Annotated in this window: 60 protein-coding genes and 2 riboswitches (1 of these 62 running past the window's edge); of the genes, 55 read left to right on the forward strand and 5 right to left on the reverse strand. The window is 39.8% G+C overall.

Annotated elements, in window-relative coordinates:
- The first annotated feature begins 102 nt into the window (after window positions 1–102).
- The 12 genes from FFM62_RS06345 to FFM62_RS06400 all read left to right on the forward strand — a co-directional run bounded on the left by FFM62_RS06345 (window position 103) and on the right by FFM62_RS06400 (window position 10,720).
- Window positions 103–942, forward strand: a complete 840-nt coding sequence (locus FFM62_RS06345; RefSeq protein WP_115470927.1) for a phage tail domain-containing protein — start codon at window positions 103–105, stop codon at window positions 940–942.
- Window positions 942–2,048 (forward strand): phage tail protein, encoded by a 1,107-nt coding sequence (locus FFM62_RS06350; protein WP_115470926.1) that lies wholly within the window; start codon window positions 942–944, stop codon window positions 2,046–2,048. The genes FFM62_RS06345 and FFM62_RS06350 overlap by 1 nt, the downstream gene beginning before the upstream one ends.
- 2 nt (window positions 2,049–2,050) lie before the next feature.
- Entirely contained in the window at window positions 2,051–2,476 is a 426-nt protein-coding gene (locus tag FFM62_RS06355; protein ID WP_115470925.1) for a hypothetical protein, read from the forward strand.
- Window positions 2,469–2,678, forward strand: a complete 210-nt coding sequence (locus FFM62_RS06360; RefSeq protein WP_115470924.1) for a hypothetical protein — start codon at window positions 2,469–2,471, stop codon at window positions 2,676–2,678. The genes FFM62_RS06355 and FFM62_RS06360 overlap by 8 nt, the downstream gene beginning before the upstream one ends.
- Before the next feature lie 2 nt (window positions 2,679–2,680).
- Entirely contained in the window at window positions 2,681–3,961 is a 1,281-nt protein-coding gene (locus FFM62_RS06365) for a BppU family phage baseplate upper protein (protein WP_115470923.1), read from the forward strand.
- 11 nt (window positions 3,962–3,972) lie between these two features.
- Window positions 3,973–4,263, forward strand: coding sequence for a hypothetical protein (locus tag FFM62_RS06370; RefSeq protein ID WP_115470922.1), 291 nt, complete (start codon window positions 3,973–3,975; stop codon window positions 4,261–4,263).
- An 11-nt stretch (window positions 4,264–4,274) separates the two neighbouring features.
- Window positions 4,275–6,251, forward strand: coding sequence for an SGNH/GDSL hydrolase family protein (locus FFM62_RS06375; protein ID WP_115470921.1), 1,977 nt, complete (start codon window positions 4,275–4,277; stop codon window positions 6,249–6,251).
- 14 nt (window positions 6,252–6,265) lie between these two features.
- Entirely contained in the window at window positions 6,266–6,664 is a 399-nt protein-coding gene (locus tag FFM62_RS06380; protein ID WP_115470920.1) for a hypothetical protein, read from the forward strand.
- Window positions 6,665–6,931, forward strand: coding sequence for a hypothetical protein (locus FFM62_RS06385; RefSeq protein ID WP_115470919.1), 267 nt, complete (start codon window positions 6,665–6,667; stop codon window positions 6,929–6,931).
- The gene (locus FFM62_RS06390; RefSeq protein WP_115470918.1) at window positions 6,921–7,244 is read left to right on the forward strand and encodes a phage holin, LLH family; all 324 of its coding nucleotides are present in this window, start codon (window positions 6,921–6,923) and stop codon (window positions 7,242–7,244) included. The genes FFM62_RS06385 and FFM62_RS06390 overlap by 11 nt, the downstream gene beginning before the upstream one ends.
- The gene (locus tag FFM62_RS06395) at window positions 7,237–8,157 is read left to right on the forward strand and encodes a lytic exoenzyme target recognition domain-containing protein (RefSeq protein ID WP_115470917.1); all 921 of its coding nucleotides are present in this window, start codon (window positions 7,237–7,239) and stop codon (window positions 8,155–8,157) included. Before FFM62_RS06390 ends, FFM62_RS06395 begins: the two co-directional genes overlap by 8 nt.
- A gap of 1,207 nt (window positions 8,158–9,364) precedes the next feature.
- The gene (locus tag FFM62_RS06400) at window positions 9,365–10,720 is read left to right on the forward strand and encodes a Na+/H+ antiporter NhaC family protein (protein ID WP_115470916.1); all 1,356 of its coding nucleotides are present in this window, start codon (window positions 9,365–9,367) and stop codon (window positions 10,718–10,720) included.
- Here the strand turns inward: FFM62_RS06400 and FFM62_RS06405 are convergent.
- Entirely contained in the window at window positions 10,701–11,093 is a 393-nt protein-coding gene (locus FFM62_RS06405) for a ribonuclease HI family protein (RefSeq protein WP_115470915.1), read from the reverse strand. The two genes, FFM62_RS06400 and FFM62_RS06405, sit on opposite strands and share 20 nt — an antisense overlap.
- 96 nt (window positions 11,094–11,189) lie before the next feature.
- On the opposite strand from FFM62_RS06405, the gene FFM62_RS06410 reads away from it, so the two are divergent.
- The 29 genes from FFM62_RS06410 (at window position 11,190) to FFM62_RS06550 (ending at window position 39,398) form a co-directional block, all read left to right on the forward strand.
- A complete protein-coding gene (locus tag FFM62_RS06410) occupies window positions 11,190–11,570 on the forward strand; it encodes an EbsA family protein (RefSeq protein WP_115470914.1) in 381 nt (126 codons plus the stop codon).
- Window positions 11,563–12,477 (forward strand): RluA family pseudouridine synthase, encoded by a 915-nt coding sequence (locus FFM62_RS06415; protein WP_115470913.1) that lies wholly within the window; start codon window positions 11,563–11,565, stop codon window positions 12,475–12,477. The genes FFM62_RS06410 and FFM62_RS06415 overlap by 8 nt, the downstream gene beginning before the upstream one ends.
- A gap of 191 nt (window positions 12,478–12,668) precedes the next feature.
- Window positions 12,669–13,181, forward strand: coding sequence for a bifunctional pyr operon transcriptional regulator/uracil phosphoribosyltransferase PyrR (gene pyrR, locus FFM62_RS06420; protein ID WP_115470912.1), 513 nt, complete (start codon window positions 12,669–12,671; stop codon window positions 13,179–13,181).
- A gap of 61 nt (window positions 13,182–13,242) precedes the next feature.
- Window positions 13,243–14,328 carry a carbamoyl phosphate synthase small subunit gene (locus FFM62_RS06425; protein WP_115470911.1) on the forward strand — a complete coding sequence of 362 codons (1,086 nt, stop codon included), beginning with the start codon at window positions 13,243–13,245 and terminating at the stop codon, window positions 14,326–14,328.
- A complete protein-coding gene (locus tag FFM62_RS06430) occupies window positions 14,325–16,793 on the forward strand; it encodes an ATP-binding protein (protein WP_115470910.1) in 2,469 nt (822 codons plus the stop codon). Before FFM62_RS06425 ends, FFM62_RS06430 begins: the two co-directional genes overlap by 4 nt.
- A gap of 70 nt (window positions 16,794–16,863) precedes the next feature.
- Entirely contained in the window at window positions 16,864–17,928 is a 1,065-nt protein-coding gene (locus tag FFM62_RS06435) for a peptidylprolyl isomerase (RefSeq protein WP_115470909.1), read from the forward strand.
- A 151-nt stretch (window positions 17,929–18,079) separates the two neighbouring features.
- The gene (gene purB / locus FFM62_RS06440) at window positions 18,080–19,381 is read left to right on the forward strand and encodes an adenylosuccinate lyase (protein WP_115470908.1); all 1,302 of its coding nucleotides are present in this window, start codon (window positions 18,080–18,082) and stop codon (window positions 19,379–19,381) included.
- A gap of 159 nt (window positions 19,382–19,540) precedes the next feature.
- A complete protein-coding gene (locus tag FFM62_RS06445) occupies window positions 19,541–19,786 on the forward strand; it encodes a CsbD family protein (RefSeq protein ID WP_115470907.1) in 246 nt (81 codons plus the stop codon).
- 234 nt (window positions 19,787–20,020) lie between these two features.
- A complete protein-coding gene (fabZ, locus tag FFM62_RS06450; RefSeq protein ID WP_115470906.1) occupies window positions 20,021–20,482 on the forward strand; it encodes a 3-hydroxyacyl-ACP dehydratase FabZ in 462 nt (153 codons plus the stop codon).
- Window positions 20,483–20,484: 2 nt separating this feature from the next.
- Window positions 20,485–20,943, forward strand: coding sequence for a MarR family winged helix-turn-helix transcriptional regulator (locus tag FFM62_RS06455; RefSeq protein WP_075269308.1), 459 nt, complete (start codon window positions 20,485–20,487; stop codon window positions 20,941–20,943).
- A gap of 11 nt (window positions 20,944–20,954) precedes the next feature.
- Window positions 20,955–21,926: a beta-ketoacyl-ACP synthase III gene (locus FFM62_RS06460; RefSeq protein WP_115470905.1), complete on the forward strand. Its 972-nt coding sequence runs from the start codon at window positions 20,955–20,957 to the stop codon at window positions 21,924–21,926.
- A 49-nt stretch (window positions 21,927–21,975) separates the two neighbouring features.
- On the forward strand, window positions 21,976–22,215 hold the full coding sequence (locus tag FFM62_RS06465) for an acyl carrier protein (protein ID WP_075269310.1): 240 nt from the start codon (window positions 21,976–21,978) through the stop codon (window positions 22,213–22,215).
- Between the two features lie 30 nt (window positions 22,216–22,245).
- Window positions 22,246–23,193 (forward strand): DUF561 domain-containing protein, encoded by a 948-nt coding sequence (locus FFM62_RS06470; protein WP_115470904.1) that lies wholly within the window; start codon window positions 22,246–22,248, stop codon window positions 23,191–23,193.
- A 16-nt stretch (window positions 23,194–23,209) separates the two neighbouring features.
- Window positions 23,210–24,139: an ACP S-malonyltransferase gene (locus tag FFM62_RS06475; protein WP_115470903.1), complete on the forward strand. Its 930-nt coding sequence runs from the start codon at window positions 23,210–23,212 to the stop codon at window positions 24,137–24,139.
- Window positions 24,140–24,150: 11 nt separating this feature from the next.
- Window positions 24,151–24,873 (forward strand): 3-oxoacyl-ACP reductase family protein, encoded by a 723-nt coding sequence (locus FFM62_RS06480; protein ID WP_115470902.1) that lies wholly within the window; start codon window positions 24,151–24,153, stop codon window positions 24,871–24,873.
- A gap of 87 nt (window positions 24,874–24,960) precedes the next feature.
- Window positions 24,961–26,196, forward strand: a complete 1,236-nt coding sequence (fabF, locus tag FFM62_RS06485; protein ID WP_115470901.1) for a beta-ketoacyl-ACP synthase II — start codon at window positions 24,961–24,963, stop codon at window positions 26,194–26,196.
- Entirely contained in the window at window positions 26,196–26,660 is a 465-nt protein-coding gene (accB, locus tag FFM62_RS06490; protein WP_115470900.1) for an acetyl-CoA carboxylase biotin carboxyl carrier protein, read from the forward strand. Before fabF ends, accB begins: the two co-directional genes overlap by 1 nt.
- 11 nt (window positions 26,661–26,671) lie before the next feature.
- The gene (gene fabZ, locus FFM62_RS06495; protein ID WP_115470899.1) at window positions 26,672–27,103 is read left to right on the forward strand and encodes a 3-hydroxyacyl-ACP dehydratase FabZ; all 432 of its coding nucleotides are present in this window, start codon (window positions 26,672–26,674) and stop codon (window positions 27,101–27,103) included.
- A gap of 2 nt (window positions 27,104–27,105) precedes the next feature.
- The gene (accC, locus tag FFM62_RS06500; RefSeq protein WP_115470898.1) at window positions 27,106–28,482 is read left to right on the forward strand and encodes an acetyl-CoA carboxylase biotin carboxylase subunit; all 1,377 of its coding nucleotides are present in this window, start codon (window positions 27,106–27,108) and stop codon (window positions 28,480–28,482) included.
- A gap of 10 nt (window positions 28,483–28,492) precedes the next feature.
- A complete protein-coding gene (locus FFM62_RS10400) occupies window positions 28,493–29,338 on the forward strand; it encodes an acetyl-CoA carboxylase carboxyltransferase subunit beta (protein WP_115470897.1) in 846 nt (281 codons plus the stop codon).
- Between the two features lie 2 nt (window positions 29,339–29,340).
- Window positions 29,341–30,126: an acetyl-CoA carboxylase carboxyltransferase subunit alpha gene (accA, locus tag FFM62_RS10405; protein WP_115470896.1), complete on the forward strand. Its 786-nt coding sequence runs from the start codon at window positions 29,341–29,343 to the stop codon at window positions 30,124–30,126.
- A gap of 174 nt (window positions 30,127–30,300) precedes the next feature.
- Window positions 30,301–30,984 carry a ribose-5-phosphate isomerase RpiA gene (rpiA, locus tag FFM62_RS06515; protein WP_115470980.1) on the forward strand — a complete coding sequence of 228 codons (684 nt, stop codon included), beginning with the start codon at window positions 30,301–30,303 and terminating at the stop codon, window positions 30,982–30,984.
- Window positions 30,985–31,062: 78 nt separating this feature from the next.
- Entirely contained in the window at window positions 31,063–32,787 is a 1,725-nt protein-coding gene (locus tag FFM62_RS06520; protein WP_115470895.1) for a phospho-sugar mutase, read from the forward strand.
- Between the two features lie 189 nt (window positions 32,788–32,976).
- Window positions 32,977–33,546, forward strand: a complete 570-nt coding sequence (locus tag FFM62_RS06525; protein WP_075269321.1) for a LemA family protein — start codon at window positions 32,977–32,979, stop codon at window positions 33,544–33,546.
- A gap of 13 nt (window positions 33,547–33,559) precedes the next feature.
- Window positions 33,560–34,447, forward strand: coding sequence for a zinc metalloprotease HtpX (gene htpX, locus FFM62_RS06530; protein ID WP_115470894.1), 888 nt, complete (start codon window positions 33,560–33,562; stop codon window positions 34,445–34,447).
- A 187-nt stretch (window positions 34,448–34,634) separates the two neighbouring features.
- Window positions 34,635–36,002, forward strand: a complete 1,368-nt coding sequence (gene rlmD / locus FFM62_RS06535) for a 23S rRNA (uracil(1939)-C(5))-methyltransferase RlmD (protein ID WP_115470893.1) — start codon at window positions 34,635–34,637, stop codon at window positions 36,000–36,002.
- A 224-nt stretch (window positions 36,003–36,226) separates the two neighbouring features.
- Complete coding sequence (locus FFM62_RS06540) at window positions 36,227–37,219, forward strand: Gfo/Idh/MocA family protein (protein WP_115470892.1); 993 nt, start codon at window positions 36,227–36,229, stop codon at window positions 37,217–37,219.
- 28 nt (window positions 37,220–37,247) lie between these two features.
- Window positions 37,248–38,540: a DEAD/DEAH box helicase gene (locus FFM62_RS06545; protein WP_115470891.1), complete on the forward strand. Its 1,293-nt coding sequence runs from the start codon at window positions 37,248–37,250 to the stop codon at window positions 38,538–38,540.
- A 222-nt stretch (window positions 38,541–38,762) separates the two neighbouring features.
- Window positions 38,763–39,398, forward strand: a complete 636-nt coding sequence (locus FFM62_RS06550) for a redox-sensing transcriptional repressor Rex (protein WP_075269327.1) — start codon at window positions 38,763–38,765, stop codon at window positions 39,396–39,398.
- A 130-nt stretch (window positions 39,399–39,528) separates the two neighbouring features.
- Here FFM62_RS06550 and FFM62_RS06555 read toward each other — a convergent pair whose 3' ends face one another.
- Window positions 39,529–40,185 carry a metal-dependent transcriptional regulator gene (locus FFM62_RS06555; protein ID WP_115470890.1) on the reverse strand — a complete coding sequence of 219 codons (657 nt, stop codon included), beginning with the start codon at window positions 40,183–40,185 and terminating at the stop codon, window positions 39,529–39,531.
- 189 nt (window positions 40,186–40,374) lie between these two features.
- Here FFM62_RS06555 and FFM62_RS06560 point away from each other — a divergent pair, with 189 nt between their 5' ends.
- The gene (locus FFM62_RS06560; protein WP_115470889.1) at window positions 40,375–40,689 is read left to right on the forward strand and encodes a hypothetical protein; all 315 of its coding nucleotides are present in this window, start codon (window positions 40,375–40,377) and stop codon (window positions 40,687–40,689) included.
- Between the two features lie 223 nt (window positions 40,690–40,912).
- Here FFM62_RS06560 and FFM62_RS06565 read toward each other — a convergent pair whose 3' ends face one another.
- Window positions 40,913–41,452, reverse strand: coding sequence for a folate family ECF transporter S component (locus tag FFM62_RS06565; RefSeq protein WP_075269330.1), 540 nt, complete (start codon window positions 41,450–41,452; stop codon window positions 40,913–40,915).
- 38 nt (window positions 41,453–41,490) lie between these two features.
- A riboswitch (THF riboswitch) is annotated at window positions 41,491–41,583 on the reverse strand.
- Between the two features lie 165 nt (window positions 41,584–41,748).
- Here FFM62_RS06565 and rbsR point away from each other — a divergent pair.
- Both rbsR and FFM62_RS06575 read left to right on the forward strand, forming a co-directional pair.
- Window positions 41,749–42,741: a ribose utilization transcriptional repressor RbsR gene (gene rbsR, locus FFM62_RS06570; RefSeq protein ID WP_115470888.1), complete on the forward strand. Its 993-nt coding sequence runs from the start codon at window positions 41,749–41,751 to the stop codon at window positions 42,739–42,741.
- Between the two features lie 38 nt (window positions 42,742–42,779).
- On the forward strand, window positions 42,780–43,802 hold the full coding sequence (locus tag FFM62_RS06575; protein ID WP_115470887.1) for a DUF3114 domain-containing protein: 1,023 nt from the start codon (window positions 42,780–42,782) through the stop codon (window positions 43,800–43,802).
- Between the two features lie 53 nt (window positions 43,803–43,855).
- Here FFM62_RS06575 and FFM62_RS06580 read toward each other — a convergent pair whose 3' ends face one another.
- Window positions 43,856–45,211, reverse strand: a complete 1,356-nt coding sequence (locus FFM62_RS06580; protein ID WP_115470886.1) for an aspartate kinase — start codon at window positions 45,209–45,211, stop codon at window positions 43,856–43,858.
- Window positions 45,212–45,320: 109 nt separating this feature from the next.
- A riboswitch (Lysine riboswitch) is annotated at window positions 45,321–45,493 on the forward strand.
- Between the two features lie 95 nt (window positions 45,494–45,588).
- On the opposite strand from FFM62_RS06580, the gene alr reads away from it, so the two are divergent.
- The 8 genes from alr to FFM62_RS06620 are packed head-to-tail and all read left to right on the forward strand — an operon-like array spanning window position 45,589 to window position 53,877.
- Window positions 45,589–46,704, forward strand: a complete 1,116-nt coding sequence (gene alr, locus FFM62_RS06585; protein ID WP_115470885.1) for an alanine racemase — start codon at window positions 45,589–45,591, stop codon at window positions 46,702–46,704.
- A gap of 18 nt (window positions 46,705–46,722) precedes the next feature.
- The gene (lysA, locus tag FFM62_RS06590) at window positions 46,723–48,009 is read left to right on the forward strand and encodes a diaminopimelate decarboxylase (protein ID WP_115470884.1); all 1,287 of its coding nucleotides are present in this window, start codon (window positions 46,723–46,725) and stop codon (window positions 48,007–48,009) included.
- Between the two features lie 30 nt (window positions 48,010–48,039).
- Complete coding sequence (gene dapD / locus FFM62_RS06595) at window positions 48,040–48,750, forward strand: 2,3,4,5-tetrahydropyridine-2,6-dicarboxylate N-acetyltransferase (RefSeq protein WP_115470883.1); 711 nt, start codon at window positions 48,040–48,042, stop codon at window positions 48,748–48,750.
- A 12-nt stretch (window positions 48,751–48,762) separates the two neighbouring features.
- Window positions 48,763–49,914 carry an N-acetyldiaminopimelate deacetylase gene (locus tag FFM62_RS06600; RefSeq protein WP_115470882.1) on the forward strand — a complete coding sequence of 384 codons (1,152 nt, stop codon included), beginning with the start codon at window positions 48,763–48,765 and terminating at the stop codon, window positions 49,912–49,914.
- A gap of 14 nt (window positions 49,915–49,928) precedes the next feature.
- Window positions 49,929–50,804: a 4-hydroxy-tetrahydrodipicolinate synthase gene (dapA, locus tag FFM62_RS06605; RefSeq protein WP_115470881.1), complete on the forward strand. Its 876-nt coding sequence runs from the start codon at window positions 49,929–49,931 to the stop codon at window positions 50,802–50,804.
- A gap of 4 nt (window positions 50,805–50,808) precedes the next feature.
- Window positions 50,809–51,549, forward strand: coding sequence for a 4-hydroxy-tetrahydrodipicolinate reductase (gene dapB, locus FFM62_RS06610; protein ID WP_115470880.1), 741 nt, complete (start codon window positions 50,809–50,811; stop codon window positions 51,547–51,549).
- 39 nt (window positions 51,550–51,588) lie between these two features.
- A complete protein-coding gene (locus FFM62_RS06615; protein WP_115470879.1) occupies window positions 51,589–52,770 on the forward strand; it encodes an aminotransferase class I/II-fold pyridoxal phosphate-dependent enzyme in 1,182 nt (393 codons plus the stop codon).
- 36 nt (window positions 52,771–52,806) lie between these two features.
- Window positions 52,807–53,877: an aspartate-semialdehyde dehydrogenase gene (locus FFM62_RS06620; protein WP_165845894.1), complete on the forward strand. Its 1,071-nt coding sequence runs from the start codon at window positions 52,807–52,809 to the stop codon at window positions 53,875–53,877.
- A gap of 68 nt (window positions 53,878–53,945) precedes the next feature.
- Here the strand turns inward: FFM62_RS06620 and FFM62_RS06625 are convergent, their stop codons facing one another.
- A complete protein-coding gene (locus tag FFM62_RS06625; RefSeq protein WP_115470877.1) occupies window positions 53,946–54,683 on the reverse strand; it encodes a M15 family metallopeptidase in 738 nt (245 codons plus the stop codon).
- A 235-nt stretch (window positions 54,684–54,918) separates the two neighbouring features.
- On the opposite strand from FFM62_RS06625, the gene FFM62_RS06630 reads away from it, so the two are divergent.
- From FFM62_RS06630 to FFM62_RS06640, 3 genes are all read left to right on the forward strand, one after another.
- Window positions 54,919–56,112 (forward strand): aminotransferase class I/II-fold pyridoxal phosphate-dependent enzyme, encoded by a 1,194-nt coding sequence (locus FFM62_RS06630; protein ID WP_115470876.1) that lies wholly within the window; start codon window positions 54,919–54,921, stop codon window positions 56,110–56,112.
- A 112-nt stretch (window positions 56,113–56,224) separates the two neighbouring features.
- Entirely contained in the window at window positions 56,225–56,842 is a 618-nt protein-coding gene (locus FFM62_RS06635; RefSeq protein WP_115470875.1) for an ECF transporter S component, read from the forward strand.
- Between the two features lie 177 nt (window positions 56,843–57,019).
- Window positions 57,020–57,671: the 5' portion of a VIT1/CCC1 transporter family protein gene (locus FFM62_RS06640; protein WP_115470874.1), read on the forward strand. The gene runs 29 nt beyond the window's last position; 652 of the gene's 681 nt are visible here — the first part of the coding sequence; it begins with the start codon at window positions 57,020–57,022; its stop codon lies beyond the right edge, outside the window.

A 57,671-nucleotide genomic window follows, 5' to 3' on the forward strand; every position in this document is an offset into this window, starting at 1 on the left:
TGCAATTAGACAGTGGCGAAGTTGCTCGAGCTACTTATCCTAAGATTAAAATGTTACAAAATCAAGATATTCAATTGAAAGGTCAAATCACAGGTAATACGTATGTCTATTAAATTTGAAAAAGATATTCTTATTCAAAGGCGAGATGGTACCATCTATGACTTAGGTGCTGAAGGTATACGAGTGATTAGCTTTGACCCACCAGCGCCTAGTTATCAGCATACTTATTCGCAAATTGGCGATTTTGGAGCTGACTTAACAGCAACACAAGTCTCACAGACATCAATACCATTAGTATTTGATGTGTACGCTCGTGACAATTATGATTATGAATTGCAAAGGCTCAAGGTGCTAAAGATTTTTAGTAGCGTTGAGCCTTTTTATGTAATTAATTCTCGAACACCTTTCATGCGTTGGAAAGTCGTTGCCGATGGTTTTGCATACCCACGCTTAGGTAATTATTGGAAAGCTAAGAATGTGTCGGTCAATTTAGTGTGTTATGAAGGTTATGCTGAAAGCACAGCAACAACATTAAATCCGTTTACTTTTAAGGATGGTTCTTATGGTATAGGAATGACGATTCCTTTTGAAACGCCACAATATACATTTACGAATCAACCTAAATTTAAGTTCTATAACGCTTCAGTGATTCCGCTATTGGCCAATGAACGACCAGTAACAATCAATTTCAAAGGTAATGCACCTAAAGGATTAACAATTACTAATCGTACAACTAAACAATCATTCACTTATAAAAAGAGTTTGACTGCGAGTGACGAATTTAAATTAATTGGGTTAGTACCCATAGTTAATGGTATTCAACGCTTAGGTAATGATTATTCAACTAGGAGCTTTGTTGATTTTGCTTCTGGTTACAATGACATTGAAGTTACAGGCAGTTCTGACTTTAAAATTTCATTTGAAACGAGGTTTTATTATTAATGGCTAATGTTATTTATATGTATACGACCTTACTAGATGAAGTACCTGCAACGGTGTCTAATTTATCAATCACTGAATCGTTAAACGAATTTAGTACATTATCATTTAATCTGGAAGGTGATGTTAAAAACAAAATTGCAACACAAGCAATGTTGCCACAAACAAGGGTATTAGTCCCGGAAACGGGTCAATGGTTTCGTTTGACCAGTGTTAACCCTACTTCTGCGGGTAAAGTAAGAAACTATTCCGTTTCGGCAGTTCATATTGCCACCGATCTACATGATAAATACGTTGAAAATAAGTTGATGAACACACAAAGTTTGGACCAATGCATGCAACATATTACTAAAGGGACAAATTTCAAGTATGTCATTCATGATAAGTTTTCAAACTATGCATTTAGTGATGGATTTGGTGCTGATTATGCTGATTCATTGTTTATGAGTACATTAAAAGATGATTTTGGCTTCGAATTTTATTTTGATAATTGGACAATTCACATTTATAAGAAGCTTGGTCAACTAGATCAGTTTGTTTTTGTAGATGGTTACAATGCTAGTAAGATTTCGTGGACTGAAGATTACAGCAATATTCGCACTAAAATCAAAGGACTAGGTAAGCAAAATGATGATGGTTCATACGTGGCAACTGCTGAATATACTAGCCAGAACGCCAGCATTTGGGGCGTTAAGCAGGCGGCAACTGTACAAGACGACCGTTTTACTGACAAAACAGCATTACTTAATTACATTAAGTCACAATTACAAGATTATCCTATTGTTCAATATTCAATGGAACGAGCCGAGTTTGAACATCACGCAAAATTAGCTGACATCAATAATGTAAAGATAGGTAATTCTGGACTAATTAAAGATCGTTTAGGTGTTGATGTAGACGTTCGAATTATTGGTATTACATCACATCCACAAGAGTCCAAACAGTCCGACAGTGTGACTTTTGGCAATAAATTGTTTGACTATGCTACCAATTATGCAAAACGTCAGAAAGTCCGCAATAGCAATGAATCAATGAACAAATCAGTTAAACAATTAGAGCAAAATGTCACATCTATGATGAACGATGGTGCCTGGTATGTATGGAGTTAAATATGATTGATTGGAATAACAAGAGGCCTGCTTTAGAAGGGAAAGTTAGCGCATTAGGAATTGGCAAAGCAATTTATGCTGCTCCTGATGGTGATAAAAATAATGCCCGTTTGCTGTTAGCGGCAGACGGGTTTCATTTTAGACAGGCAGATTTTTCAGACTTTGAATTTAATAATATTGTGATTGCTTCCAACGCAGGAAGGAAATACAGCATTTCATTTGATGAAAATGGCCAATTGCTTATTAATGGATTGCCTTATGTTACTCCCACTAATCAGAGTGATGAAACAATTGCAGGTAATAAAGAATTTACGAACAAAGCCAAAATGTCAGGCGGTCTACAACTAGTTTCATCGAATGGGACAGTTTTTAGTATTGATGTGGACGACGATGGTTTATTACATGCAGAGGAGGTAAAAAATGATTGAATTAGATTTATCCAACTCACTAGATCAGAAGCTACGTAATCAACTTATTGATAATTTTAAAGAATTAGATAAAGCGCATATCAACATTAATGGATATGAATTCAATTCAACTGCTGATCGAATCGATTATATCGAATCGGTTCTTAAACAGTTAGGAATGCCAATTGACCCTAAAGAAGAAAAAGAAATGTATGGAGGATAAAAATGGCAACACAAGGTAAATATGCTGTGGTTGATACAACATTATCAATTACTGATGCCACAGTGATAAAAGAATTAAACGGTCGTCAAGGTGATAATGGTCGAGTCGTTTACTTTGCATTGAAGGATGGACGATTGCCCCATAATTTAAATGGTCAAGATGTGCAACTATCTGTAAAAGATGCTGCAGGGAAGGTAAAAGTTCTGTCGGGTATTTATGACCTGATTTCTGCAACAGCTGGTCTGTTTTCAATGCTGATTCCAGCCGAATTTTATCAAGCTGCAGGAGACGTCGAAGAAGCTTATTTGGCAGTATTTGACGATAAAAATACGACGATTTCATCAATCCCGATTAGTTTCACAGTATTTCCAAATGGTATTATTTTGTCGGCAAACGCTTCAAAAGATTATATCAATACTGTCAATAAAATCACGGCTGATTTTAATCAACAAATTAAACAGTTGAATAATAACGTTAGCGCAACCCGCTCAGCATATAAGTCATTAGATGATGCGTTGAAAACATATACTAAATTAGTGAATGACAATTACGTGGCTCAACTAAATAAAAAAAATGAATTCACTAAGGATGTAAAAATTGATGCAAATCTAAACGTTACCGGAGCGATTGATGGTCAAATTGCAAGAAGCACATTGCCTTATAAACGCAATGTTGCAATTGATTTGAATAAGCTGCCCGACACTTCAGAAGTCGGAACATATTCAGCGTTTTACTTTTCAACGCCAACTTCAGTCAAACATACGCCCGAAAGTTTATCAGCCGGCCTAGTTGAAACGTTTATTTTGCATAATGTAACGATTTTGCAGCGCTTTACACAAGTTTCGAAAACAGCTAATCAAGTTTGGCATCGGGTAATTACGAATTGGAATGACGGTAGTACACCTAAATATTTTCCCTGGACTTCTGAACGAGATGTTCATGTTAAATCGATTAAGGCTTTTGGGGGTAATCTAACTTTCGTACGTTCTGGTAACACGGTTAGTGTATCGGCAGATATTGAGAAAACTAATTTTAGATTTCCAGATTTTCGTGCTGTCTATTCTGCTGGCAAGATTCCAGCTGGCTATCGACCAGCTATTGATTATCCTGGTATTGTAATGGAAACGCCGACTTGGCTAAAGGGTGGTAATCGAAATAGAGGGGCTTTGGAGTTTGGTTCTTCTGGGTTTATTGGTGCACGTTCTGCTTTTGTTAAAGATGACATTAAAAGCTGGGTAACTATATCTGGTAGTTACGTTACTAACGATTCAATGCCTGAATAAAGGAGGAAACAATGAATAACGAAAATACATGGTGGTATATGTTTGATCCCAGTACTTATGCTTACACAGGGATGATATTGGCTGATGTACAACCAGAAAATACAACAGATGTTGCTCCAGGTGATGTTGCAAATCCTGTTTGGGACCCAACTTTAAAGACCTGGAATGATGAAGATGTTAATGATAAATTAGATGATTTAAATTCTGACAATGAAAATATCCCTCTGAATATTCAGATTGCTAACCTTTCCAGTGAACTGGAGACAATCAAACAAGATGTTGCAGAGTTAAAAAATAAATAAGGAGATGTTACATGAAAACAGTTAAAGTTGTTGGCGATTCCATAAATAAAAAAGCAGACACATCTGAAGTGTTTAATTTTCAATTGTGGAATGATGGCATTCTGCAAGATTTATCAAATAAAAAAGTATTTGCCACTGTCGCTGATGATAGTGGCTTTTTAATTGAAGTACCAGCACTAACTAACGGCCTTGAAACCTACTTAGACTTTTCAGATAATCTTTTGCGCCAACTACCAGCAGGGCAATATCAAATTGAATTTAGTGTGATAGATGGGTCGAGCGATACTGAAATATACCCTACATCGGGTAGTGTATCAATTGATGTTTCAAAGAACTTGAAAAATTATGATGGCACGTTAGTGCCAGAGGTGACGCTTGCTAGCGTTTTAGAAACAGTGAATGAGCGAATTGATTATCTTGCTAAACACATTAAGCGTGGCGAAAAAGGAGAGAAAGGCGACCCAGGTAAAAACGTAATAACCCCTGAACCTGTGACTAATTCTGGTGATATGACAGATCGAGGAAAAATTTACGTTTATAGTGGTGATGAAATCGACTACCAAAAAGGTAGTTGGTATTATTTTGATGGTAAAAATTGGGTAGCTGGTGGTGTTTATCAGTCAACTGGATTAGCGCCTAATTCAATTGACCGTTCAGTCATTACACCAGATTCTTTTAAGGATAAAGTTAGTTACCAAGGGCGATGGGATACAGGATATATTGCTAGTTCAACTAATGCTAATGAGACTGCAGGGGACATTATCGGTACTGCTGGACAAAGTGAATACAAGCATTCCGACTTCATTCCATTGAATAAAGGTGATTTGTTAATTGCTAACTGCCAAGTAAATGACGGTGTGGCTGGTTTGGCAGTCTTTGATAAGAATAAAAACTTTGTAAAAAATATTCAAGAAGATTATAGCGAATTTGGTGATTTGGCTTATATAGCAACTGATGAATTTGAACTTGTCATTATCAGTGATGCAGGAGTTCGTGTGTCATCTCCGACAATCCAAATTATTCGTAGTTATGCTGATGACTATAGCAAGGTGATGGAAGTTTCAAATGAACAAAAATACGGTTATTTTATTAAACCTGACACTTTTGCTCCGTCCGTATCTTCGACATATGCAACTTCTAAAATGATTGCCATTCGACCTGATGATGCCATTGTTTTAGAGTTATTTGGGTCTGACGGAACGTCCATAATCACAGAGTATGACCAAACAGGAAAACCTGTAAAATCACTACAAGTAGGCGAGAAGACAAATAAGTATTATGTGGTTAGAGGAAAAGATAATATCAGATTCATTCGATTTACTAATGACTTTAGTAAGCTAACTCCAGTTGCATTAATGGGGTCTAACAATAGTGCAACCAAATTTGGAATGCTGGGTGATAGCTACGTTCGTGGTAATAAAACAGATGGTACGCTAACAGCCTATAATATCGCAGCCATCAAGCTTGGTTTTAGTTATTATAACTACGGAAAAAATGGAAACACCATTGCCAGCTATGATGGCTATGACGATAATCACATCCCAATGGTTGTTCGTTACACTGATATGGATGACAATTTGGATATTGTTGGTGTTGAGGGTGGACGTAATGACTACGGTCACAACATCCCAATTGGTGAAGACACTGATAAGGACGTGACAACATTTAAAGGCGCTTTGAATGTGTTATGTGAAGGCCTAATTAAGAAATATCTTGGCAAAAAGTTATTTGGTGTGCCCTGTTGGGCAGTCAATACCCCAGTTAACAAGGTAGGGGCAACACAACTTGATTACTTGAACGCTTTCGTACACGTTGTTCATGATATTTGGGGTATTGAAGTCCTGGATTCACGCTCAGTGGGCGTTTACATGAATAGTCCTGAGTTTTTGGCTAAGTATACCGAAGATGGTAACAGTATCAGCCATCTGAATGCAGAAGGACATGCTATGTTTGCCAATAAAGTAAAAGCTTTCTTGAATAACGTTTAGGAGGTGTGACTAAATTGTTACGACACATAGTTAAGAATAGATTTTGGATCATCACTGGTCTTGAATTGATAACCGTTGCGTTCATGTTCAGCATCAGATTTTTAGTCTTAAACGTTCATACACCAGCTTCATTCAGTATTGTAGCAACACCAGCGTTTCAGTTTGTAACAGTAGCCGTCAGTGTGGCAATGATTATTCAATCTATCTGGGACATTTCATTCCACTTCATTCGTGAAATTACACGTCTGTTGGCAGTTGGTGTTACCTGCATGATGATGGTGGCATTCTGGTTAAGTGATTTAAGCACACTGCACGTAACGCTAGTACCACTGGGGCTGATGTACTTGTTGATACGAATGTTGCTAGACTTAGCAACTGACAACACACTGTTCAAAAATGGAAAGGGGCAATAAATGAATCAAGCGACATGGACAGCCCTATTAAGTGTTGTTGGAACGGCTGTTGCTGGGTTGCTAGGTATTTGGAAACTGAATGTCGGCAAGACAGTTACGGCGGATAAAGATTTTTTACAGATGTATAACGAGTTGTTGGAATCTAACCGTACGTTAATTAAGCAAAACGCTGAACTTACTGCAGAACTAAAGGAAGCCCACTCATCTATCCAAGGGCTTACTAAACGCATTAAAGAATTGGAGGACAAGATGCCTCATGAATACTAAAAACATTGTGGACATTGTATTGTTCCTATATAACACAGGACTATTAACGGCACTAGCTTACGCTGGTAGCCGTTTTTTAGTTGCCCACACAAAGAATAAAAACTTGCTCATGCTCAATGAGTGGGCAATGCAAGCCGTGCAATATGCAGAGACACACTTGCATAGCTCAACCGATAAGAAAAAGGCGGCAATGTCATTTCTAACTGAACGCTTAAATGCTAACAAGCTGGGCGTGAAGTTTGATGAGAAGCAACTAGACACGGTTATTGCATTAGCCGTGCGACAATTGAAAGGTGATAAAGATAATGGTTAATGTGATTAAGAATATTGTTGTACCGGGTAAACCTGCGGTTGCAGCTGGACTAGCAGTGCCACCATTTACACAAATACATTTACACTCAACTGGTAATCCTAACGCTACCAACGCCAACTCAATTTCATATTTGTCACGTACTTACAATAACGCTTATTACACGCATATCGTTGGAGAAGGACAGGCTATTCAGGTTGCTGCTACGAACGGTGGTGGGTATGATCTTGGTGGAAGTTGGAACTGGTACGGATATGCCTCAATCGAGTTCAACGAACACGTAGGTAGTCAAGCAGAGTTCAACCGTGACTACAAGATTTATATTGAGTTAGCACGTCAATTAGCACGTGAAGCTGGCATTAAGGACTTCACATTAGACACTGCCAGCTCAACTGGTATCAAAACTCACAACTATGCTTCACGTACAGGACATGGTTCTGACCACGTTGACCCATTGCCCTTCTTGCAAAAGTGGGGCATTTCTTATGCGCAATTAAAGCATGATATTAAGTATGGTGTTGGTGGCGCAGTTACCACATCACCATCTAAGCCAGCTAAGTCTAATCACAAAGTAGATCAAGTGCTAAACGTTGGTGAATACTTCAAGGCTAAGCCCGCTTACCGTGTAGACGATATGAAATACATCAACGGTATTTGGCAAGTTTATAGCAATGAACTAGGCGGTGGTTCAAATAAGAACTGGACGCTTAATGGTTTAGGTGTTGAATCAGTCGACAAGGTTGATAGTAAGGGGAAGAAAACTTCTAACCAAACTCTCAACAAGGGCGATTACTTCCGCCTACATTCAGACCGCATCAAGGTAGTAGATAATGATGCAGCATCAAACGGTGTTGCTCTATCAACTCGTTACGGTAACGTCTGGGTAGATGCTAAGACATTGACAGAAGTTAAATAATTTTTGGATTTGTCAGATAATTGTCAGAAGTTTATACTGAAGGCACACTTGATGGTTTCTCCTTATTAACTTCTAGTGACACTAAACTTATCTATCAAGTTAAATTAAGCCCTACTGGTATCTAAATGGTACTGGTAGGGCTTTTTTTGTGTTTATATAGTTAAATTCTCGCCACCTATTTATATGCATTACACTTTAAAAATAAGCATTTAGACGAGTTATTTTCTTTGTAAAATCATCATAAAAAGGTATAAAATAGTGATGATTCGGTAGTCCTCCTTTTGATATCCTGATAATAAAGACAAAATCTAAAGTAATGGCTATCGAATTAATTAGTCCCACTAACGCCTTAATTGGTTTTGGTAGGACTTTTTTTTATGTGTTATAATTTGTCCGTAGGGCATGATATCTATGGAAGCTATTCTCCAACTGCTCTACATTAGTTATGTGTTGGTCGAGTCACATGACTATAAAAACCATGTCTTTCTATATCTATCTCAGTAAAAAAAATTACATGGTTCAGCCCACTGGTCATTGTGACTGGTGGGCTTTTTTGTGTTTTTATATAGGTAGAGTTCTAAATGTATTGTCCACCTTCTATCCACCTTTTGGCTTTATATATACTGATGTAATAAGGCTTTTGGAGTTCAACAAGAAATATGGTCTTGCTTAATCACAAGTCCTTACAAAAGCCGTTGCATAGCGCTAATTGCCTATGCGGCGGTTTTTTTGTGTGATTTTTGGCATACCATTGAGTGGGGAAAGAACGACGTCTACCTTTTATCCATCCAACAAATCAAGTGCTTTTTGTAATTACCTTGTGATACATTGCCAAAACTCAAGTTGACAAAAAAATCATTGATGCGTACAATAACGGGTATCAGTAGGAGACTTCATTGTATGTCAGAGAAGCTACGGGAGCTGTGAGTAGCGCAGGTGGAGTAACTGAACTATTTTTAAACATTGAAATAAACGAAAGAGAGTTGATTCGTGGTAATCAACTAATTTTTGGGTGGTACCGCGGAGAAATTTCGTCCCAGTAAATAGGTTTTATGCCTGTTTACTGGGATTTTTTTATGTAGATAGGAGAAAAACAATGGGGTATTAAGGCATACAAGTCATGCAGGTGGGCTTACTCGTTATCGACTTAATTAGAAATAGCGCATTAATGGCAAAAATTATTTCATAAAATAGAGGAGAACAGGTAATGAATAAGCCGATGACATTTAAACAGAGTATTTTATTATTATTAGGATTAGTTTTTATTTTTAGTGGTAGTATCCTCGGATTGGGGTTATCACCCAATGTGCCACTTGTGATTAGTATTATTACAGTCATGATATTTGCCAGAATTCGTCGAACATCTTGGGAAATAATTCAAGAACAATTGTTAAAAGGGATTGAAAAAGCCTTGGCACCGTTGTTTTTATTTTTATTGATTGGTATGTTGATTGGTTTATGGATGGCAACTAATACAATTCCATCGTTATTATGGGTGGGATTAAAAATAGCCAATGTACAATGGTTTTTACCGAGCGCATTACTGATTATGGCCCTTATGGGTACAATGATTGGATCTGCTTTTACAACGATAGCGACGGTAGGGGTTGCATTGATGGGCGTGGGTACAGCGATTGGATTTGATCCAGGTATCGTAGCTGGTGCTGTACTATCTGGTGCGATTTTTGGGGATAAAAGTTCCCCATTGTCCGATTCGACAAATCTAGCATCATCAATCGCTGGGACTGACTTATTTGCACATATTAAGAATATGATGTGGACCACGATACCAGCATTATTAGGCTCGCTATTGATTTTTATTGTTTTCAATCAACACCAAATTATTAAAGGTAGCATGAACGATTTGCAAAAGTTAGCTGATTTGTTAACTCCTAACTGGTGGTCAGTATTACCAATCATATTGTTATTTATTATGGCATGGCGTCATGTACCAGCCATTCCAACGTTATTGGTAAATATTACTGTAACGGGGATTATGTTTATGCTAAATCACACACCACAACAGTTGGCAGATGTTATTATGAATGGTTCAAAAACAACTATCAAAAATGACTTGTTAGCCGCATTGTTGAACCGCGGGGGAATGCTTTCGATGATGCCAACGGTTATTATTATTATGTTGGCACTTGCATTAGGTGGTCTATTAACCGAACAAGGTGTTTTAAAGGCAGTTATGACACCATTAGTCAAACGCATTAAAACAAAGGCAGGTATGATTACCGGTACGTTGGTGACGGGTATTTCGGCTAACTTTCTAATTGGTGAACAATACTTAGCGACGATTTTACCTGGACAACTTTGGCGTGATACTTATGTTCGATTAAAAGTGAGTCGATTGACTTTAGGACGGACGTTGGAAGATTCAGGGACGGTTATTAATTACTTAGTCCCCTGGGGTGTCGCTGGTAGTTTTGCTGCACAAACGTTAGGTGTGTCTGTGACTGCCTTTGCACCATTTACTTTTTTTGCACTACTATCACCTGTTTGTTCGCTAGTCAGTGCATGGACTGGGATTGGACAGCTTAATCCTGATGATGAATAGCTTGCCAAGCTAATTGATGGGCCCCACGGTTTTGTTTTTCTGGTATCCAGGTGCTAATGATTAAATGATAGCGATCATAATAATGTAGTAATTGTGCTAATTGGGTACTAAAGTGCTTCGCATAGCGTTTATGAATACTGTCGATAACAATTCTAGAGTCGGCATAGTACATGATGGTATCGGTATCACTACTAAGCGTTGCTAACACTTGGAAGGCCCAAATAGCAGCTGCAAATTCTGCTTCATGATTTGACATATTTCCCAGGTAGTGATGCCGTTGAATTTGTTGTCCATCATATAAGATGACTAGACCGGCACCACTATTACCAGGGTTTCCTTGGCTAGCAGCATCTGAATAAATTTTGATTAACATGACAAGTACCTCCAATTTCATTATACTAGATGATAGAAACATTCTCAGATGGTTTACAAACAACATGCTTATTAGTAAATCAGAAAGGACATAAGAATGAAGGGATATTACCAACCAGCAGGCCTACTTGGCTGGGTCAACTGGCTGTGGATTCTAATGATCGCCATGTTTGGCCTCGTCATGCTATTAGAGGTTACGTACCTTAACGTTTGGACAATTGGTGCTGTGGTAGTTTTCATTATTGTTGCACTATTAACTTATTTTAGAAGAAGAGTCGCATTGGCTACAGATGCACTTTGGATTTTACCAACGTTTGGCGTTCATACAGATAAATTTCGTTTTTCTGAAATGTCACATGTGCAGTTTACGAAAAGGACTGTTTTGTTCAGTTATGATGGTGAATATTATAATTTCTGGATGAACCGGCGCTTTTTAAACAGCTTAAGAAAAGAAATTGAAGGAAAAACAAATGACTGAGGAATCACTGACAATCACAGACCAGAAGGGACGCTTGGATAAAGTTGTCGCTGATGCATTTACTGAATACACACGAACACAAGTATCAAAGTGGATCGATGAAGGTGTTTTAAAGGTCAATAAGGAAAATAAGAAACCTAATTATAAAGTACGTCCTGATGATGTCATATCATTTGTTGTGCCAGAACCAGTTGCTTTGGATCTTAAGCCAGAGAATTTACCGCTGGATATTGTCTATGAGGATGACGACTTATTAGTGGTCAACAAGCCACAGGGGATGGTCGTTCATCCTGCTGCTGGTCATCCGAATGGTACGTTAGTTAATGCTTTAATGTACCATACTGAACTGTCATCGATTAATGGTGTCGTTCGCCCAGGGATTGTGCACCGTATTGATAAAGATACGTCAGGCTTACTGATGGTTGCCAAAAATGATCAAGCACATGAGGCCTTGTCATCAGATTTAAAAAACAAGAAAAATTTGCGCCAATATTATGCTTTGGTGCATGGTGAGTTTTCTGAGAATAAAGGTACGATTAAAGCACCGTTGGGACGGTCAAAGATCAATCGTAAGAAACAAGCTGTTATTGCGGGTGGTCGCGATGCCGTTACTCATTTTGAAGTTGTTAAACGATATGTAGGTTATACCTTATTACGGGTAACCTTAGAAACTGGTCGTACACATCAAATTCGTGTACACATGGCCTATATTGGTCATCCAGTAGCCGGCGACCCATTATACGGACCAAAGAAAACGTTGGCGGGCAATGGACAATTTTTGCATGCGGCTACCTTGGGCTTAACGCAACCAACAACAAAAGAAGCATTAACATTTGAGGCACCTTTACCACAGTATTTTGTGGACGCAATGGCAGAATTAGAACCTTATGCAGAAGAAAATAACTGATAGTGCGCAAACCGTGCTGAACATGATAAAATAGCTTTAGATAAACTGAATGAATGTAACTTTCTTAAAGTAATCCCGTGAGTTTACTAGGAGGTAACGTAATGAATAAGACCGAATGAGACGTTATCCTTTTTAGAAGTGATGGTGTCTCTTTTTATTAGTTGGAATCAATGAGAGAAAAGGAATAGATTATGGCAAAAGAAATTGTTGATGCAATGGCGATGCAACGAGCACTCACAAGAATTACATATGAGATTATCGAAAAGAATAAAGGGGTGACAAATCTCGCTATTGTCGGGATAAAGACACGTGGCGTCTTTATTGGTCAACGAATTGCTGATCGCTTGCAACAATTAGAAGGAGCATCAATTCCTGTTATACCACTTGATATTACACATTATCGTGATGATGATTCTGAACGTGCTGGTGAAAAATCATCTTTTAATGTAGATATCGATAACAAGCGAATTATTTTAGTAGATGATGTGCTATTTACTGGTCGGACGATTCGGGCAGCCTTAGATGCCATTATGGACAACGGCCGACCTGCAGCTGTTAACCTAGCAGTCTTGGTGGATCGAGGTCATCGTGAGTTACCAATCCGTGCTGATTTTGTTGGTAAAAATATTCCAACAGCAACTTCTGAAAAGATTCGCGTTAACATGAAAGAATTTGACGGCCAGGACGGTATTGAAATCCGTTAGTTTTTCAACGGTTAGACGGGAAGGAGGGATCGTTTAGCATTTGCCAAACGAGAACTACGTCATGACAACACGTTATTTAATTTTACAAGATGGTACGGTATACGAAGGTGAAGCTTTTGGGGCACCAGCAACAACTTTTGGTGAACTAGTTTTCAATACAGCGATGACTGGCTATCAAGAAATTATCACGAATCCAATTTACTACAATCAAATTATCATGTTTACGACACCAACAATTGGTGCGGCCGGTATCAATCATTATGCAGATGAAGCCATTGTCCCGGCAGTCAAAGGGGTGGTCGTACGTGAAATTGCGGAAATTTCAACTAATCGTATCCGAGCACTTAGCTTAAATGATTATTTGAAAAGACATAATATTCCCGGTATCTCACAAATTGATACACGAGCATTAACAAGGCATTTACGTGAAACTGGGATTCAAAAGGCATCAATTGTTGATCAACCAGATGACCATGCTTTTGATCAATTGCGAGCAATGGTATTGACTAACCAACAAATTGCGCAGATTTCGACGCCGAAAGCTTATGCTAATCCAGGACGTGGCGCAAATGTTGTTGTGCTAGATTTTGGCCTTAAGAGTGGTATTTTACGAATGCTAAGCGACTTCGATGCGAATGTGACCGTATTGCCTTTTTCAGCGACATTTGATGAAGTGGCCAATCTTGATCCAGATGGTCTGGTCATTTCATCTGGACCGGGTGATCCGGCACAAGTTCCTGAAACAGCGCTGGATCTTATTCGTGAATTTGAGACACGCGTGCCATTGTTTGGTATTGGTTTGGGGCATGAATTGTTTGCGATAGCCAATGGGGCTAAAGTTAGTGAATTGACTTCAGCTCATCACGGTATGAATCATCCAATTCGTGAGCAAATCACGAAAGATATCATGTTTGCAACCCAAGGACAGGCATACTATGTTGATGCAAAATCGATTAAAGATACGCCTTTGTTTGTAACCCACATCGATATTACTGATAACCAAATTCAAGGCTTACGCCATCGAGATTACCCAGCATTTAGTGTACAATTTTTTCCAGACGCAGCTCCTGGGCCATTAGAAGAAACACAGGCATTTGCTGAGTTCATGGAAATGGTGATGGCCCGTCGAGGAGGTGGAACGATATGACAGAACGAGTATTAATTATTGGTGGTTCCGCTAACGATTTTGGCCGAGAAACTGAGGGTGATGTTGCAGCTTATCAGGTTGTTCATGTACTGAAACAATATGGTCATGAAGTGGTCGTGGTTGATGACAACCCGTACTCCTTTACTAGCGCACGTCATGATATCCAAGTCATTGAACAAACATTAACAGTTGAAAATCTGGTTCAAATTATTAATGATGAGCATATCACAGCGATGGTTGCGTCGGTAGGTGGGTCAACAGCCACACGATTGGGTGCTGATATCCTGAAACTTATGGGCAACGGTGCACCAACGGTTTTGGGGCTATCATTACCGGTCATGCAAGCCACCCAAAACACAAAATACCTACACGAGCGTTTGCAACAACTAAATATTCCAACAGTCCAGTCACGACTTGCTAGTAATGTGGGTGAGGTTTTTGATGCAACCAGAGATTTTGAGTTACCAGTTGTCATTAGACCAGTTGCGCCAATGGGCCAAACATTGCGATTACAGGTTAAAGATACAGATGATTTAGAGGAAGCGGCAGAAACCGCACTTGCTCGTTCAATTACACATCAGGTAAATATTGACAAGAGTATTCGTGGGTACCAAGAAATTTCTATGTTGGTTATTCGTGATAAGAGTAATTCGACCATTTTAATTGGTGGTGTCGAGGATATGGATCCGGTTGGGATTCATTCAGCAGATTCAATTGCGATAACCCCAATTCAAACCTTGCCAGACCCGGTGTATCAGAAATTACGTGCTGCAGCATTCAAGGTTATTAGAGGCTTTGATGTCGTGGGACTATTAGAAGTCCGTTTTGCAGTGGACCCTAAAAATAATGAATATGTCATTACCCGTGTGACGCCTTACTTTGATCGAACAGCAGCCTTGTTGGTGGCTGCGACAGGTTATCCACTGGTTCCGGTGGTGGTGCGGTTAATGTTAGGTGAAAATATCGAAGATGTTCAGACACCGGTTATTGGTGCTAATCACACAGCATTATTAGAGCCAACGATGGACCACATTGTGATTCGTTTCCCAATTTTTTCATTTGGAGATTTTGAATCAAATGGTGTTAAAACAGAGCACCGGTTAAATACAGTTCAAAAGTCAGTCGGAGCTACTATGGGAGTTGGTCGTAGTGTTGAAGAAGCCTTAGAGAAAGCTATTCGTGCGGCACACTTTAATAATCGTAATTTTTCACCAACTGTGATGAATGCGATAACTGATAATGAAATTATTGAGCAGTTGATTTACCCGCGTGATAATCGAATCTTTGTATTAATGGAAGCATTGCGTCGTGGTTATACGGCTGATGAATTAGCAGAAATGACGAAAATAAATGCTTTTTATTTCTATAAATTGTCTCAAATCAATAAATTAGAAGAAACCGTTAAGAACAATGCTTGGCAAACAGATGTTTTGAAATTAGCAAAGTACTATGGTCTTTCAGATGGATTAATTGCTCGCTTATGGCATGCCAAGTTTGAAGAGATACGTCGTTATCGTTGGGATAATGGTATTTTGCCAACTTTTAAGGCGTTTGAACCCTCTGCTGGTGAATTCGAAGAAGCAGCTAATCAATATTATTCTACTTTTGAGTCAGAAAATGAGAGTAATCGTTTAGGACGGCACTCTGTATTAGTCATTGGTTCTGGTGGGTTCCGTTTAGGGGATGGGGCAGCTGCATCTTATGTGATGGCGATGGTTGTCAAAGAACTACAAAACCAAAATATCAGTACGATTCTGATGAATAATAATCCGACAGACTTGATGTTTATGTCAGAGTTAGGTAGCAAAAAATATTATGAGCCGTTAGAAATTTCTGACGTTATGAACGTCATTGAAATCGAACAACCTGTGCAAGTATTTGTACCAGGTAATCGTATTAAACTAATAAAGAGTTTGCGGGAAAATGGTGTTAACGTCCAGGTAATTGCTAAGGAAAAATACCTGCCAAGTAGTATGAAAGATGACTTACCATATACAGTAATCAACTACTTTTATGATGGACAAACTATCTATCTAATTGGCTTGGGTTATCAAAGCAACCAAGGAATTATTTTAGACCAAACTATGATGTCAGAGGAATTGTGGGAACGACTACCAAGGCCACGAATGAGCTCTGAAACACCAGGGCTTTATCAATTGATTATTAATCAATTACCAAGTTATGATGAAAACCCGGCAATGATCGTGCGACCAATGCCGTTTACAGTGGTGGCTTTCTTAGACAAGGTCACGGGAATAGATTGGTTACGTTTAGTTATTCGTTATATGTTAAATCGTCAAACCTATTCCGAACAACAGTTTTTGGCGCAACTAAGTTCATTAAATTGGCGTGTACCAAAGGCGCAACTCGAGTATTGGGATGCAGATTTTGCGGAACATATGGAAATTAATGAAGAATTGGACAATGGTCGTTATGCGATTGGCGCAACTTACCGTATAATTTAAGTAACAGTTGTGTTTATATGATAAACTAGACAAGTTGAATTAAAAAATTTCTAGAAAGAAGGCACTACCGATGTGGAAAAAAGTATTAGGCGTGCTCGTCGTAATTGCGGTGGGTGTTGGGCTGGCTGCTTGGGGAATTGGCCCAAAGTCGCTCGTAACGACCGATGCAGGTAATGTTTCACAAGCTGAATATTACAAAAAGTTAAAAAGCTCTCCTGAAGGGCAAGAAGAATTGGCCAATATGATCATTCAAAAGGTTTTGGATGATAAATATGGAGATAAGGTTTCAAAGAAATCGATTGAATCACAATACGATGATGCCAAGTCACAATATGGTTCTCAATTCTCACAAGCTTTGTCACAAAACGGCATGACTGAGGATAGTTTCCGTGATTCATTGCGCCTACAAGCTTTAGAAAAGCAAGCAGTGATTGCAGATAAGCATTATTCAAATAAGCAACTACGTCAGGCTTACAAAGAATATCAACCAAAGGTTAATGTATCAGTTATTTTGACTTCATCAGAAGATGATGCCAAAAAGGTTATTTCTGAACTTGACAAGGGTGGTGACTTTGCTAAGTTAGCCAAAGAAAAGTCAACTGATACTAATACCAAGAAAAATGGTGGTAAGATGACTGGCTTTGATTCAACTGACACGAATCTTGAAGATGATTTCAAGACAGCTGCTTTCAAGTTGAAGAAGGGTGAATACACGAAGACACCAGTTAAGTCAACTTCATCACAAGGTTACTTTGTTATTAAGATGAATTCAAAGAGTGACAAGAAGTCATTCAATGCTTTGAAGTCAAAGATGAAGAATATCTTGGTTGAAAAGACGATGTCAGATACGTCTGAGGTTCAAGCAATTGTTGGTGAAGAATTGGGTAAGGCAAATGTAAACATTAAGGATTCAACATTACAAAATGTTTTGTCTACTTACACGCAAGCCGCCGCAACAGCTAAGACATCAAAGAATGGTTCATCTGCTGACAGCTCAAGTTCTTCATCAGAAGCTTCTTCAAGTTCTGAATTAAGTTCATCAGCTTCATCAGAGAGTTCAAGTTCTGACTCAAGCTCTAGTTCAGATTCAAGTTCTAGTTCTAGTTCTAGTTCTAGTTCAGACGATAATAAGTAATAGATTTTAAATGAATCAGGCTAGCACATTTTTGTTCTAGTCTGTTTTTTTATTGGATAAATTGCTGAAAGAAATTCGGATTTAAGTTACAATGGTTGTTGAATGTAATAATTTGTTCGGTTTTTCGAAAAGAAATAAGAGGTAAAAAAGGATGCTTGATCGTTACACACGCCCGGAAATGGGACGTATTTGGTCGCTTAACAATCAATACCAATCGTGGTTAGATGTTGAAATAGCTGCTACGGCAGGATGGGTTTCAGTTGGTCATGTGCCAGCAGAGGACTTAGCTGCCATTCGTGCTAATGCAAAGTTTGATGCTGATCGCATTGCAGAAATTGAACAGTCAACGCGTCATGATGTGGTTGCTTTTACCAGAAATGTTTCTGAATCATTGGGCGAAGAGCGTAAGTGGATCCATTATGGATTAACTTCAACGGATGTTGTTGATACGGCGCAAGCGTTGAGATTACGACAAGCTAACCAGGTTATCAAGGATGATTTAAAGGCATTAAAAGAAACGTTAGCTGAATTAGCATTAAAGTATAAAGACACGGTTATGATGGGACGTACACATGGTGTGCAGGCTGAACCAACAACATTTGGTTTAAAGATGGCGCGATTCTATCAAGCAGCCGTGCGTAACATTGAACGTTTTGATAAAGTTGCTGCGGCCATTGAAACAGGTAAGCTTTCAGGGGCTGTCGGAACTTTTGCCAATATCCCACTACAAGTTGAAGAAGTGGCTATGAAAGAACTAGGACTAACACCACAACCAATTGGTTCACAGGTATTACCACGTGATTTACATGCAGACTACATGACAACGATTGCGGTTATTGGTGCTAATTTGGAAGAGTTAGCAACGGAAATTCGTGGTTTACAACGTTCAGAAATTCATGAAGTCGAAGAAGGATTCCGTGGTGGGCAAAAAGGTTCATCAGCAATGCCACATAAACGTAATCCAATTGGTTCTGAGAATGTTGTCGGTTTGTCACGTGTCTTACGTGGTTATGCGGTAACCGCACTAGAAAATGTGACCTTATGGCACGAACGCGATATTTCGCATTCTAGTGCAGAACGGATTGTGCTTGTTGATGGTACAACGGTCTTGGACTATATGTTGCATCGTTTGACAAATATTTTACGTAATCTACAAGTATTCCCAGACACGATGAAACAAAACATGGGTCGCACATATGGCTTGATTTATTCACAACGCTTGCTATTGAAATTGGTAGATGCTGGTTTATCACGTGAAGCCGCTTATGATACGGTGCAGCCATTAACGGCCGAATCTTGGGATAATCAGCGACAATTCCGTGAGTTGGTAGATGCTGATGAGACGATTAAAGCTAATTTGACACCTGCACAGATCGATGACGCCTTTGATTATCATTGGCACCTTAAGCATGTAGATGATATCTATAAGCGATTAGGGCTATTAGAAAAGTAAAATTGAATAATTTCTAAAATTGGCAAATATATTATGGTGGATGTAATTACTTTAAAAATAGTTATATTTGCCATTTATTTTTTATTTAATAGATATTATTTGCACTGTCTATAAATACCAGTTATCATAGAGAAAATATAGAAACGGGGGATTATATTTATGGCAGTAGAAGATGATGTAAAAGGAAAAGTAGACCAAGCTTCAGGTAAGGCAAAAGAAGTTGCGGGTGTTGTTTCTGATGATGAAAAGTTGGAGGCTGAAGGAAAGGCACAAGGCGTAGCTGGTAAGGCACGTGGTGCTTTCGGTGATGCTAAAGACAAAGCAGAAGAAGTAGCTAAGGACGTGAAAGACAAGACAGAAGATGCAGTTGATAATCTGAAGTCAAAGTTTGATAAGGAGAAGTAGCAGATAAGATAAAAGGCTTTCGTCTTTTATCCAGGTTATTTCTCATAATGGCGATCAGAACATTTATTAATGTTCTGATCGCTTTTTATTTTGAATATAATCACGATAATTTTAATAAAATATTAGATAAATTCGACGAATGTGTATAATAAGTTGACATTTTAGACAAAAAGCAATAACATTTGAATATCGAATATTTCGATGTTCGAAATAAATTTTGGAAGGAGCACAACTGTGGCAGTTCTATCTACGACAGAGATTATGGATTTAATTCCAAATCGTTATCCTATCTTGTACATGGATTATGTTGATGAGATGACTCCAGGAGAATCATTAGTTGCAACGAAAAACGTCACGATTAATGAACAATTTTTCCAAGGACATTTCCCAGGTAATCCAGTGATGCCGGGAGTGCTAATTATTGAATCATTAGCGCAAGCAGCTTCGATTTTAATTTTATCGTCACCACAATTTGTTGGTAAAACAGCTTATATGACTGGCATCGATAACGCGAAGTTTAAGAGAATGGTTAAGCCAGGCGATACAGTGAAGTTACATGTTGAATTTGGTAACTTACGTGAAAATATGGGAACAGTGCAGGTTAAAGCAGTAGTTGATGGTAAGTTGGCTACTAGCGCTGAACTAATGTTTGTCGTTTCACCTGAAGATAAGTCAGCTAGTGACACGGAGAAATAAGTATGACCGCACATGAAGAAGATTCTTTTGAAAAAATGAATGAGTCCTTAGTAGATGTCTTCAATAATGTGATGTGGATCGAAGAAGCGTCACTGCGTAAGTCACGTTTTAAGGATATTTCTATTAAGGATATGCATACGATTGCGGCAATCACGATGTATGACACACGGACCGCTTCGCAATTATCGCAAACGATGCATCTAACGCCTAGTGCAATGACTAGTGTGATTGATAAGCTTGAAAAAAAGGGCTATGTGGTTCGTACTCGTGATAGCAAAGATCGACGTGTTGTTCGAATTGGATTGACACATAAAGGACGTACTGTTTTTCGTGCTCATGAGGCCTTTCATCGTGGCATGGCCCATTCATTGTTTGATTCATTAGAGGAAGGTGAAGCACCCGTGGTTGAAAAAGCCGTTGGTGATTTACAAGATTATCTTCATGAGCTAATACAGTTTTAATTGAGGACATTATGGAACGATTTACAATTGTTGAGTCCGCTCACGTGGTACCTGAACGTATTGTTACAAACGATGAATTGGCAACGTTTATGGATACGTCAGACGAATGGATTCATTCACGAACAGGTATTCACCAACGGCATATTGTGTCAAATGAAAATACTAGTGATTTAGCAACTGCTGTTGCTGATAAGCTTTTGGCACAAGCTAACTTATCAGCAGATCAACTAGATTTTATTGTTGTTGGGACAATGTCACCAGACCACTTAACACCAAGTGTCGCCCAACAAGTGCAAGGTCGAATTGGTGCAACGAATGCTTTTGCATTTGATTTGTCAGCGGCTTGTTCGGGCTTTGTGTACACACTTAGTATGGCTAGTAAGTTATTAGCAACTAATTATCAACGTGGGTTGGTCATTGGTGCTGAAGTGCTAAGTAAGCTAGTAGATTGGGAAGATCGTTCGACAGCCGTTCTTTTTGGTGATGGTGCTTCAGGCGTTTTGTTACAGCAGGTTTCAACAGAGACTGGTTTATTAGCGGAGTCGCTAAAAACATATGGTAATCAATCGGAGTTCTTGACAGCGGGTCGTCAGCAAAATATGAATCATTTTGCTGGTAACATTGTGACAGCAGATCCTTACTTTCATATGAACGGACGTGAAGTTTATAATTTTGCAACCCGCCAAGTACCGGTTGTTTTATCTCAGGCATTGGAGAAAGCACAATTAACGGCAAATGACATTGATGTGTATGTACTACATCAAGCAAATGCCCGAATTATTGCCAGCATTGCAAAAAGGTTTGGTCAACCGATTGAGAAATTCCCAATAAATGTGACCGACTATGGTAATACCAGTGCAGCAAGCATTGGTATATTGCTTGATGAACTACGAAAAAATGGTGCGGTTCATCAAGGTCAAAAGATTGCTTTAGCTGGTTTTGGTGGTGGCCTGACTGCAGGTGCCCTAATTATCCAGTTATAATTTATAAAAATTAATTTACTATTTAATAAACGAAAAAGAGGAAAATAACATGACTGAAACAGAAATTTTTAACAAAGTAAGCGAAATCTTGGTTGACCAATTCGATTTGGAAGATGATGAAATTAAATTAACTACTAACTTAAGCGAAGATATTGATGCAGATTCACTTGATTTGTTCGAAGTTTTGAACCGTGTTGAAGATGAATTTGATATTAAGTTGGCTGTTGCTGAAGAAATTCAAACGGTACAAGATTTGGTTAACAAGGTAGCAGAACAAGTAAACGCCTAAGTAGTCGACGTAGTTAGAAGGGACGATATTATGAGCTTTGAGCTAAATAATCCACTTTTTGAAAAGTTGGGCATGAAGTATCCGATTATCCAAGGCGGTATGGCTTGGGCTGGAACAGGTCATTTGGCTGGATCGGTTTCAGAGGCTGGTGGATTAGGTATTATCGGAACTGGGTATTGGAAGGCTGACAAAGTACGTGAAGAAATTCATCATGCGCGTGAAGTAACGGATAAACCTTTTGGGGTTAACGTGATGCTATTGTCACGTCATATTCGTGAAGTATTTGATGTTGTCATTGAGGAGGGTGTGAAAGTCGTTGCTACTGGTGCCGGCGATCCATCACCTTTTATTGATGAATTACACAGTCATGGTATCTTGGTCATTCCTGTTGTTCCATCCGTTGGCCTTGCCAAGATGATGGAAAAGAAGGGGGTCGATGCCGTTGTTGCCGAAGGTATGGAATCCGGTGGTCACATTGGTAGTTTGACGACGATGACGCTGATACCTCAAGTTGTCGATGCTGTTGATATTCCAGTTATTGCTGCTGGTGGAATCGGGGATGGACGTGGCGTTGCAGCTGCTTTCATGCTTGGTGCATCCGGTGTGCAAATGGGAACTCGTTTCTTAGCATCTGAAGAGTCAGAGGTTCATGAGAACTTTAAGAACGCAGTTGTGAAAGCTAAGGATATTGATACATTAGTAACTGGTGAAATTATGGGAAACCGTGCTCGTGTGCTAAAGACAAAGATGTCAAAGAACTTTGTTAAGCAAGAACGAGTTGAAATTCAAAAGCCCAAGCCAGATGCTGATGCTATCGAGGACTTGGAAAACGGTTCACTACGGCGGGCAGTAATTGATGGTGATAAAACTACTGGTGCCTTCATGGCTGGACAAGTTTCTGGATTGATTAAAGAACTAAAGCCAGTATCACAAATTTTGTCAGAGACCTGGTCTCAGGCAGAGAATCTTTTGAAGTAACAATATTGGAGGACATATGAAACTTGGCATTTTAATGAGCGGACAAGGGGCTCAAAAAGTTGGCATGGGTGCTGATTTATACGAGCAAGTCCCTGCTTATAAAGAAACCATTGATGAAGCTAGTCGTGTACTAGGTTATGACATCATGTCAACGATTGTTAATGATGAAGAGAACGTTAAGCAGACAAAGTATACCCAACCAGCAATTCTAGCGATGAGTACAGGTATCTACCGAGCACTGGCTGATGTTATGCCAAAGCCACAAGCAACTCTTGGCTTGAGCTTAGGTGAGTATAGTGCTTTGGTAGCAGCTGATGTATTAACTTTTGATCAGGCAATGCGGATTATCAAAGACCGTGGCGCTTATATGCAACAAGCTGGTGAAAATAATCGAGGTAAGATGGTTGCCGTTATGACAGACGATCAAGATTTGGTCATTGCAACGATTAAAAAGTTACAAGCAGCTGGTAAACGTGTTTATCCAGCAAATTATAATACATTTAATCAACTAGTTATTGGTGGTGTTGAGGCAGATGTGGATGCTGCGGTAGCAGCATTGACAGATGCAGGCATTGAACGAATGGTTGCGTTGCCGGTTTCAGGACCGTTCCACACACCATTGATGCAATCAGCAGCTGATCAATTGACAACGCGTATTGCAGATGAAACTTTTGCACCGATGACATTTGATGTTTATTCAAATACGACTGGTGAGAAGTTTTCAGATGTTAAAGCGACATTATTAGATCAGATTGTTTCACCAACTTACTTTGCGCAAGCATTGCAAGCAATGGTCGATGATGGTGTTGATACATTAATTGAATTTGGACCAAGTGATACGCTTTATAAATTTGCTCGTAAAATCGTTGGTAAAGATATCAAGCGTTATAAGGTCACTAATTTCAAGACGTATCAAGAAGTTCGGAACATGCTAGCAGCAGAATAGGAGACGAAGTAATGAATCTCGAAGGGAAAACAGTCTTAGTTACAGGGTCAACTCGTGGTATTGGTTTGGCCATTGCCCAAGCTTTTGATAAAGCTGGCGCACGTGTCATTTTGCACGGCCGTTCAGCACCCAAAGCAGAGGTATTAGCTAAATTTAGTGAAGATACAATGGCGATTACAGCAGATATTGCCGATGATGCGAGTGTTAAAACAGCATTAGATGGATTATTCGCTGAAATTAAAGGGATTGACATTCTAGTTAACAATGCTGGAATTGTGAATGACAAACTCACAATGGGAATGAAGTCAGCAGATTTTTCACAGGTTGTAAATACTAACTTAAATGGGACATTCAATGTCACACAACCTGTGTTCAAGAAGATGTTGCGTGCCCGTACTGGACAGATTATTAACATGGCTTCTGTTGTTGGTTTGATGGGAAATGTTGGTCAGGCCAATTACGCTGCTTCCAAGGCAGGTATCGTTGGATTAACCAAGACGCTTGCTAAGGAAGGTGCAATGCGTGGTATTCGTGTGAACGCGATTGCACCAGGCATGATCGTCTCAGATATGACGAATGCCTTATCAGATAAAGTGAAAAATCAAGTACTGGAAGCAGTACCGTTAAAACGTTTTGGTGAAGCAACTGAAATTGCAAATACAGCTGTTTTCTTGGCTCAAAACGATTACATTACCGGCCAAACAATTACGGTCGATGGTGGGTTATATATTTAAGCAACGCGTACGTGCGCTTTTGCACTTATTTATTTTTATTGACTTTTTTCGTACGTATAGAATTGCTGAAACATAAAGGAGAACAAGATGACACGAGTTGTTATTACAGGTTTAGGTGCTGTTACACCCGTTGGAAATAGTACTGAAGATTTTTGGAATGGTATTTTTAACGGTGAAGTTGGTATTGCACCAATCACAAAATTTGATGCAACAGAAACAGGTGTGACTGTTGCCGGTGAAGTTAAGGACTTTGATCCTTCTGCACGCGTTGGTAAGCGTGAATCACGTAAGATGGATCTATTTTCACAATATGCTGTTCACGCTGCTGGTGAAGCACTTGAACAAGCTGATTTGGCTGACGGCGTTGATAATCCAGACCGTTTTGGTGTCATTATGGGAACTGGTATCGGTGGTTTAACAACTATCGAGCAACAAGTTATTAAGATGCATGATAAAGGCCCAAAGCGTGTGAGCCCAATGTTCGTACCTAATGCTATTCCAAATATGGTTTCTGGTAACGTTTCAATGCGTTATGGTGCCAAGGGAATTAACTACACGGTTTCTACGGCATGTGCTAGTGCCACAAATGCGATTGGTGAGGCATTCTGGCGTATCCAATCTGGCAAGATGGATGTCATGATTACTGGTGGGGCAGAAGCTTCAGTTAATGAAATGGGAATTTCTGGATTCGCAGCTTTAACAGCTTTGTCAACTGAACCAGACCCATCAAAGGCTTCAACACCATTTGATGTTAACCGTCATGGATTTGTGTTAGGAGAAGGTTCAGGTGTATTGATTCTTGAATCATTGGAGCACGCCCAAGCACGTGGTGCTAATATTATTGCTGAAATTGTTGGTTACGGTTCAAATGCTGATGCTTATCACTTAACGAGTCCAACTCCTGATGGTTCAGGACCTGCTGGCTCAGTTAAATTAGCCTTGGATGATGCTGGTATTCAACCAGAAGACATTGATTATGTGAATGCCCACGGAACAGCTACTGGTGCAAATGATGCCGCTGAATCAAAGGCGATGGAAGCTGTCTTTGGAAAGAATGGTGTTTTGGTTTCTTCAACTAAGGGAATGACCGGTCATCTATTAGGTGCCGCTGGTGCGATTGAAGCCATTGCAGCTATTGGTGCACTTGTCCGTGAAGAATTGCCAGTTAATGTTGGTCTAACTGAACAAGATCCTGAAACTGCTGGTGTGACGCTAGTTAATGAGGATAATAAGCATGTTGCACCAAATTATGTGCTATCAGCAAATTATGGTTTTGGTGGTCATAATGCAGTGGTTATTTTTAAGAAATGGAGTGGAAAGTAATGGGTTTGCAATTAGACGAAATTCGAACGTTGATGCAAGATTTAGAAAAAAGCTCATTGCGTGAATTTTCATTACAATCAGAAGATTTTAGCTTACATTTAAGTAAGAACGAAATGACACAACCAGTTGTCACAACGCCTGCACAGCCTGAAATGGCTACCCAAGCGTCGACATCTGACAAGAAAACGGCTGAAGGAACTGCTGACATGGGCGCTGATAATACCGTCTTAGTTGAAGCACCTTTGGTTGGAACAGTTTACTTGAAGCCAAAGCCTGATGCTGCGCCTTTTAAAGAGGTTGGTGATCATGTGCAAGTTGGTGAGCAAGTTGCGATTATTGAAGCAATGAAATTAATGACTCCTGTTAAAAGTGAAGTGACAGGTGTGATTAAGGAAATCTTGGTTGAAGAAGAAGATGTTGTTGATTACGGACATGCTTTGTTCCGTGTCCAACCGGATGCCTAGGAGGATTTGATATGTCAGTGTTAAATACACAACAAATTCAAGAAATTTTGCCACATCGTTACCCAATGTTAATGTTGGATACCGTAGAAGAGTTGGTACCTGGCGAAAGCGCTGTTGCGATTAAAAACGTCACAATCAATGAAGAAATTTTCCAGGGACATTTTCCAGGTAACCCAACGTTTCCAGGTAATTTAACAATTGAGGCTTTAGCCCAAACTGGGGCAGTCGTTTTGTTATCAATGCCTGAATACAAAGGGAAAACGGCGTACTTCGGTGGTATTAAGAAGGCTCGCTTCCGTAAAATGGTTCGTCCTGGTGATCAAGTGAGATTAGAAGTTAAGTTGACCCGTTTACGTGGCCCTATCGGGGAAGGTAAGGGAACAGCATATGTGGATGGCAAGCGAGTCACCACAGCTGACTTAACATTTATTGTTGGAGATTAAGTATGTTCAAAAAAGTTTTAGTGGCGAATCGAGGAGAAATTGCGGTTCGTATCATTCGTACACTGAAGGAAATGGGCATTAAATCTGTCGCTATTTATTCTTCAGCCGATGCGGATAGTCTTCATGTGCGATTAGCAGATGAAGCAATTGCCGTTGGTGGACCAAGGTCAAAAGACAGTTACTTAAATATGAAGAATATTTTAAGTGCTGCTGTATTGACTGGTGCTGAGGCTATCCATCCAGGCTATGGTTTCTTATCTGAAAATGAAGCCTTTGCTGAAATGGTGGGTGCCGTTGGTCTTAAGTGGATTGGACCAAGTCCTAAGGTATTGGAATTGATGGGAAACAAAGCAAACGCGCGTGAGTCAATGCGTGAAGCTGGTGTACCAGTCATTCCGGGATCTGAAGGCTTTATTCATAATGCAAGTGAAGCAAAAAAGGTAGCTGAACGAATTGGTTATCCTTTGTTACTAAAAGCTGCTGCCGGTGGTGGTGGTAAAGGGATGCGCTTTGTTTATGCAGAAAACGAATTAGCCGATAAATTTGATGATGCGCAACATGAAGCGAAAGCCGCTTTTGGTGATGGGCATATGTATGTTGAGAAGGTCATGACAAATGTGCGTCATATTGAGATGCAGATTATTCGCGACCAACAAGGCAATGTGCTATATTTCCCAGAACGTAATTGCTCATTACAGCGTAATAATCAAAAGGTGATGGAAGAAAGTCCAGCAGTTGGTGTGACACAAGCAATGCGTGATGAATTGGGAGCTATCGCAACCAAGGCTGTCAACGCATTAGATTATGAAAACACCGGAACACTGGAGTTTTTGGAAGATCATGAGGGTAATTTCTACTTCATGGAAATGAACACGCGTATTCAGGTTGAACACCCGGTTACTGAGTTGGTTACTGGTGTTGATTTGATAAAGATGCAGGTACAAGTCGCTGCAGGTGAAGTGTTAACAATGCATCAAGCAGACATTAAAGTGAATGGGCATGCGATTGAAGTACGATTAAATGCTGAACAACCAGAGCGTAACTTTGCGCCAAGTGCTGGAAAGATTAATTTTGTCTTTCTGCCAACTGGCGGACCAGGAATTCGTATCGATTCTGCGATTTATTCGGGTGACATTATTCAGCCATTCTACGATTCAATGATTGGAAAGTTACTGGTACATGGTGATGACCGTGATGAAGCAGTCATTAAAATGAAACGTATTTTAGATGAGATGGTCGTTGATGGTGTCAATACGAATGCTGATTTCCAAGAAGCGTTGTTAAATGACGATGTTGTCGCCAAAGGATTGTTTACAACACAGTACCTTGAACAGGACTTTTTACCAAAATGGCAAAAAAGTTTAACAACAGGTGAATAGGAGGCAAGTAATGGATTTATTTAATAAACCAAATGCCAAATTGCCTAAAATTAAAAAAGATGCGCATGTTGATGCCCAAATTCCGGATGGCTTATTTTTAGCATGTCCATATTGTGGTGAACAATTATATTCTAAGCAATTGGGTGACCATCGTGTTTGTCCAAACTGTGGTTATGGCTTTCGTTTGCAAGCATACGAGCGTGTTCATTTAATGACAACGGCATTTGAAGAGTGGGACGCAGACTTAACACTAGCAGAGACAGACTTTCCTGGTTATGCAGAAAAGTTAAGTCGTGCAAAATCACAAACGAAGCTTAATGAATCAGCTTTGACTGGGCAAGCCGTCATTGAAAATGAGACAGTTGCATTAGGAATTATGGATTCTTACTTTATGATGGGGTCATTAGGAACCGTAACGGGTGAGAAAATTACGCGCTTGTTTGAAAAAGCAACCACGCAACAATTACCAGTTATCTTGTTTACTGCTTCCGGTGGTGCTCGTATGCAAGAAGGAATTAATTCTTTGATGCAAATGGCTAAGGTATCGGCAGCAGTAGCCGCACATCAGGAAGCTGGTTTGCCATATTTTGTGGTGCTAACCGATCCAACGACCGGTGGGGTGACCGCCTCATTTGCCATGCAAGGGGATGTTACGTTGGCTGAACCACATGCATTAGTTGGTTTCGCTGGTAAGCGTGTGATTGAGCAAACCATTCATGAAAAGGTACCTAAGGATTTTCAGCGTGCTGAAACAGTGTTGGAAAATGGTTTCATTGATGCGGTTGTGCAACGTAAAGAACTGCCAACAGTCTTGGCACAACTTGTTAAATTCCATCAACCACAAGGAGGTCGTTAATCATGGTGAGTTTATTTAGACGTGAATTAACACCCGTCCAAATTGTTAAACGGGCACGTGATGATCGGTTTATGGCCCGTGAAATTATTTCAGGCATCTTTACTGATTTCTTTGAGTTGCATGGTGATCGTTATGCTGGTGATGACAAAAGTGTGATTGGCGGTCTGGCAAACCTTAATGGTAAACCAGTGACGGTGATTGTGATTGACAAGGGTTCGGATATCAAGGATAAGTTGGCTAAACGTAATGGTTCACCTGAACCATATGGTTATCGTAAGGCAACCCGTTTAATGAAACAGGCGGCTAAGTTTGGTCGACCAATTATTACTTTCATTAATACACCGGGGGCTTTTCCAGGAAAAACTGCTGAAGATCAGGGTCAAGGTGAAGCGATTGCGCAAAGTATTTTGGAGAGTCTGAAATTACCAGTGCCAATGATTGCCATTGTTTATGGTGAAGGTGGTTCTGGTGGTGCCCTTGCCTTAGCAACGGCTGATCAAGTGTGGATGTTCCAAAATTCGACTTATTCAGTTCTTTCACCTGAAGGATTTGCATCTATTCTTTGGAAGGATGCAAAGCGTCGTGATGAAGCGGCTGCAGTGATGGGCCTAACGCCCAATGATTTGCTAGATAATCACATTATCGAGTACATTGTACCTGAAAGTCGTTCACATTCACGTGTCTTTTCACTGATTCGTACAAAATTATCTGAGGAAATTAAGACATTGGCTAATATGCCAATAAATGACTTGATTGCCCAACGACGGGCACGTTTTCGTAAATTTTAATTATAAAACGAGGTTAGGAAATTTTTTCCAACCTCGTTTTTTTTTTAATTTATATTGACGTGTTATGTGGATCTCTGCCATCACCATCCTTTTTCTATCTTTTTTTTGCTTTTCTCGGTAAAATAAACTTAATATTAGGGGGATGAGGAGGACTATGCAGTGACTGATAAGCAAATGGTGCAAAAGCAACAAGCTGGAGAATTTGCGGCGACGCTGATTAAAGACGGTATGATTGTTGGCCTAGGGACCGGTTCAACTGTACGTTTTTTTATTGAAGCATTGGCAGCCAGAATTAATAGTGAAGGGTTGGATATTATTGGTGTTACAACATCTAACAAAACATCTTCATTAGCTAAGTCATGGGGAATCAAATTAGCTTCAGTTGATGAAGTATCCAAGATTGATTTAACAATTGATGGAGCTGATGAAGTTGATTACCAATTAAACGGCATCAAGGGTGGGGGCGCCGCTTTGCTGTTTGAAAAAATTGTTGCTCTGAATTCAGAGAAAAACATTTGGATTATTGATGGATCAAAATATCATGATGTGATTGGTCAGTTTCCATTACCTGTTGAAGTGGTGCCTTATGGTAGTCATCAGTTGTTACAAAGATTTTTGGCAGCAGATATGCAGCCAACTTTTCGACGGACGATGACAGGTGAACGATTAACCACTGATGCAGGTAATTATATTATTGATTTGCACTTAAATCGCATTGCGCATCCCAAAAGTTTAGCATATTTTTTGGAACAAACGATTGGGGTCGTTGAACATGGGTTGTTTTTGAATACAGTCGATGAGGTTATTATTGGCGGCAATCAACCGACATTAATTTCTAATACAAAGCCATCATGTTAGACTAAATAACACTATAATCCTATGGTACAATGAGATTAGTTATATTGGGGAACACAATAACAAAGGAGAATGACAGAAATGACTTGGCAAGATAATTTTCAAGTATGGACAAAACACAATGATTTACCAGAATATTTAAAAAATGACATGGATGCGTTGGCAATAGATGAACAACAAGCAGAAGATGCTTTTTACCAACCATTGTCATTTGGAACTGCTGGTATGCGAGGCCTGTTAGGTGCAGGAATCAATCGTATGAACATTTACACCGTCCGACAAGCTACAGAGGGGTTAGCTCGTTTGATGGATTCATTATCTGAAGATGTGAAAAAGCGCGGCGTTGCGATTTCATATGATTCACGTCATTTCTCACAAGAATTTGCTTTTGAATCAGCTAAAGTTTTGGGTGCCCATGGGATTAAGGCCTATGTCTTTGAATCACTACGCCCAACACCAGAATTATCTTTTACTGTGCGTCATTTTAATGCCTATGCGGGTATTATGATTACAGCTTCGCACAATCCAAAAGAATACAATGGTTATAAAATTTATGGTGAAGATGGTGGTCAGATGCCACCAAAGGAATCTGATATTATTACAACATCAATTCGTGAAGCTGATATGTTCGCGGTACCAGTGAAGCCACAAAAGGAGCTAGAATCTGCCGGATTGTTGGTAACTATTGGTAAGGATGTTGATGATGCTTATTTGTCTGAAATTAAGACAGTTACGGTCAATCAAGAATTAGTTGATCAAGAAGGTCGTGATATGAAGTTAGTCTATTCACCACTTCATGGAACAGGGGCCTTGATTGCTGGCCAAGCATTAGCTAATGCTGGCTTTAAGAATGTGACAATCGTGCCAGAACAAGCACAACCAGATGGTGATTTTCCAACAGTCACGCTACCAAATCCTGAAGATCCAGCAGCATTAGCCATGGGGATTTATTTGGCTAAGCAACAAGGTGCTGATGTGGTGATTGGTGTTGATCCGGATGCTGATCGGATGGGAACGGCTGTCCGACTACCATCAGGTGAATATCAACTATTAACAGGTAATCAAATTGGGGCTATTTTGCTACACTACTTATTAACTGCTAAGCAAACAGCTGGTACGTTACCAGCGAATGGTGTGCTTGTTAAATCAATTGTGTCATCAGAATTTGCGGCAGATATTGCCAAGAGCTTTGATATTGAAACCATTAACGTATTAACTGGCTTTAAGTATATTGCTGAGCAGATTCAAAACTATGAAGCAACGCATGAGCACACATTCTTGTTTGGCTTTGAAGAATCATATGGTTACCTTGTTAAGTCATTCGCTCGCGATAAAGACTCTGTTCAAGCAACCGTCTTGTTAGCAGAAGTAGCGGCTTATTACAAGTCATTAGGTAAGACACTGTATGATGGGTTACAAGACTTGTTCAAGACATACGGTTACTTTGTTGAAAATACACAATCACTAACGTTTAAGGGAATTGATGGTGCGGAGAAGATTGCAGCATTGATGGCGAAGTTCCGAGCTGAGCAACCAACTTCATTTGGTGATATTGCGGTCACAAAGTTCGCGGACTTCACGTTACAAACAGAAACTGATACGCAGACGGGTGTGACAACGCCAATGACGTTACCAAAAGCAAATGTATTGAAGTATTGGCTGGCTGATGGTTCTTGGGTAGCTGTGCGTCCTTCTGGTACTGAACCAAAAATCAAGTTATATGTTGGTACTAAAGGGGCAACACAACAAGAAGCTGATGATAAATTAACAGCTATTCAGCAATCAATTACTGATTATGTTGATTAGTACATTTTAAGTATAAGAGGTTGGAACATTTTCTTTTGTCCCAACCTTTTTGTCATCAAAGGGTTATTATGCCACATGCATTTGATAAAAAAATAAATATTAGGCGATGGATATTTTTGATCATGTTACAATGTAGGGTAGTAGACTATAAAGCATCTTATGATTAGTTCATAAAGATTGGAGAAAATGATGATTGGATGGATTATTGTCGGTATCGTGGTTGTCTTGGCCTTATTATGGGTAGGAATTTATAACGGTCTTGTACAGGCACGCATGCGTACACAAGAGTCATGGAGTCAGATTGATGTACAGTTAAAGCGACGAAATGATTTGATTCCAAATTTGGTGGAGACAGTCAAGGGCTCAGCTAAATTCGAGCAAGGAACTTTAGAGAAAGTTGTTAGTCTGCGTAATGCATTAACACAAACACCAACTGATGACCATCAGAAAACAATGGCACTATCAGACCAACTGACTAACTCTTTGAAGTCAGTTTTTGCAGTTGCGGAATCGTATCCTGATTTGAAAGCTTCAAATCAATATAATAAGTTGATGGAAGAATTGACGAATACAGAAAATAAAATTGCTTATTCACGTCAGTTATTTAATACCACAACTGCCACATATAATACAAAATTGCAGTCGTTCCCAACAAACTTTGTTGCTAAGATTCATAGCTTCAAACCTAGTGAATTCCTGGAAACACCAGCAGAAGAACGAGAAATGGTCAGCGTCTCATTTGATGAACGTGGCCTTTAAGAGGTAATCGACCATGTTATTTGAACAAATTGCAAAAAATAAACGCAAGACAATTGTGTTGTTTGTTGGTTTCTTTTTGTTCATGGGAATCGTTGGTGCAGCGCTAGGGTATTACATGTTTGGTGAATGGGTACCTGGTGTGATTATAGCGGTCGTAACAGGCATTGTTTACGCTGTCTATATGTTTGGTCAGTCAACAGATGTGGTGATGGGAATGAACCATGCCCAGGAAATCACGAGTGCGGATCAAGCGCCTGACTTATGGCATATCGTGGAAGATATGGCGTTAGTCGCAAATGTGCCAATGCCACGTGTGTTTATTATTGATGATCCAAGCCCTAACGCTTTTGCAACAGGGAATGATCCTGAACACGCAGCGGTCGCCGCAACTTCAGGAATTATGTCAGTATTAACGCGTGAGGAATTAGAGGGCGTTATGGCGCATGAGATGACACACGTTCGTAACTATGATATTCGGCTTCAAACAATTGCTGTTGCTTTGACGTCCGCAATAGCCATGTTGGCTAACTTCGGGACTCATTTTTGGTACTTTGGTGGTAGTCGTAATCGTGATAACAAAGAAGGCAATGTTATTGCATTGATTGCTTCAATTGCCGTGCTTGTATTGGCTCCGGTTGCGGCAACGTTAGTCCAGTTGGCGATTTCGCGAAATCGAGAATTCTTGGCAGATACGGGTGCAGTGGAATTGACGCGTAATCCGCAGGGACTGATCAATGCATTGAATAAAATTTCGAATAGTGAACCAATGTCAGATGAAAATGTCTCACCAGAAAGTGCGGCATTGTATATTTCGAACCCATTACAAACAAAAAAATTAACCAATCTATTTTCAACACATCCACCAATGTCTGAAAGAATTTCAGCATTACAAAAAATGTGATGATTAATATATTTTAAGCATAAATGATAATATGACAAAAGACATTTTGAAGTCAGTGTAAATGACGTTGCATGGAAAAATCAGTCTTTTGCCACACGTTTATGCTTTTTTCTTTTGGCTTTTGGATTCCTTGTGATACAATTGAATGATTGTTGGTCGTCGAAAAGGCCAAAAGAAGGAGAAAATGATGAAAAAGAAAGCCCCTGTGGTTAAGAATCAAGAATTTGATGCTGAAGTAATTGATTTAACTTACCAAGGAAATGGTGTTGTTAAAGTTAATGATTTTCCGGTATTCGTGACGAATGCAGTGCCTGGCGAAAAGATTCGCGTGGGTATTACAAAGGTTACTAGTAATTACGCCTTTGGACGGGTGGTAAAGACGATTGAGTCATCACCAAACCGCAATCATATGGTAAATACAGCTGCTTTAACAACTGGTATTGCACCATTAGCACACCTAAAATATGATGCACAATTGAAGTTCAAGCAACAACAAATTGCCGAGTTATTCAATAAGCAACATGTTGATGTTAATGTGGCACCTACTATTGGTATGGAAAATCCAACGGGTTACCGTAACAAAGCACAAATTCCAGCTCGTGAAATTAAGGGACAATTAACGACTGGATTCTTCCGCCGTGGTTCACACCGGTTAATGCCAATCGAGGATTTTTATATTCAAGATCCCGAAATTGACAAAGCCATTGTTATTATTCGTGATATTTTACGAAAGTTCCATATTGCAGCTTATGATGAAGTTCATCATAAGGGTGTTATTCGTAATATTATGGTGCGTCGTGGTTATTATTCACACGAAATGATGGTTGTACTAGTGACACGCTCAAAGCGTATTCCTGGTGCAAACATTATTATTCCACAGATTAAAGAAGCACTACCAGAAGTGACTTCAATTATTCAAAATATAAACCAAGATAAGACCAATGTTATTTTGGGTGATGTTAACCATGTATTGTGGGGAAACAAAGTGATTAAGGATACTTTGTTTGATAAGACTTTTGCGATTGGACCAAATTCATTCTATCAAGTTAATCCACAAACAACCGAAGTGCTGTATAAGTTAGCAGCTGATAAGGCTGAGTTAACAGGTAATGAAACTGTTATTGATGCTTACTCAGGTATTGGAACGATTTCATTAACGATTGCTGATAAAGTAAAGTCAGTACTTGGTGTGGAAGTTGTACCAGCAGCTATTGATGATGCTAAGCGTAATGCAGATTTAAACAATGTTCATAATGTTAAATTTGAATTAGGTAAGGCCGAAGAAAAGATGGTTGCATGGCAACAAGATGGTCTACAACCAGATGTTATCTTTGTGGATCCGCCACGTAAGGGATTGACACCTGAGTTAATTGATGCAGCTTCAGCGATGGCACCAAAGAAAATTGTGTACATTAGTTGTAATCCAGCAACGTTAGTACGTGATATTGTGCAATTCGAAGAAAATGGCTACACGATTAAGGGTGATGTGCAACCAGTTGACCAATTCCCACAAACAACGCATATCGAGTCAGTAACTGTACTTGAGCGTGATTAATTATTATTTAAAAGCATGAATGAAGAGCAGGCTGAGGCAAAAGAATGTCACAGCCTGTTTTATGCTTAAAATGTATCAATTATCAGTCAGGTATTTTACAGCATAAACGTGTGCCAAATTTATTTTAGAATAATTTATCAGCTGAGAGATAGCTAATTTTATTGTTGATGATGATATAATTAATACTAACTAAACGTATAAGTAGTACACAAGGGAGAATAATTATGGCATACAAACTTGGAATCATTGGTACCAATTGGATTACAAAGCAATTCGTACAAGCGGCTCACGAATCAGGTCAATATGTGCTAAAGGCAGTATATTCACGCCATGAAGATACTGGTAAGCAATTTGCTCAACCATTTAATGTTGATGATGTTTATACTGATTTAGAATCTTTCTATAATAGTGGTATCAATGTTGTTTACATTGCATCACCTAATAGTGTGCACTTTGAACAGGTTAAAGCAGCAATAAACCATGATATTCATGTGATTGTGGAAAAAACCGCTTTTTCTAACCCAATGGAGTATGCTGCAATTTTAGAGCTACTAAATGATCATCCCAATGTACGTTTATTTGAGGCAGCTCGTCATATCCAGCAGGCTAATTTTAAAGTTATTGAACAGCAAGTGGCCCAAATGGAAAAAATTGCTGGGGCAACTTTTGTTTATGAAAAGTATTCATCTCGTTTTGATGACTATCTAGCGGGTAACGAACCCAATGTACTAAGTCGTCGCTTTAGTGCGGGGGCCTTGACAGACCTAGGTGTGTATCCAATTTATGCTGCTATTAAACTATTTGGTGCACCAAAACAAACTCATTATTTTGCGACACCATTACGTAATGGTGCTGATGGCCGCGGTATCGCTATTCTACGTCATGATGATTTTGATGTGACGATCGAGTTTGGTAAGGGATCTAATAGTCATTTACCATCTGAAATTCTAGGTCGACGTGATACCCTGGTGATTGGTGATATAGCTGAAGTGCTTGATGTAACTTATTATGATGATGAAGGTGCTGCCCATCAATTGAGTCAGGAACCATTGGCAAATCCGATGACTACTGAAGCGGTTAAATTTGCTGATATGATGACAAACCCAGTCGATACAGCGGATGCTTATCAAGAATTGCTGTCATTAAGTCAAACCGTAAACCAAGTACTATTTGATTTACGTCAAGATGCTGGGATTGTATTTCCTGCTGATAAATAATAATGAAACAAAATATGAAGGAGATAAAATGGATTCCCGTTTTGAAGAACGTTTAACAAGTGTTGGATTCACCACGCTAACGCCAATTCAATCAGCTGTTGCTGAACCCTTGGCAAATGGGCAATCAATTGATGCACTTGCACCAACAGGAACAGGAAAAACACTGGCCTTTACCTGGCCACTGTTACCTAAATTGGTGCCTGAAGATGGCGAGCAATTATTAATATTAGCGCCATCACAAGAGTTAGCTATGCAAACAACACGGGTTGTCCGTGATTGGGCGAACGTATTGTCATTAAAAGTGTTGTCACTAACTGGTGGGGCAAATATCAAGCATCAATTGGATCGCTTAAAAAAGCATCCAGAAATTTTGATTGGGACGCCGGGACGTGTCAGTGAGTTGATTAATAATGGTAAACTAAAATTAAAAAGATTAAGAACGTTAATCTTAGATGAAGCTGACGAGTTGTTGCGCGATGATACAGCAAATCAAATTGATATTATTTGGGATGCGATTGATGATGATGACGTACAAGTTGCATTATTTGGTGCGACTGAAGTTGATCCGTCAACAGCTAGTGGTCTGTTCAATCGTGAATTTTTACGGATTGATCAACGCCAGGTTGCCATCCCAACAGAAATTAAGCATGAATTTTGGTTAACGGCACGTGACCAACGGCAAAAAAGATTACGTCAATTAGCAGCAGAAAAGCGCTTCCAAGCCATTGTATTCTTTAATACCACAAAACAATTAAAGATAACTGCTAGTTTTTTGGCGCATGAACATGTAGCCATGGCGACTTTGGCCCGTGGTGATTCAAGTACCACAAGGGCAAAATCACTCACTAACTTCCGTCAGGGTAAAGCAAAGTTTTTGTTAACTACTGATGCGGCGGCCAGAGGTCTTGATATTCCTGATTTGCCAGCAGTGATCAATTTTGACTTACCACGTGATGGGGAGACTTACACACATCGTGCTGGTAGAACTGGCCGTATGGGTAAAGTCGGTACTGTAATTTCTTTCGGAAATGATCATGATTTTCGTGACTTGAAGAAAATGGTTGCTGTTGATATTCAGGCCATCTCTGGTGGTAAAGGGTTACCAAAGGCAGAGAAAGTACCAGTTACTGAAAAAACGTCTCATAAAAATCAAAATGAGACGCATGTGGCCCGTCCGAAATCAAAGTCACCAAAAGTTGACCAGCCTAGAAAAAAGAAAGTGGCAGCTACCGATAGTGTTTCACGCCAAGAGCGGTTTGCTAAAGAAAAGCGCGCCAAGCGTAAGCATCGTAAAAATAAAGGTAAGCCAAAGCATAATTAATAAGTGTGTTGAGAACGAAATAAAATCAAGTATTTCGTTATTTTTTTTATGGATAATCCACTATTCAGGAAACGCTTTCACAAGTTGTCTGTTTGTGAATAAAAAATTGTTATTTCATTCACAAAAAATGCTGCATATGGTATGATTATAGGTAATGAGAGATTCACAATATTTGAGATAGATTGTGAAAATAGGTGAATTTTGAAAAAGAGGTCGAAATAAATGGTTGAACATGATATTCCTAGAGCAACGGCAAAGCGATTGCCAATTTACTATCGCTACTTAAAATTGTTGTTAGACTCTGGGACTGTCCGCGTTTCATCAAATGAATTATCTGATGCAGTAAAGTTTGATGCGGCAACAATTCGACGTGATTTTTCTTACTTTGGCGCATTAGGTAAGCGTGGATATGGTTATGATGTCGAAGCCTTGATGACGTTCTTTGGTGAAATTCTTAATCAAGATACGTTAGCTTCTGTTGCGTTAGTTGGAGTAGGAAACTTAGGTCAAGCTTTGTTGAATTTTAATTTCCATCAAAGCTCAAATGCACGTATTGCAGCAGCGTTTGATGTTAATCCTGATATTGTTAATACCATTCAATCAGGAATTCCAGTGTACAGTCTAGATGATTTAGAGAAACAAATTACGGATCAGCGCATTGATGTTGCAATTGTAACTGTACCTGCTGATGTGGCGCAGGATGTGGCTAAGCGTTTAGCAACTGCAGGTGTGCGTGGTATTTTGAATTTCACGCCATTGCGTTTGGATGTACCGAAGTCAATCCGTGTTCAGAACGTTGACTTAACTAATGAGCTACAAACGCTTTTGTATTTTATAAATAATTTCGGTGAAAAGTAGGTTTTTACTAAAATTATAATTAATTGTAAATAAAGAAGGGGTTACGACAGTTTTTAGTCGTAACCCCTTTTTCTCTTAAAATTTATTAATTACATACCGGTTTTAAACCAACTTTTGTCTCGCTCTAATTTTAATCGTTAATATAAATGAAGTCTGCAGCATGTTGCGTAACTTGGAGCTTTCTATCACCAGAAACTAATACTAATGGACCGTCAAAAGGTAGCCGTTCTTTAATTGTCCACGTGCTGTTTAGGTCTAGTTGTAAAGTCTCGGTATATTGTAATAACTCTAAGTCTTCAGTGAAACTGTTAATAGTAACAGTTTCATTATCGTTAGCTTCACGTAATGCTCGTAATGATTTTGGATGGTAGTGGTGCTCAATATCGGGAATGACAAGCCCATGAGGACTTAATTCTGGGAATTCTAAATATTTATCTAGCGCGTTGATAAATTGATCGTTTGCATCATGATCTAGATTGTCCGCATTCGAATGCGCTTCTGAAATTGATAAGCCGAGCTTCGTTGCGCCAAATGTTTCGATTAAACGATGTGATCGGATTAAACGAAGGGCAGTTGCACGACCAGGTTTTGTTAAAGTAACCCCATAGTAAGGGACTACATCGACTTCACCAGCTTCTTGGAGTTTTGCTAACATGTTAGAAACTGATGAAGGGGTGACATTTAAATGTTCAGCAATTTGGTTATTTGAAATCTTTGTTGATTCATCGCCGACGCTTAACTCTAGGATGGTTTGTAAATACTGGGTTTTAGAAATAGATTCAGGCATAATGTAAAAATTCCTCGTTTGTTGTGTAATAGTTAATGTGGTTAATTATATCACGGAAAAAATGATTGTGTTTTTTTCGCGGGTAAAAAAATAATATGTTTGATAAAACATTTAGGATAGGTTATCATAATTATGGAAAATTAAATTAGCAACTGACAACAGTCAGTAACAAGTTTTGGAGGCTAGATTATGCAGGAAACAAAAGTACGCCAAGAGAACAAGTTAGTTGGATGTGCCGTCATTCGGCAATTATTGCAAAGTTCGCGTGACATTTCTGAGCAGACTGTTCATCGATTAGTTGAATTGCTAGAGTCTACGATTGATTGCCAACAAGAAGTTTTTGTTGGGCAAGTATACGATAGTTGTGTCTACAGAATCGGTTGTGGTAACGTTTATTCGGAAACAAAATTAAAATTTGCCACACCGGATGTCCGTAATAAGTTTGCCAGTTCATTTGAGGCTGCCTGTCAGGAAGTCGGTTTGCGTGTTCATCGAAGTTACTAATAATAGGTTAAAAACTATTTTCTAATTTCTATAATTAGTCATTTGGATGGATAATCATGAATGTTACAGCCTAGTACTATAAAGTAGTGGGCGTGAGTTCAAAGGGGGTTGGGACATTTATTTGTCCCAACCCCCTGTATGCTTAAAATACATTAATCATAACTTTATAAATTCTAATTATAAACGGTTTTTATTTGTCATTCCTTAAACTAATGTAAATGTTTTATATTTTTTGGTGTAGCTGCTCAATTGTTTGATTGTTAAGCAAAAAATATAACAAAATACTTTGGATAGGTAAAAAGACAAGTTGTTTAATCACTCGTACCCATAACAAAGACATAATAGTTTCATTATTATGAATATTACCAATTATCACGACCCATAATGTATTGCATAGGACGTTGACGACTACAAGAACAATACTTACTGTTATGATGATTCGAAGCCAAGATAACGTTTGTTGCTTATAGAAGGAAAAACCGTAAATAGCAGCTGCTAAGACAGCAGATAGGGTAAATCCCCAAAAATAACCGTAACCATTGAGTAAGCTACTAATCACATCAGTAAAAATCGCAACTAGCATTCCCCATGCAGGACCATACCATTTCGCAATCATGCCGACAATTAAAAAAGTAAAACCAACTTTAAGTGTGGCAGTCCCTAATGAGAAGCGACTGATGACTAAATGTAGGGCGATTAAAATGCCCAGCATAGCCAATTGTTTTGTACGTAAACGTGGTAAACCATATTCTAATGTTTTCATTTGAAAACACCTCCTTTTTTTTGGGGGGTTTCACTTATTACAGTGAATGTGATCAAGACATCGCGGTAATCCTTCGTCCATGGCCCACATTCCGTTTCCATGGCACTTAACGCATCTTAATCTACCCTGTGCATCTAACAAAGTTATATTATACTGCAAAGAATTTAAAAGTAAAATGAATTTCTAAAAAGCAAAACAAACGTCAAGGGTTTAAAATGTTTAAAAAGTTGGTAAAATGTTTTAATAAGGGTAATTCATAGATATAAAAATGAGGACTGTCTACAAAGGGGCCGGATATGGGAAAAGTTTCAATTAGAGATGTTGCTAGTTTAGCGGGTGTATCAATCGCGACAGTATCACAAGTATTAAATGGCAAAGGAGCCCGTTTTTCTGAAAAAACAAAAGCGAAAGTCTTGGCGGCCCGTGATGAAATTGGCTATGTACCAAATGCAAGTGCCCGTAGTTTAAAACAAGGGGCTAAGATACTAATTGGTGTCGTCGTACCGAGTTTACGTAATCCGTTTTTTGGTGATTTAGTGCAACACATGCAAGAAAATATTCCTGATAACGTCTCATTATCAATTATGACGGCAGGAGCTGGTCAGGCTGATCAAACCGTTGAAATATTGGTTAATTCAGGTGTTCATGGTATTATTATGGCAGGTCAATTGGCACAACCTGTTGCTATTGCTAGTAGTTTGAAAAAGCGCGGCATAGCCTTAGTGGTTCTTGAGAATCATGACGGATTAGTTGATGCAGATGCTGTTTTTGCTTCTGATAAAATGGGTGGTCACCTGGTGGCTGAACATCTGTTAGCTCTCGGTCATAAACACGTTGTGCTGTTAGGAAATCAAGTTTATACTGACAACTTGCAATATCGAACAGCAGCATTTAAAGAGACGATGTTGGCTGCAGGGGCGAAAGTGAGTGAAGTTGCAACACGCAATTTGACAAAGCATGCTGGTCGCGCAGCTGCAATGGCCGTTTCGATTACACAAGCTACTGCAGCGTTCGCATTAAATGACGAGCTTGCTATCGGCTTAATTGCTGGACTTAATGCACATGGTATTCAGGTACCTAATGATATGTCAGTTATTGGCTATGACGATACTGACTATGCTGAGTTTTTCAGACCTGCATTAACGACTGTTGAACAGCCACTATGGTTAATTGCTGAAGCGGCCATGAAAACGGTGGTGGCACGTATTAATCATCCTGATGCTGAACGACAAGTGGCTGCATTTGATACGAAATTAATTGTTAGAGAATCAACTGCACCACTATCATAGATATGGTAAGGTAAGTGTAACAAGGAGGTCATTTCATAATGACAGGATTGTTCAAACGAACACGCGAACTAATAAAGTCACCAATAGGAGTCGATAAGCGCCAGACCATTATGTCAGCAGCCTTGTCGACCCAAGTAACACATCTTATGAATGATGGTTGGGTGCCAAAGTCAATCGCTGCTTATGTTGATGATATTGTCAATAATGAGCAATTGAACGACCAAACAATGAATAAAATTTTATCGGAAAAGTGGGGCGAAGCACATCGAATTGGCTCATCGCTTTTTACGACCATGTTTACAGCTGGATTTCATCGTGGCGGTGTACCAGCAGCTGATCGCCTGGAAGTGATATACAAATTGCTAGGTATGACGGTTAGTCCGACTAATTTTGTGAGAATGTCACGGTTAGGTGACTGGGATTCAAAAGACAAGATTAAGGACGTTGACTTGTATTATTTGCATCTCGAAACGATTGATGAGGTGCAAGACTATTTTGAATTTGTTAAACAAGTTGCCTATATGGTACGACTAAAGCATCATGCTTGGAATGGTATTCGTTCAAAGTATGAAACTAGTCGACAATTAAGTACGATCATGGACAATCAATTGCGATACTATCTTAGCAAGCCAATTGTGGATTTTATTTTACGTAATGACTGGCGTCAAGAAGATGTTGCTGAGGAAACATTACAGTTGACTGGCACACCGGTGTCGTATCCTAATGTCGCCTTTCATAATCGGGGGGTTGCTAAGCAGGATAATGTCAAGATGGCATTACCAGGTTATCATCTAGAATTGATTTTTAATAATCAAGGTCACTTGGTATCGATGTGGGAGGCATTAGAAGCTCATCAGACGATTGATGAATATGGTGTACTTGCTTTTTCAGAAGTACCAGACGATTATTCATTAGCTGAACTACAGATGATTGCCAATACGGAATCAACTAATTATGCAAATGCTGGTGGTCCGATCCACCAGTCATTAGATGTAAAACCTGCTAATCGTTACGCGGGTCTTGAATCAGATTTACGTAATTATGCAAAAAATCAATTTTAAATATATAACCCCCTCGTTGCAGTTCAACGAAGGGGTTATTTTGTATGTTCATGTTAGAAAACAGCGTTATAAATGACCTGTACGGCTTCGTTCATACGATCGACTGGGACACCAATCATTGTCGAAATTTGTGAGGCACCTTGATTGATCATTGGTAGATTGATGCCGGCCTTAGCCAAAGCCGAAGTTATTTTGCTAAATGTACCAATATGTTGTTGCATACCTTCACCGACAATCATAATGATGGCATAGTCATCTAACCAATCTAGTTCATCTGGCGCGATAATTGCGTAGAGATCATGGCTAATATGGGCTTTGATTTCAGGCGTTAATTGTGCTTTATCGAAGATGATGGTCATATCATCGATTCCAGAAGGCATATGCTCATAACTCACATTATATGTTGCTAAAATTTGTAATATTTTTAAAGTAAAACCGACTTCACGGTTCAGCAAATAACGATGCAAGTACAGGGCAGCAAAGCGATTATCATTGGCGATACCTGTGACAGGATTTTCAGAATCAATCGCATGATTAGGCATGATCATGGTACCTGGAGCTTGTGGATCGTTGGTATTTTTAACATTAATTGGTATATTCGCTTCAATGACCGGAATAATTGCTTCATCATGGAAAACCGCAAAACCAGCATAAGACAATTCACGCATCTCACGATAAGTCATTTTTGAGATTGGTTGCGGGTGGGAAACAATCTTTGGGTTAGCGGAGTAAATAGCGGGTACGTCAGTGAAATTTTCATACAAATCAGCTTGCAGACCTCTTGCTAAAATTGCACCAGTAATATCAGAACCACCGCGGCTAAACGTTGCAGCATAACCGTCATTGGTATAGGCAATAAATCCAGGAACAATTAGGAGACTCGTGTCATCAAAGTGATACTGATTGATTGCATGATAACTTTCTGGATCCAGGCGGGCAGCACGTGGCGAACCAGTTACAGTAATTCCTAATTCGGCTGGTGAAACAAAGTTAGCTGGTATGCCTTTTTCTTGCATAATTGCTGCTAGTAATTGGGCATTTAGTAGCTCACCATTTCCCATGAAAGCGGCATAGAGATGGTTAAATGAGGGATAGTGCACACGATTTAGATGAACGAGTTGTTGCTTAATCTGTGAAATAATCTTATTATCTTCTAACGAAAAATGCTGAGCAATCTCTTGATAACGCGCTAATATTGTTGTCATAATTTCATCGGTGTTGGCACCAGCAATTGTTTGATCAGCGTAAGTTTTTAGTAAGTCGGTCACTTTGATGTCACCGTCAAAACGCTTTCCCGGAGCTGATACGACAACGACCTGACGATCATTGTCTGCTGTAATAATATCCAAAACTTTTTGGAATTGTGCGCCTGTCGCCAGGGATGAACCACCAAATTTTACGACTTTCATTGTTTCTGCCTCCAATTGAATTCCTAATTGGCACTAATTAAAAGTGAAAAAAAGATTAATGTCAAGTGTTGACATAGCCATAAAATTAATATATTCTAATGTTACGTTAATGATTAATAGAGGTTGCAACCAACAACAGTCACTTAGTGGAGTTCACACAGACAATGATACTAAGTAAAAGGGGCGGTTGCCGAAATGATACAGATTGTGTAACCCGTATCGTTGGGCTAATAGCGAAAAACTATTAGACTGTCGCTGAATAAGCGGGGAGCTATTGTCACAGTCTTAAGGAATAGAAATGTGTCCGATTGACAGTGCAATAGTACTGTCAATCGGTTTTTTTATGCAATAAATTTAACAGTAAAGGGGCCATTATCATGGTAGTAGCAGCAACAAGACCAACAAGAATTAAAATATCACAAGTGGCAGTCAAACATAATGTGGCCGTTACTCGTCAGGCAAGCGGTGCGAAGTTTATGTTTTTAGCCGTGAAAGCCAACGCTTATGGATTTGGTCTGATACCAATGGCACAAGCCGCAGTCAAAGCAGGGGTTGATGGTTTAGCGGTTGCAGTGTTAGATGAGGCCTTAGCGTTACGGCAAGCAGGCATTACGGTGCCAATTCTTATCTTGGGAATTACGTTGCCACAATATGCTAAGTTGATAGCTGATAATAATTTAATTGCGACGGTTAGTGATTTGGCTTGGCTACAATCAGCTCAGGAAAATTTGGATGAACATCAGGCGACTTTGCAAGTTAATCTAGGGATCGATACTGGCATGGGCAGAATTGGTTTTCGTAGTCGTGAAACGTTATCTGAAGCAATCGCGTACTTACAATCGCACGCGACTTTCTTTAAATATCAAAGCATCATGACTCATTTTTCAGAATCTGATTCATTAGCCACAGATTATTTTCAAAGGCAGTTGGCAAATTGGCATCGCTTAACGGATGATCTACCAATGCCACCGATGGTTCATTTAGCGAATTCAGGTGCCGCGATGTATCATGCCGATGAATTGCCAACCGATTATATTCGTGCGGGGACGGTTGTTTATGGTATTGAACCATCACGTGGTGAGGTTTTGCCAGATAATTATTTAAAACCCGTTCTAACTTTAGAATCAGAACTTGTCTATGTGAAAAAGATGCCAGCCGATGTGGGGATTAGTTATGGTCATACGTACTACACACATGAAGGTGAATGGGTTGGTACGTTACCAATCGGTTATGCCGATGGTTTGCCACGACCAATTCAAGGCTTTGAAGTATTAGTAAATGGCAAAAAGGCACCTATTATTGGCCAAATAGCAATGGATCAAATGATGATTTCATTACCAGAAGAATTACCAGTGGGTACCGTTGTGACAATTATTGGTAAGCAGGGGCAGTATGAAAATACAATTGAAGATGTTGCGCAACATGTGGGACTAGCCCCTTGGGTCGTCGCTACAGGATTACAAGATCGACTAATGCGCGTGCTTGTTGATTAAAAGGGAGAAATAGTAAATATGTCAACACCATATGAAGTCAATCAGAACGGTGAACTAACAATTGGTGGCGTTACGGCGACAGAATTAGCTTCACAGTATCAAACACCACTTTATGTGTATGATGTAAACCATATGCGTCAGCAGATGCGAGCCTTCAAAGCCGTATTTATGAAAAGAAAACTTGATTATGCTGTTTCATACGCATCTAAGGCCTTTGCAACGGTTGCTATGTATGAGGTTGCCGCACAAGAAGATGTCCATTTAGATGTTGTCTCGGGTGGTGAGATTCAAACAGCCTTAGCAGCAAATTATCCGATGAATCATGTATCTTTTAATGGTAATAACAAATCGGTTGCTGAGCTGGAAATGGCGGTTGATAGTGGCCTCGGCACGATTATCCTTGATAACTTTTACGAATTAGATATTTTACATGATGTGTTGAGTGAACGGGATAAAAAACAAGATGTCCTATTAAGAATCACGCCAGGAGTTGAAGCACACACCCATGATTACATTTCTACTGGTCAAACTGATAGTAAATTTGGTTTTGATGTCGCAAGTGGTCAAGCTTATACGGCACTCCAAAAAGCAATTGTTGATCCATATCTCAATGTGTTAGGTGTTTCAGCTCATATTGGGTCACAAATATTTGATGTGACTGGTTTCCAGATGGCAGCCGCGAAGTTGGTTGATTTAGTTCATGAATGGGGCTTTGACCCACAAGTGATTAATACCGGTGGTGGTTTTGGTATTCGTTATACAGAAGATGACAAACCATTGCCAGCGACCGAATTTGTTGAGGCTATTATTGATACGATCACAGAGAAAACAACGTCATATGGGATGGCAATGCCAGCCATTTGGATCGAACCAGGACGAGCAATTGTTGGCCCCGCTGGTTATAACCTCTACACAATTGGTGCCAAGAAAGATGCGCCCGGTATTCGAACATACCTATCCGTTGATGGTGGGATGGGTGATAATATTCGGCCAGCTTTATATGAAGCAAAGTACGAAGCAGTCTTGGCAAATAACCCACAAGCACCGACAGAACAAGTTGTTCGGATTGCTGGTAAATATTGTGAATCGGGGGATGTCCTGGTTTGGCAACAAGAATTACCCAAAACGAAGCCTGGGGATGTTTTAGCTGTCTTAGCGACTGGTGCTTACGGCTATTCAATGGCATCGAATTATAATCGTAATCCGCGACCGGCAGTTGTCTTTGTTGAGGATGGCCAATCACAATTAGTTGTTGAACGAGAAACATATGCCGACATGCTTCGCTTAGATAAGCATTATCAATAAAAAATAATCGCAAGTAGGAGACAAATCAAGATGAATAATTTAGATGCACAAGAAATTATCAATTACATTGCAACTGCCCCTAAAAAGACACCAGCAAGGGTAACTTTAGCGGGAGATTTAGCCGATATTGCATGGCCGACAACGGTACAGGCTTTTATTGAAACCAAAACTGGTACGGTAATTGGTGATTATCAAGATATCCAACCTGTCCTTGCCGCAGCAGCGGATCAAATATCGGATTACCATGTGGAATTATTGGCGCGAAATAGTGGTGTACCATTGTTGAACTATGAAAACGTTGCCGCCCGAATTGAGCCAGGTGCTATTATTCGTGATCAGGTAGCAATCGGTGAGAATGCCGTGGTGATGATGGGAGCGGTTATTAATATCGGTGCTGAAATTGGCGCTGGTACGATGATTGATATGGGCGCTGTTCTTGGTGGACGTGCAACTGTTGGTCAGCACAGTCATGTTGGTGCAGGAGCAGTGCTTGCGGGGGTCGTTGAACCAGCCGCAGCAACACCGGTGACGATTGGTGATAATGTATTGATTGGTGCCAATGCAGTGGTTATTGAAGGGGTTCAAGTTGGTGATAATGCGGTTATTGCAGCTGGTGCAATTGTTACCAAGGATGTACCAGCAAACACGGTAGTTGCTGGTGTGCCAGCTAAAGTGATCAAGGAAATTGATGAAAAGACTCAGGCAAAGACCGCACTAGTTGATGCCCTAAGATCACTATAAGTGGAGGTAGCTATGACGATTACAGATTTAAATTTAGTTGATATTCGTCGCCATTTACATGCACACCCAGAATTGTCATTGGATGAGTTCGAGACCCAGCGTTATTTAAAAAATATTGTGACGGCTTGGCAATCACCTTGGTTGACTATTCGAGAAATACCAGCGTTACCGACAGCTTTGTTGGTACGATTGACAGGTAAGCATCCTAAACGAACGATTGGCTATCGAGCAGATATTGATGCGCTACCTATTACAGAAGAAACTGGCTTACCTTTCTCTTCAGAGCGTGCCGGGGTCATGCATGCATGTGGACATGATATTCATATGACTGTTGCCCTGGGAGTTTTAGCTCATTTTGCTGAGCAACAACCGGAAGATAATATGGTCTTTTTGTTCCAACCAGCTGAAGAAGAACACGCTGGCGGTAAACAACTTTATGAATTAGGGACATTTGTTGATGAATGGCGACCAGATGAGTTTTACGCCTTACATGATCAACCTGCTATGCCAGCTGGGCAGATTGCTACTCGTCAAGGCACTTTATTTGCCGGTAGCACGGAAATTCACTTAACGATTAAAGGACAAGGTGGTCATGCAGCCTTTCCACAGCGATCACAGGATGTGATTGTTGCCGCAGCTGCTTTTGTCATGCAAGTTCAGACAATCGTCTCGCGTAACGTTGATCCAGTTCATGGTGGCGTGGTAACGATTGGTATGGTACAGGCTGGTAACATCGGTAATGTCATTCCAAATGAGGCAAAGTTAGCAGGGACGATTCGCGCGTTTGACCAGTCAGAATTAGAAATGATGCAGCAACGTGTCAGAGAAATTTCACAAGGGTTGGCGGCTGTGTATGGTGTCGAATTTGATTTACAATTAGAACAAGGTGGTTATTGGCCTGTTAATAATAACCCTGATATCACCCGTGAGTTTATTCAGTACATGGCAAATGATGATGAGATTGATTTTACAACTTGTGAACCAGCTATGACGGGAGAGGATTTTGGGTATATTATTAACCAAATCCCAGGAACGATGTTTTGGCTTGGAGTCGGCGATGTTGACCATAGTTTACATGACAGTCGATTAAGTCCGGATGAAACAGCGATTGAAACAGGCGTTAAGGCAATTATTAAGTATTTGTCTTGGCGGATGTCAGCATAGAAAGTGTGGATAAAATGTACGAAGATATTTCTTTAATTACAGCAATTATTACACCATTTACTAATGATAATACGATCGATTATCCAGCGTTAGATTCATTAACTGAACGATTGATTGCCGAAGGGACTCAAGGATTTGTTATTGGTGGTACGACCGGTGAGTCACCAACATTAACGCATGATGAAAAAATTTCGTTATATGCTTATTTTGCCGCGAAGGTTGGTGACCGTGGACCGGTCATTGCGAACGTCGGTGATAATAATACTGCCCATTCCGTTGCATTTGCCAAAGAAGTCAGCGAGATTTCGGGTGTTGATGAGGTGTTAGCAGTGACGCCATACTATAGTAAGCCTAATCAGAAGGGGATGATTGCACATTTCCAGGCTATTGCCGATGCATCCGATGTTCCTGTTATGATTTATAATATTCCTGGTCGTACCGTGGTTGGATTGAATAATGAGAGTGTTTTGGTATTGGCCGAACACCCTAATATCAATGCGGTTAAGCAAGTGACAAGTATTGATGACTTAGCTTATCTTGTTGATCATGCACCTGAAGGATTTAAAGTTTATACTGGTGAGGATTCACAGACACTAGCTGCTAAGGCAGTGGGTGCGGCCGGAACAATTTCAGTGGCTGCGCATTTATATAGTAAGGAAATGACCGATTTGTTCCAAGCACTTGCCGAAGGAGATGTTGCAAAAGCTGGTGCACAACAACGTTGGTTAACACCACGTATGTCGGCTTTGTTCAGCTATCCATCCCCAGCACCAGTAAAGGCGGTGCTTGCACATCAAGGTGAGGTCAAAAACGTGACTCGCTTGCCAATTCTGTCATTAGATAACGCAGAGACCGCAGATGTATTAGCCAAACTTGATCAGAAGGAATAATAATATGACAACCGTATTTTTAGCTGGTGGTTTCGGTAAAATGGGCCGTGCCATTCAGCAGATGATTCAAGATGCAGCTGATTTAGAATTAGTCGGTATATTATCAGGATCATCGCATGAAAGTGAATTACCTGTTTTTACATCATTGGCAGATATTGACGTGACCGCAGATGTTTGGGTTGACGTTACCCAACCAGAGGCTGCTTTTGCTAATGGACAGTATGCGCTAACGCATGGATTTCAACTAGTTGTTGGGACCAGCGGTCTGCAATCTGAACAAGTCACGACTCTAAAAACTTTAAGTGAAAAAGAACAGCAATCAGCCTTGATTGTGCCCAACTTTTCATTGTCGGGGGTTTTATTGATGCAATTTGCCGCCCAAGCAGCCAAGTATTTACCTGATGCAGAAATTTTGGAGATTCATAATCCTAAGAAAATTGATGCCCCCTCTGGGACAGCGCGTGCGACTGCGCAAGCAATTGCTAAGGCACGCCAACAATCCCCAGTGGCAATGAATACAGCGGACCCAGCACGGGGTGAGCAAATTGATGGTGTTGACGTTCATGCCATGCGGTTACCCGGGTATGTTGCTGAAGAAGAAGTTGTCTTTGGTGCACCAGGCGAAACTTTGCGTATAAAACAGACGTCATTTACTCGCGAGTCATTTATGGGTGGTGTCGGATTAGCTATCCGCCAGATTAACACCATTGAGGGATTACAAGTTGGGTTAGAAAAGGTATTATAGATATTAAAAAGTAGGCAAGGAGCCAAGGGGAGTTAAAAAATGGTTGAATTAAGTGCAGCGTTAGAAGGACAGTGCAACAAAGTATTAGCAGAGACAGTACCTTCGCCAATCCGTGTGGTCGATGACAAGTTTTCGCAAATTGATGGTATTTTGAAATTAACATTAGGTGAGCCTGATTTCGCAGCACCAGAACATATTAAACAAGCAATTATTCGTGATGTACAGGCGAACGATTCACATTATTCACCTTCACAAGGTATCATGCCATTGCGTGAAGCAATCTCAGATTACTTAGTTGAACGTTTTGATACACCAAGATATGATCCAGCTACTGAGATTAGCGTAACGGTGGGAGCTGCTGAAGCAATCAATGCGGCATTCCAAGCTTTGTTTAATCCTGGGGATGAATTGATTATTCCAACGCCAACTTTCCCATTATATGAGTCAGTTGCCCAAACGTCAGACTTTAAAGTGGTCGGTCTAAATACAGCTCCTGATTTCATTGTGACACCTGAAAAGTTAAAGCATGTTTTAGCTGAGCATCCAAATGCCAAAGCTATTTTGCTTAACTATCCATCAAATCCAACTGGGGTCACTTATTCTGAAGACGAATTAAAAGAATTAGTCGCTATTTTGCGGGAACATCAATTATTAGTAATTGCTGATGAAATTTATGCTGAATTGGTTTATGATGCCAAGCATACTTCAATGGCTCGTCTTTTGCCTGAGCAAACAGTATTGATTAGTGGGGTCTCAAAGTCACATGCGATGACTGGTTATCGCATTGGTTATGCTGTTGGACCAGCCAAACTAATGAAGCAGGTTGGTAAAGCACATCAATCAATGCTTGCTACTGCACCAGGTCCTATGATGGCCGGTGCTTTAGAAGCCTTGCGTAACGGCCGTGAAGATCCTGTCAAGATGCGTGCTGTTTATGAAGAGCGTCGTGATTTGGTTTTGAAGGGGTTGTCAGAAGTCGGCTTTACGGCGGCTCGACCTGGTGGGGCCTTCTACATTTTTGCGAAGATTCCAGAATTTTTGAATATTAACGATGTTGAATTTGTTTATGACTTGGCAGATGCTGTCAAATTGGGGGTTGCACCTGGTTCAATTTTCGGTGCTGGTGGTAAAGGTTATATTCGTATTTCTTACGCTGCATCAACCGAAGATTTGGAATCGGCTATTACCCGTTTAAAGCACTATGTTGATTTAAAAAAATAAATTTATAACTAGTGAAATGGGGGAGAAAATCAGATGATGAATGAAACAGGTTACGATGTAGCTATTTTGGGAGCTACTGGTGCCGTTGGTACCCGAATCTTAGCGCAGTTAGAACAGTCAACGATTCCAGTTAAATCACTGAAATTGCTAGCGTCTGTCCGCTCAGCTGGACAGACCCGTCAATTTAGAGGACAGGATATTGTTGTTGAAGAAGCAACGCCAGACTCATTTGACGGTGTTGATTTGGTATTAGCATCTGCTGGTGGTAGTTTAGCAGGTAAATTATTGCCAGAAGCTGTTAAGCGTGGGGCTGTGGCAGTTGATAATTCGTCACGCTGGCGTATGGACCCTAACGTACCACTTGTGGTACCAGAGGTTAATCCGGAGGCCTTGGCAAGCCATCAAGGGATTATCGCTAATCCTAATTGTTCAACGATTCAAATGGTTGTTGCCTTGGAGCCATTACGTAAAGCTTACGGCTTGAATCAGGTGATTGTGTCGACTTATCAAGCTGCTTCAGGTGCTGGTCAACGTGCATGGGATGAGTTATTGCATCAAGCACAACAACACTTAGATGGAGAGACTGAAACGGCTGAAATTTTGCCAACCAAGGGAGACAAAAAGCATTTCCCATTGGTCTTTAACTTATTGCCACAAATCGATGTTTTCCAAGATGATGGCTATTCTTTTGAAGAACAAAAGATGATGCAAGAAACTAAGAAAATCTTGTTTGGTGATCCCAAGTCAAGTGAGGTAAAAGTTACAGCAACTGCTGTGCGGGTACCAGTGCCAATTGGTCACGGTGAATCAGTGTATGTTTCTGTAGCTGATGAATCAGCAACACGAGAGGATGTCCAACATATCTTAGCTAGTGCACCAGGGGTAATCCTAGAAGATGATCCAGCTAACCAAGTATATCCACAACCAATCAATGCGGTTGGTAAGCGTGAGACATTTGTTGGTCGTGTTCGTGCTGACAATGAAAATCCTGGTAGCTTTAACCTATGGGTCGTGTCGGATAACTTATTAAAAGGTGCCGCATGGAATACTGTGCAAATTGCTGAAGAATTAGTTAAGCGCGATTTGATTCATAGTCAGGCTAAATAAAATACTAAAAAAGGTGTGACAAAACAGTTTCAAAACGTTTTGTCACACCTTTTTATTACTTTTAATTGTTAATAAGCTTCAACCCATGGGAATTCAGGTTTTGTGGCACCGTAAATGGCAAAGCCTTTGTCAGTCAGACTAGCCCAGTTTTGATTACCATAGTCAAAGTGCCACCATTCTTCACTGTAGTTCGTGAAGCCAACTTGGGTCATGACATGGTATAACAAGCGTCGATTTCCGCGTACAGCATCGTATTTCGGATCAGTCTCTTCTGTTTCGTAATAGGTCGTTTTTGCTCGTTGACTGATATCATCAAATGGACTGCCCATATCTAACAAGCGACCATCTTCATCAACAATTGATAAATCGATCGATCCACCTGTGTTATGGGGGGATGGCTTCGTTGCATCGGTTGATGGTAAGGCAACGATACGAAGTGCTGCTTGCTCGATTTCTGTTTCAGAATAATCAGGATGCTCCTGCTTTACAAAGCGTTTCATTTGATCAAATAAAGCTTGCTGCGTTGGAATGCTGCGCCATGTATCAAAAATCACAAATTTATAACCATAGGGCAGCTTGCGAGTCGCTGCAATGAGCTTTTCTTGAACGCCAGCACGTGTATATAAATCAGGATAGCTGCCTGGCAGATTTTGAATAAAATATTGCGGACTAACGACCATCTTTTCTGGTAAATAGCTTAAAGAAACGAGCGGCTCGTTATTCTCCCGAATAGGAACCTTACGAATGGGAGACCAGTCCCAGTTTGTAACTGGTGTTTCAATTGGCGTGTCAGTAAAATCTAACATCTAATGCCTCCTTGGTAATTAAATAATTAAAAAATTATGTCAATTTATTAGTATGTCTTAGCCCTATTCTACCATGAATTCTGTCTAATGAAACCGCTTTATGGTTGTTAAAAAACGCACAAATAGTGTAAAATAAAAGCATTCTTTTTACAGGAGTAAATACTTTCCTGAAAATCGGATTCTATACTATAATGATATTCAATTAAAAAATAAAAAGAAATGTGAGTGAATTAAAATGACCAAAAATGAATTTGTACAACCACTTAATCCAAAGGTCACAAGCTTAGCTGCTGATGGCCTTATCGGCTTTCAAAAAAAGGTTCGCGATATTCCTGATTTGTTACGTTTAACATTCGGTGAACCTGGTTTCAACGTAGATGATGCCATTAAAGACGCTGTTATTTCATCAGTTGCCAACAATAATTCACATTATAGTGATGCCCAGGGGGAACGTGATCTGCGTCAAGCAGCCGTAAAATATTATGCATTTCGCTATGATTTACCTTTCGAGAGTGAAGACAATGTCATTGTAACAGTCGGTGCTTCAGAGGCAATCAACGTTATTTTTATGACATTATTGAATGAAAATGAAGGATTGATTATTCCTGAGCCCGCGTACACACCATATACAGCATCGTTAGATTTGGCGCATGGTACAAAAATCACTATTAATACCCGGCCAACAGACTTTAAATTAACACCAGAGTTGGTGGCAGATGCCGTAGAGCAAGCCAATGTACCAGTAAAGGCCATTTTATTTAATTACCCATCAAATCCAACTGGAGTCACATATACTCGGGATGAGTTACAAGCCTTGGCGGATGTGTTTAAACGTTATCACTTATGGGTAATTTCTGACGAGATTTATGCACAATTGACATATGATCAAGAGCATGTGTCATTAAGTAGCCTATTACCTGAGCAATCGATTTTGATGACCGGACTATCAAAGTCACATGCCATGACTGGTTATCGCATTGGGTTCATTATTGCTGATCAATCATTTATTGATGAAGCACAAAAGGTGCACCAAGCATTGACGTTCGCCTTACCAAAATTTATTCAGGATGGTGCTACAGTTGCCTTAACGACGGCTGCTGATGTTGCTGATGATATGCGTGATACTTACAAGCGTCGTCGTGATTGGTTAGTACCACATTTAGAAGAATTTGGTTTTGAAGTTGTTAACCCAGAGGGAGCCTTTTATATTTTTGCTAAGATTCCTGATGATATGGGGCATGATAGCGATGCTTTTGCTTTGGACTTAGCTGAGAATGGTCATGTTGCGATGATTCCCGGATCAGCCTTTTCTGGATACACGCCGGAGTATGTGCGTATTTCATACGCTGCTTCAGACGAAGATTTGCAAGAAGCGGTGCGTCGCATGACAGCTTTCTTCGCTGCCAAAAGGGCCAATGTTAACGCCTAAAAAATTTACATAGTGGTTTCAAAACATCGTTTGTCGCATCCATTTTTTGGTATATAATAAACAATGCAGCTTAGAGTGTTTAATAACTTTATGATAAATTTGGAGGAACGCGATGCAAACGCGTGTAAACAAAAGTCGACATTTAGTCTTAACAGCGCTGTTTATAGCGGTTATCTTACTACAATCAATCGTGCCATGGCTTGGCACATTGCCTTTAGGTGCTTTTGCGGTCGGTGCAGCGGTGACTATTATTACTTATACGGTTGCTATTGGTGCGATGGTTCTTGGGCCTAAAACAGGGGCTTTATTAGGTTTTGTTTGGGGTGCCTATTCTTTATGGCATGCATGGGCTAGTGTCCCAAGCATTGGCGCCTTGATTTTCCGTAATCCCATCACAGCATTGGTACCAAGGATTATGGTTGGATTATTGACTGGTTATTTATATCAAAAATTTGTGCAACAATATGAGTTAAAAAAGCAGGGGCCTGGCTTAGCTATCTTAGGTAGTTTGTCAGCTGTTATTAATACAACGTTGGTCTTATTAATAACATGGCTCAGTTTTACTGTGATGGATACTTCTTTTACCGGTATTCCAAACACTAATTTAGCGCAGTGGTTGATCGTTTCGATTGCTGGTTTTAATGGGATTTTTGAAATTATCGCAGGGGCCATTTTAGTACCACTGATTGGCTTACCAATCATGACCTATTTTAAAAATCGTCTGGCGTAGTATGCAGACCAAACAATTAAATCGACGTATTAACCGGGTTTATTTAATCAGGTAACGACAGCGAGTAACAACACTCATGAACGTTACCTGTTTTTTTACGGCTATTTTTTGAAATTTTATCGTAACAAAAACTTTTTATTTTTATCTGGTGTATAATAAGAAAAGAGGAGAAAGCATATGACGATAGGTAAAGATTTGGCACAAAGGAATAATATTATTCGGGCTGCTGTTATGGGAGCTAATGATGGTATTTTATCCGTATCAGGTATTGTTATCGGTGTTGCGGGGGCAACAACAAATTCTTTTGCAATTTTTATTGCTGGTTTTGCCGGTGCACTGGCCGGTACAGTTTCGATGGCGATGGGTGAATATGTTTCAGTGCATTCAGAAAATGATGCGCAAATCAAGGCCGTGGCAACTCAGAAAGCAGCATTGACAAACCATTATGAACAAGAATTTGACTTTGTGAAAAAGCAATATATGGCACAAGGTATATCAGCAGATTTGGCGCAAACGGCCACGTCAGAATTGATGGCCCGTGATCCATTAGAAACGACGATTCGTGAACGGTATGGCTTTACGCAGCATCATGAAATATCTGCTTTAGCAGCAGCCTTAGCATCAATGATTTCATTTCCATTAGGTTCATTGTTACCGATGCTAGCAATTACATTATTACCAGTTCATTTACGTATTCCTGCAACAGCGCTTGCTGTGTTGATTGCCTTAGCAATTACTGGTTTTTCAGCTGCTCATTTATCAGGAGCAAATGAATATAAGGCAACTGGCCGTAATGTTATCGCAGGTATTTTTACAATGATTGTGACAT

Origin of the sequence: Weissella thailandensis (assembly GCF_005405465.1) — a bacterium.
GTDB lineage: Bacteria > Bacillota > Bacilli > Lactobacillales > Lactobacillaceae > Weissella > Weissella thailandensis.

Bases quoted from the DNA above. Each gene is read 5' to 3' on its own strand.
- FFM62_RS06345 (WP_115470927.1), top strand. From the start codon at position 103: ATGTCTATTAAATTTGAAAAAGATATTCTTATTCAAAGGCGAGATGGT.
- FFM62_RS06350 (WP_115470926.1), top strand. From the start codon at position 942: ATGGCTAATGTTATTTATATGTATACGACCTTACTAGATGAAGTACCT.
- FFM62_RS06355 (WP_115470925.1), top strand. From the start codon at position 2,051: ATGATTGATTGGAATAACAAGAGGCCTGCTTTAGAAGGGAAAGTTAGC.
- FFM62_RS06360 (WP_115470924.1), top strand. From the start codon at position 2,469: ATGATTGAATTAGATTTATCCAACTCACTAGATCAGAAGCTACGTAAT.
- FFM62_RS06365 (WP_115470923.1), top strand. From the start codon at position 2,681: ATGGCAACACAAGGTAAATATGCTGTGGTTGATACAACATTATCAATT.
- FFM62_RS06370 (WP_115470922.1), top strand. From the start codon at position 3,973: ATGAATAACGAAAATACATGGTGGTATATGTTTGATCCCAGTACTTAT.
- FFM62_RS06375 (WP_115470921.1), top strand. From the start codon at position 4,275: ATGAAAACAGTTAAAGTTGTTGGCGATTCCATAAATAAAAAAGCAGAC.
- FFM62_RS06385 (WP_115470919.1), top strand. From the start codon at position 6,665: ATGAATCAAGCGACATGGACAGCCCTATTAAGTGTTGTTGGAACGGCT.
- FFM62_RS06390 (WP_115470918.1), top strand. From the start codon at position 6,921: ATGAATACTAAAAACATTGTGGACATTGTATTGTTCCTATATAACACA.
- FFM62_RS06395 (WP_115470917.1), top strand. From the start codon at position 7,237: ATGGTTAATGTGATTAAGAATATTGTTGTACCGGGTAAACCTGCGGTT.
- FFM62_RS06400 (WP_115470916.1), top strand. From the start codon at position 9,365: ATGAATAAGCCGATGACATTTAAACAGAGTATTTTATTATTATTAGGA.
- FFM62_RS06405 (WP_115470915.1), bottom strand. From the start codon at position 11,093: ATGTTAATCAAAATTTATTCAGATGCTGCTAGCCAAGGAAACCCTGGT.
- FFM62_RS06410 (WP_115470914.1), top strand. From the start codon at position 11,190: ATGAAGGGATATTACCAACCAGCAGGCCTACTTGGCTGGGTCAACTGG.
- FFM62_RS06415 (WP_115470913.1), top strand. From the start codon at position 11,563: ATGACTGAGGAATCACTGACAATCACAGACCAGAAGGGACGCTTGGAT.
- pyrR (WP_115470912.1), top strand. From the start codon at position 12,669: ATGGCAAAAGAAATTGTTGATGCAATGGCGATGCAACGAGCACTCACA.
- FFM62_RS06425 (WP_115470911.1), top strand. From the start codon at position 13,243: ATGACAACACGTTATTTAATTTTACAAGATGGTACGGTATACGAAGGT.
- FFM62_RS06430 (WP_115470910.1), top strand. From the start codon at position 14,325: ATGACAGAACGAGTATTAATTATTGGTGGTTCCGCTAACGATTTTGGC.
- FFM62_RS06435 (WP_115470909.1), top strand. From the start codon at position 16,864: ATGTGGAAAAAAGTATTAGGCGTGCTCGTCGTAATTGCGGTGGGTGTT.
- purB (WP_115470908.1), top strand. From the start codon at position 18,080: ATGCTTGATCGTTACACACGCCCGGAAATGGGACGTATTTGGTCGCTT.
- FFM62_RS06445 (WP_115470907.1), top strand. From the start codon at position 19,541: ATGGCAGTAGAAGATGATGTAAAAGGAAAAGTAGACCAAGCTTCAGGT.
- FFM62_RS06455 (WP_075269308.1), top strand. From the start codon at position 20,485: ATGACCGCACATGAAGAAGATTCTTTTGAAAAAATGAATGAGTCCTTA.
- FFM62_RS06460 (WP_115470905.1), top strand. From the start codon at position 20,955: ATGGAACGATTTACAATTGTTGAGTCCGCTCACGTGGTACCTGAACGT.
- FFM62_RS06465 (WP_075269310.1), top strand. From the start codon at position 21,976: ATGACTGAAACAGAAATTTTTAACAAAGTAAGCGAAATCTTGGTTGAC.
- FFM62_RS06470 (WP_115470904.1), top strand. From the start codon at position 22,246: ATGAGCTTTGAGCTAAATAATCCACTTTTTGAAAAGTTGGGCATGAAG.
- FFM62_RS06475 (WP_115470903.1), top strand. From the start codon at position 23,210: ATGAAACTTGGCATTTTAATGAGCGGACAAGGGGCTCAAAAAGTTGGC.
- FFM62_RS06480 (WP_115470902.1), top strand. From the start codon at position 24,151: ATGAATCTCGAAGGGAAAACAGTCTTAGTTACAGGGTCAACTCGTGGT.
- fabF (WP_115470901.1), top strand. From the start codon at position 24,961: ATGACACGAGTTGTTATTACAGGTTTAGGTGCTGTTACACCCGTTGGA.
- accB (WP_115470900.1), top strand. From the start codon at position 26,196: ATGGGTTTGCAATTAGACGAAATTCGAACGTTGATGCAAGATTTAGAA.
- fabZ (WP_115470899.1), top strand. From the start codon at position 26,672: ATGTCAGTGTTAAATACACAACAAATTCAAGAAATTTTGCCACATCGT.
- accC (WP_115470898.1), top strand. From the start codon at position 27,106: ATGTTCAAAAAAGTTTTAGTGGCGAATCGAGGAGAAATTGCGGTTCGT.
- FFM62_RS10400 (WP_115470897.1), top strand. From the start codon at position 28,493: ATGGATTTATTTAATAAACCAAATGCCAAATTGCCTAAAATTAAAAAA.
- accA (WP_115470896.1), top strand. From the start codon at position 29,341: ATGGTGAGTTTATTTAGACGTGAATTAACACCCGTCCAAATTGTTAAA.
- rpiA (WP_115470980.1), top strand. From the start codon at position 30,301: ATGGTGCAAAAGCAACAAGCTGGAGAATTTGCGGCGACGCTGATTAAA.
- FFM62_RS06520 (WP_115470895.1), top strand. From the start codon at position 31,063: ATGACTTGGCAAGATAATTTTCAAGTATGGACAAAACACAATGATTTA.
- FFM62_RS06525 (WP_075269321.1), top strand. From the start codon at position 32,977: ATGATTGGATGGATTATTGTCGGTATCGTGGTTGTCTTGGCCTTATTA.
- htpX (WP_115470894.1), top strand. From the start codon at position 33,560: ATGTTATTTGAACAAATTGCAAAAAATAAACGCAAGACAATTGTGTTG.
- rlmD (WP_115470893.1), top strand. From the start codon at position 34,635: ATGAAAAAGAAAGCCCCTGTGGTTAAGAATCAAGAATTTGATGCTGAA.
- FFM62_RS06540 (WP_115470892.1), top strand. From the start codon at position 36,227: ATGGCATACAAACTTGGAATCATTGGTACCAATTGGATTACAAAGCAA.
- FFM62_RS06545 (WP_115470891.1), top strand. From the start codon at position 37,248: ATGGATTCCCGTTTTGAAGAACGTTTAACAAGTGTTGGATTCACCACG.
- FFM62_RS06550 (WP_075269327.1), top strand. From the start codon at position 38,763: ATGGTTGAACATGATATTCCTAGAGCAACGGCAAAGCGATTGCCAATT.
- FFM62_RS06555 (WP_115470890.1), bottom strand. From the start codon at position 40,185: ATGCCTGAATCTATTTCTAAAACCCAGTATTTACAAACCATCCTAGAG.
- FFM62_RS06560 (WP_115470889.1), top strand. From the start codon at position 40,375: ATGCAGGAAACAAAAGTACGCCAAGAGAACAAGTTAGTTGGATGTGCC.
- FFM62_RS06565 (WP_075269330.1), bottom strand. From the start codon at position 41,452: ATGAAAACATTAGAATATGGTTTACCACGTTTACGTACAAAACAATTG.
- rbsR (WP_115470888.1), top strand. From the start codon at position 41,749: ATGGGAAAAGTTTCAATTAGAGATGTTGCTAGTTTAGCGGGTGTATCA.
- FFM62_RS06575 (WP_115470887.1), top strand. From the start codon at position 42,780: ATGACAGGATTGTTCAAACGAACACGCGAACTAATAAAGTCACCAATA.
- FFM62_RS06580 (WP_115470886.1), bottom strand. From the start codon at position 45,211: ATGAAAGTCGTAAAATTTGGTGGTTCATCCCTGGCGACAGGCGCACAA.
- alr (WP_115470885.1), top strand. From the start codon at position 45,589: ATGGTAGTAGCAGCAACAAGACCAACAAGAATTAAAATATCACAAGTG.
- lysA (WP_115470884.1), top strand. From the start codon at position 46,723: ATGTCAACACCATATGAAGTCAATCAGAACGGTGAACTAACAATTGGT.
- dapD (WP_115470883.1), top strand. From the start codon at position 48,040: ATGAATAATTTAGATGCACAAGAAATTATCAATTACATTGCAACTGCC.
- FFM62_RS06600 (WP_115470882.1), top strand. From the start codon at position 48,763: ATGACGATTACAGATTTAAATTTAGTTGATATTCGTCGCCATTTACAT.
- dapA (WP_115470881.1), top strand. From the start codon at position 49,929: ATGTACGAAGATATTTCTTTAATTACAGCAATTATTACACCATTTACT.
- dapB (WP_115470880.1), top strand. From the start codon at position 50,809: ATGACAACCGTATTTTTAGCTGGTGGTTTCGGTAAAATGGGCCGTGCC.
- FFM62_RS06615 (WP_115470879.1), top strand. From the start codon at position 51,589: ATGGTTGAATTAAGTGCAGCGTTAGAAGGACAGTGCAACAAAGTATTA.
- FFM62_RS06620 (WP_165845894.1), top strand. From the start codon at position 52,807: ATGAATGAAACAGGTTACGATGTAGCTATTTTGGGAGCTACTGGTGCC.
- FFM62_RS06625 (WP_115470877.1), bottom strand. From the start codon at position 54,683: ATGTTAGATTTTACTGACACGCCAATTGAAACACCAGTTACAAACTGG.
- FFM62_RS06630 (WP_115470876.1), top strand. From the start codon at position 54,919: ATGACCAAAAATGAATTTGTACAACCACTTAATCCAAAGGTCACAAGC.
- FFM62_RS06635 (WP_115470875.1), top strand. From the start codon at position 56,225: ATGCAAACGCGTGTAAACAAAAGTCGACATTTAGTCTTAACAGCGCTG.